Genomic DNA, 56,399 nt, shown 5'->3' on the forward strand with positions numbered 1-56,399 from the left:
GCGACGCCGTACGCGACGAGCTTGGCGGTGAGCACCTGCCGGCGCCGCGGGGCGTAGAGGAAGGTGTACGTGAACCGCCCAGTGCGTTGTCTGTGCGCCGCCAGGGACTCGAACCCCGGACCCGCTGATTAAGAGTCAGCTGCTCTAACCAACTGAGCTAGCGGCGCCTGCTGACTCGAAAATAATACCTGCTCCCGAGGGGTGCTGATGACACCCCCGTCGGACGGTGCCTAGAGCGCCATCGACAGGAGGACCGGTGCCGCCCGTCGGTTCAGTGTGTCGGCCGCCGAGCGCAGGCGGTGCGCGTCCTCGATCGGCAGTGACAGTGCCAGGCAGCCCGCCGACGCGCCGGCCGTCAGCGGTACCGCCGCGCACACCGTGCCGACCGCGTACTCCTGGATGTCGAGCACCGGGACCGTGGCCGGCTGGCTGTCCAGCTTGGAGAAGAGCACCTTCTCGTTGGTGATCGTCCGCGAGGTGAGCCGGGGCGTCTTGTGGCGCGAGATGTGGTCGCGGCGGCCGTTGTGGTCGAGCTGGGAGAGCAGGCACTTGCCGACCGCCGAGGCGTGGGCGGCCGAGCGGAAGTCCACCCACTCGTTGACCGCGGGGGTGAGCGGGCCGTCGGCGTACTGCGTGACCCGGATCTCGCCGTCGACGTACCGGCTGATGTAGACCGCCGCGCCGACCGAATCGCGCAGTTGCGCCAGCATCTGCTGGAGCTTGGTCTCCAGGGCCTGTCTGCGGGCCGGGCCGGAGCCGAGGAGCAGGAGCGAGGAGCCGATGACGTACGCGCCGTCGGTGACCTGCTCCACATAGCCCTCGCGGCGCAGTGTCAGCAGCAGGGAGGCGAGGTGGCCGATGGGCAGTCCCGTCTCGCGGGAGATCTGGGTGTCCGTCACGCCGTTGCCGTGCTTGGAGACCGTTTCGAGAACACGAAGGGCGTACTGCACCGAATGGAACGGTGCGGTCGGTTCGGGCTTCAACGCCACGGTTTCCCCCTACCAGGTTGTGACCGCAAGCTCTGTCTTCACGATAGCCGCCAAGACCCTTCTCCGGGGCGGCTGTTGGCGACTCGCCGAGGCGTGGCACCTCCGTGAGCTGGGGCGCATCCGTCTGGCATATGCCAAAGTCAATGCCCTTCGGTGAGTGGCGAGGTCACAGCGCCGCGCACGGGAAAGCGCGGGTGTGTCCGTGCCCCGCGTCCGGAAAGATTTTTTCCGGTGAACCGGATTCGCCCATCCGGCCAATGTCGAACGTCAGTGCCGCTTTCGGTCCCGGATCACTCGCCCGGCTCCGGAACGGGTACGTAACCGCGCTGCTTGTCCACCACGTTCGGCAGCGGCTCACCGGCCGCCCAGAGTTCGTACATCGCGACGAACTGCTCGCCCAGCCGGTCCCGCCAGCCCGCCGTGTCGCCGCTCATGTGCGGTGACACGACCAGATCCGGCACGTCCCAGAGCGGGCTCTGCGGCCCCAGCGGCTCCTGCTCGAACACATCGAGCGCCGCGCCCGCGATCCAGCGCCTGCGCAGCGCCTCGGCCAGATCGTCCTCGACGACCATCGGGCCGCGCCCCACATTGATGAACCGGGCCGACGGCTGCATCAGCCCGAAGAACCGGGCGTCGAACATGCCGCGGGTCGACTCGGTCAGCGGAGCCGCGCAGATCACCCAGTCGGCCAGCGCGGTCAGCCGGTCCAGATCCTCGGCGCCGTGGATGGTGCGCCGCGCCCTGCGCCCCACGAGCGCCACTTGGACCCCCAGTGCGATCAGCAGCCTGGTGATCTCCCGCCCGATCGGGCCCGCGCCGACGACCACCGCGCGGCTGCCCGCGAGCTGCGTGGTCTCGCGGTGGCGCCACTGCCGCCGGCGCTGGAGCTCCAGCGTGCCGGGGAGATCCTTGGCGAACGCCAGCACCAGGCCGGTCACGTACTCGGCGATCGGCCGCTCGAAGATGCCCCGGGCGTTGGTCACCACCGTGCCGGAGGCCGTCAGCTCCGGGCAGAGCAGCCGGTCCACGCCCGCGCTCGCCGTGTGCACCCAGGCCGGGCGCGGTCCGTCTCCGGGCCAGGCGGCCCGTACCGCGTCGGAGGTGAAGTCCCACACCAGCAGCACATCGGCCGACGGGAGCCGCGCGGCCAGTCCGGCCTCGTCCGTGTAACGGATCCGGGCCCGGCCGGTCAGCCGGCCCAGCCGCGGTGACGGGTCGGTGTCCAGGACGAGCAGGGTGGGCTCTGACATGAGAGGCGGTCGCTCCGCTGCGTCTGGGATGTGCGGATTGACCACGCTCGCACCCGGGTCCCCACCCGTCAACAGGGCACCGGGGGAGTCATGACATATGGAGGAATACTAGGAGGAAACGGGAACAGGGAGGGCGGACCTGTGGACATGACGATCGTCGGAATTCTCTACCCGGGTCACTTCGCGGCGGACGACTTCCCGCGGATGGAGATCCTGCTCGACGCCGTCAGGCTGGTCGTGAACCGCACCGAAGTCGAGGAGGACGCCTACGGGATCGACGCCCTGATGCGGACCGGCTCGCCCGAACACCTGGCCGCCGGGGTGGAGGAGCTGCAACGCGCCGGTGTCGAGTCCGTCGTGTGGGCGAGCGGCGGCGGCAGCTTCCTGTACGGCTGGGAGGGCGCCCATGAACAGACCGCCGCCGTGGCCCGGGCGGTCGGCGTGCCCGCCTCCAGCACCTCCCTCGGCTTCGCCCACGCGGTACGGGAGCTGGGCGCCGGACGGGTCGCCGTCGCCTCCACCTACTCCGAACGGGTCACCGGCCTGTTCGCCGACTTCCTGCATGCCGCGGGCATCGACGTGGCCGGTACCCGCGCCGCCTCGCTCGGCTCGGCCGCCGAGGCCGCCGCCTGGGACCTGGACCGGGTGAAGGAACTCGCCGTCGCCGCCGACCGGCCGGAGGCGGACGTGGTGCTGCTGCCCGACACGGCACTGCACACCGCCGGGCATGAGGCGGACCTGGAGGAACTCCTGGGCAAACCGGTCCTCACCGGGAACCAGGTCACCGTCCGCGAGGGCCTGCGCCTGGCCGGCCGCCGCTCGTGGTCCCCGCGACTGGGCCGGCTCTTCGCCGCCCGGGAAGCCCCGCCGGCCCCGGTGGCCACCTGGGGCGAGGGCCGGGCACGCGCCCACAGCGGCAGGCACGGCCGGCCGGGAACGTGACTCCGGCCCATCCCGGAGACCCTCCGGCCCTTCCCGGAGACCTGCGGAGGGAATAACCGGAGACAACCTCCTGTTATGGGCTTCCGGACGTACGAGCCGGACGTACGAGCCGGACCGAGGCGCATCACCGGAGAGGTCAGCACGTGGACGAGATTCGAGGCGACGAGATCCGTGGCAGGGCGGAGGGAACGGCACCCGTTCCGCTCTCCGTGCTGGACCTGGTGACCGTCGGGCAGGGCCGCACCGCCACCCAGGCGCTGCGCACCGGTGTGGACATCGCGCAGCTCGCCGAGCGCCGCGGCTTCCACCGCTACTGGGTCGCCGAGCACCACTCCATGCCCGGCGTCGCCTCCTCCTCGCCCGCCGTGATCCTGGCCCACCTCGCCGCCCGCACCGAGCGCATCAGGCTCGGTTCCGGCGGCGTGATGCTGCCCAACCACGCCCCGCTGGTCATCGCGGAACAGTTCGGAACCCTGGAGGCCATGGCCCCCGGCCGCATCGACCTCGGCCTCGGCCGCGCCCCCGGCACCGACGGCGCGACGGCGGCCGCGCTGCGCCGCAGCGACCGGCTGAACGAGGGCGCGGACGACTTCCCCCAGCAGCTCGCCGAGCTGACCCGGTTCCTGGACGACGACTTCCCCGACGGCCACCCCTACGCGCGCATCCACGCGGTCCCCGGCCCCGTCCAGGCCACGGCCGACGGCGGCGTCCAGTCGCCGGCCCGCCCGCCGCTCTGGCTGCTGGGCTCCTCCGGCTTCAGCGCCCGGCTGGCCGGTGTGCTCGGCCTGCCCTTCGCCTTCGCCCACCACTTCTCGGCCCAGAACACGATTCCGGCGCTCGACCTGTACCGGGAGTCGTTCCGGCCGTCCGCGGTGCTGGACGCCCCGTACGCCCTGATCGGCGTCTCGGCCCTGGCCGCCGACGACGAGCGCGAGGCCCGCCGCCAGGTGCTCTCCGGCGCACTGTCCATGGTCCGGCTGCGCACCGGCCGCCCCGGTCTGGTCCCGACGCCCGAGGAGGCGGAGGCGTACGCCTTCAGCCCGATGGAGCGCGAGTTCGTGGACAGCTGGCTCGCCAACATCGTCCACGGCACCGCGGACCAGGTCCGCACCGGCCTCGACGGGCTGGCCAAGCGCACCGGCGCCGACGAGCTCATGATCACCGCCAACGCCCACGGCGGCGAGGCGAGGCTGCGCAGCTACGAACTGATCGCGGACGCGTACGGACTGCCCACGGCCTGACCCGGCCCCGCGCGGCGGCTCAGCCCTGCATCGGGCGGGTGCCGATCAGCTCGGCGATCCGCTCCGGGGCCACCGCGCGGGAGTACAGCCAGCCCTGCCCGGTGTCGCAGCCGATCCTGCGCAGCCGTTCCGCCTGGCCGGCCGTCTCCACACACTCCGCGGTGACGGTCAGGCCCAGCCGGTGCGCCAGCTGCACCATCGCCTCGACGATCGTCTCGTCGGCCGGGCTCGGGTGGGCGCCGTCGTCGTAGCGGAAGCCGCGTACGAAGGAGCCGTCCAGCTTCAGTACCGAGACCGGCAGCCGGCTCAGATAGGCGAGGTTGGAGTAGCCGGTGCCGAAGTCGTCGATGGCGATCCGTACGCCCATATCGCTGAGCGACTGGAGCGCCTGGATCGGGCGCCCCGCGGAGCCCATCACCGCGGACTCGGTCAGCTCCAGCTGGAGCAGCGAGGGGTCCAGGCCGGTCTCGGCGAGGATCTCCGCGACATCGGTGACCAGGTCGGAGTCCCAGACCTGGCGCACGGCGACATTGACGCTGATGAACAGCGGCGGATCGCAGGGGTGCTCCAGCTGCCAGCGCCGGGCCTGGCGGCAGGCGGACTGCAGCACCCACCGGCCGAGCTGGACGATCGAGCCGTCCTCCTCGGCGATCGCGACGAACCGATTCGGCGAGAGCATGCCGAACTGGGGATGGTTCCAGCGGACCAGGGCCTCCACCCCGCGCACGACTCCGTCGGCCATGCCGACCAGCGGCTGGTACTCGATGGTGAACTCGCCGCGCTCCACGGCGGGCCGCAGATTGGACGAGAGCGTCTGCCGGGTCATCCGGTGGGCGTTGCGCTCCGGGTCGAAGACCGTCCAGCGGGCCTTTCCGTCCGCCTTCGCCCAGTACAGCGTGGTGTCGGCGGCCTGCATCAGACCGGTGGCGGAGGTCCCGGCCACGGCCCGTTCCACCACCCCGATCGAGGCCGACACGGAGAGCCGCTGCCCGGCCAGGTCGAAGGGCTGCTGGAGGGCGGCGAGGACGCTGCGGGCCAGGTCGGTGAGCTGCTGCGTACCGGCGGAGTCCTCGACCAGGATCGCGAACTCGTCGCCGCCGAGGCGCGCCACGAGATGGGCGCCGGCGCGGTGCGGGCCGTCCTGGGCCGCGCAGTCGGTGAGCCGTGCGGCGACGGCGGCGAGCAGCCGGTCGCCGATCCGGTGGCCCATCGTGTCGTTGACGGCCTTGAAGCCGTCCAGGTCCAGATAGCAGAGCCCCACCCGGCCGTGCCCGGAGGCGCCGCCGTACGACGGGGTCTCCAGGGCGGCCGAGAGCCGTTCGAAGAACAGCGTCCGGTTGGGCAGCCGGGTCACCGGGTCGTGCATCTGGAGGTGGCGCAGCCGCTTCTGCAGCTCGCGCCGGTCGCTGATGTCCGAGACGGAGAGCAGCACCCGGCCGGATCCGGAGCCGTCGCCCGCACCCGTCACCTGCCCGGGCATCGGTACGACGGTGACCTCGGCCCACAGGGCGCGTCCGTCGGGGTGCTTGAGCCGGTGGGTGCAGCGGAATCGTGAGCGCCGCCCGTGCAGCACCTCGCGGTACGCGTGCCAGGTGCGGCCGTCCGCCGCGAGGTCGAGCAGATCGGCCGCGGACTGGTTGGTCAGCGCGGAGGCAGGGCGGCCGAGGAGGCCGCCGAGGGCTTCGTTGGCGGTGACGACCAGGCCCTCGTGATCGACGACGGCCATCGGGAGGGTGGCGGCCAGGAACGCGGCCCGGTAGCCGTGCGGCTCGGAGCACCCGGCTCCGACCGAGGGCCACGGAGGGTGACATTCCGTAGTGGCCGATCCTGCGGAATGCCGGGGTGTGCCCGCCGTGGGCCCGGGCCCTTCGGGGGTTCCGCTCACCGTTCGCTCCCGCCGTGCAGTTCTGTCCTGAACAGGTGTGGCCGGACTGGCCCGCCGCGCGGAGCGCCTGGTTCGAAGGCGCTGACCACGCGGGAAAGCCTGGTGAAGCATAGAGGTTGGTACGGCGGCCGTTCCAGCGCCCGACCCTTCCACGCCCCGCGTTCGCCCCGCATGGGCCATTCATGCGTAGCTCCGATTTGCACGTAACAGATCACTTCTGAGTGATTGCGTTCTCCTGCAAGGCCTCCCTGATCGATTGTGACTTTCTGTGAGGGTCAGGGTCTTGATCGATCGCTGACTCGACTGGGGCAGCCCAACAGGACGAAAGCCTCGAATCATCACAGGGTGGGTGGGTGACCGCATCTCGCACCCGGAGGTAGACGTGCCGCCGCGTCAACACAGATCCGGGGGAGTGGAGAGGCCGAGCCTGCGTGCCGTGGGTGCCGCCGTGACCTCTCTTCTGGCGCTCGCTGCCACCTCCCTCGTCGCCGGGCCCGCCGTGGCCGGCGCCGAAGGGGCCGGCCCCTGCGCCCTGCCCCGGACCGAGGCGCACCACTCCCTCGGCGTGAGCGACTGGAACGGTTCCTACCCCCGCCCCGACCACCCCCTCGACGCGGTCATGGTCTTCCTCTCCTTCCCGGACCACACCCCCGCCATGACCCCCGCACAGCTCGCCGCCGACCACTTCCCCGCCACCACCCGCTTCTTCCAGCGCGCCTCGTACGGGAAGTTCACCCTGCGCCCGCACCCGCTGCGGCAGTGGATCCGCATGCCCAAGACGTCCGACCGGTACGGGATACGCCGCGACTGGGACAACGAACGGCGCAGCAGCTATCTGCGCGACGCCGTCGCCGCGGCCGATCCGAAGGTCGACTTCTCCCGGTACGACATCGTCTATCTGGTCGCCGACCCGGACGCCCCGGGCGTCGACTCCGACGCCACCAAGGTCGTCAACTTCGACCGGCCGCTGCACGCCGACGGCACGGACATCCGCCGCGTCGTCACCGTCTTCGAGCAGCACCCGCCGGACCACAACGTGCTGGCCCACGAGACCGGGCACGTCCTCGACCTGCCGGACCTCTACCACCGGCCGTCCGACGGCAAGGGCGACTGGGACACCTACGTCGGCGACTGGGACGTGATGGGCAGTCAGTTCGGACTCGCGCCGGACCTCTTCGGCTGGCACAAGTGGAAGCTGGGCTGGCTGGACAGCCGGCAGGTGATCTGCGTCCAGAAGAGCCGGGACGTCACCCTGGAGCCGATGGCCGCCGTGCCCGAGTCCGGTGCCTCCATCGGCACCCGGCTCGCGGTGATCAGGACCGGCGAGGACAGCGCCGTGGCCATCGAGGCCCGCAGTGCCACCGGCAACGACAGCATGACCTGCACCGAAGGTGTCCTGATCTACCGGGTGCGCAACGGAACCCCGTCCGGCGGCGGCCCGGTCGAGGTCCTCGACACCCATCCCCGCACCGACGCCTGCTGGGACCGCTCGGTCTACGCGCCGCTCGCCGACGCCCCGCTGCGGGTCGGCGAGACGTACAGCATCCCCGGCGCGCACGCGAAGGTCGAGGTCGCGGACCGGACCCCGTCGGGCGCCTGGACGGTCCGGATCACCACCGGGACGTAGAGCACCCGGCATCCGGCGGACACGAAGAAGCCCCCCGCTCGCGCGAGGGGCTTCTTCCGTCTGTGCGCCGCCAGGGACTCGAACCCCGGACCCGCTGATTAAGAGTCAGCTGCTCTAACCAACTGAGCTAGCGGCGCCTGCTGACGTCGTAGACATTAGCATCCGGATCGGCGGGAGGAAAAATCGAATTCCTGACCATCGGTGAGGGCGCCGATCTGGTCACCCGCACGCAGGCCCAGAGCAGCACGTCGGGGCCCGGCAGCCAGGGACTGCGGGTGTCGGGGGCGACCAGCCAGCGGGGGCCGGGAGTGGTGGAGGTGCAGGTCAGGGGCGGGACGGTCACCGCGTCCCCGGTGCCGTGGCAGAGCAGCGGCGGGACCTTGCCGTCGGCCTCCTCGCCGTCGCCCGGCCCGGGCGGGACCATGGTCCCCCGCGGCACGGGCCCGCCGCCCCACTCCTCCCAGTCGAGCAGCGAGGGGAGCCGCTGGGCGGTGCCGGGCGAGGCGAACAGCAGCATCCGCCCCCGGTGCGTGGCCACCGGACCGGAGCCGGGGCCGTCGGACCACAGGTGTTCCAGCATCCGGCGCCCGAAGAGGGTGGGCACGTTCACCACGTCGAAGGCGGAACCGCACGGCAGGACCCCCGGCGAGGAGGGGTGGGCCTCCCACTGGGCCAGTGTGCTGCGCGGATACGCCGCGGCGCCGGCGAGCCAGGCGGCGCCGGCCGCCGTGACCTGGGCCGTCTGGTTCGCGGCCTGGTTCCGGAGAACGGCGAAGAGGCCGGCGTCCTGGTGGGTGTCGCCGTGGTGCAGGGTCGAATTGTCTGGCAGCCATGCGGTCATGCCGACATATCTACCGGGAGTGATCGAGCGGATTCCGAGAGTTGCCGGAAACCGGGACAGGTCGGGGTGCGGAGGAGTATCTTGCGCTCGGGCATATGCCAGTGGTTCTGCCCGGAGTCAGGACCGGGCCCCTCAGGGCGTGGCGCCGCCCAGCAGGCTCCGGCCGAACTCGACCATCTTCTTGGCGTAGTCCTCGGTCCACTGCGCGCGCTGCGCGATGTCCGCCGTCGTGAGCCGGTCGAACCGGCGCGGATCGGCGAGCTGGGCGGCCGCGATCGCCTGGAACTCGACCGCGCGGTCGCTCGCGGCACGGAACGCCAGGGTCAGTTCGGTGGCGCGGTCCAGCAACTCCCTCGGATCGTCCATCGACTCCAGGTCGAAGAAGTGCTCGGGATCGGCGACCGCCGCCGACGGCTCGAAGAGCAGGGGCGCGGGGCGCAGCCGCTGCTGCTCGTTCCGCTCGGGTTGTGCCATGTGGTGTTGCCTCCTTGGGTCGGCCCGGTGGCCACCCTCCATTGTCCAACGCCCCGCAAGGGGGCCCGGAGCACGGCGGCCGTCACCCCGCCCACCGCACCCGGTGCTCCGCCAGATGCGCCAGCACCGAGTGGTTCGCCTCCCAGCCGTCCGGGAACTTCACCGTGACGCCCAGCTGCACCGGCTCCGTCGACGGGTGCTCGTCCAGCAGCTCGGCGACGCCCGCCCGGCACACCACGACGCAGGCGTGCCGGTGGCGCGAGGCCAGCACGCAGAGCCGGCCCGTCTCCAGGTGGAAGGCCGTGGCGTCGGGACGGCCGGAGAGCGGGTGCAGGACCACCGTCACATCGAACTCGCGGCCCTGGAGACGGTTCGCCGTGTCCACCGCGACGCCCGTCACACCCAGCTCCGCGAGGGCCGCCCGTACCGCCGCGGCCTGGTCGCGATGGGCGGTGCCGACCGCGACCCGGTCCGCCGTCACCGGCACCGGGTCCGGCGAGCGCTCGCTGGTCGCCGCGCCGCCCCGGTCCAGCAGCCGGCGGACGACCAGGGCCACCGCGCGCACCGCTTCCGGATCGGTGCGCGGGGTGTGCCGGGCCGGGAGCTCCAGCAGGCCCCAGCCGGACTCCGCCGCCTCGTCCAGCACCCGGTCCGGGGCCGAGCCGTCGGACGCCACTCCGAACGACAGCCGCCGGTCGCCGTGGTCCGTACCGCTGCGGAACGGGGTGTACGGGTAGAACGCGTCCGAGACCAGCGGCGCGGCGGAGGCGGGCAGCCGCCACGACACCGGCAGCCGGTGCTGCGGCAGCCGGGGGTTGTGCGCGAGCAGCGTGGAGACGGCGCTCGCCGACGGGTCGTACGAGAGCCCCGCCCACTGGTCCGCGCCGACGATGGAGAACGGGTCCAGCTGGCCCGGATCGCCGACGAACAGCGCCCGCTCGAAGAGCCCCGCGACGGCCAGCAGCGCGTCCGAACGCATCTGGTACGCCTCGTCCACGATCGCGTGGCCCCACGGCTCGACGTTCTTCACGTGCGCCCACTTGGCGGCCGTCGAGATGACGACGTCGAGCCCCGCGAGATCGGACGCCTTGGCCGACTTCCGTACGTTGGCCAGCCCGTCCAGCACCTTGTCGTACGGGTCGGTGTCATTGCTGTGCAGCCGGCCGACCGGCAGCCCCGGATCCTTCTCCGCCAGCCGCACCACCAGGTCGTCGACCTGGGCGTTGGTCTGCGCGACCACCATCAGCGGACGCCCGGCCGCCGCGAGTTCGAGCGCGGCGCGCACCACGAGCGTCGACTTGCCGGCGCCCGGCGGTGAGTCCACCACGATGCCGCGCTCCGTACCGCCCAGGGTGTCGGCGAGGATCGCGTCGGTCGCCCGCGCGGCCTGGGCGCCCGGGTCGAATACGGCCGTCACAGAAGGTCCTCCGCGGTCACGGGGTCGGGGCTCTCGGCATGCCCGGCCGCATCCGGCGGGCCGCCGTGCGTCCAGGGCGTCTGCTCCGGGTCCGGCAGCTTCGGGCCGCCGCGCTGATCGTGCTCGAAGAGCGTCCAGGCGATCCGGTCACCCGGCTCGGGCACCGAACCCGGGGCCGGCTCCTTGCTCCGGCCCATCCGGTCGAGGATCCGCAGCACCAGCGGGGGCGCGCCCCCGTCCTGCGGCTCGGCGTACCCCACGAACTCGGCGGTCTGCGGTCTGCCCTCCAGCGAGCGGTACACCTTGGTGCGCTCGCCGAGATGCGGGTGCTCGTCCGTGCGGACCGTGACCAGCGGGCGCGGCGAGGGGCGCTTGGACTCGCTGTACGCCATCACCACCTCCGTCACCTCGGCGACGAACGCCTCGCCGGCCAGCCGCCGCCCGGCCAGCACCAGCGGATCGTCCAGCGCCTCCTGGGCCTCCAGCTGGGCCTGAGCCGTCTCCCGCGAGGCCAGCTTCTGCGCCGCCGTCACCGCGTCGTCCCGGCGCGGCTGCGGCGGCTCGCCCGAGCGCACCCGGTCCCGGTGACCGGTGAACGACCAGCGGTCCCTGGTCCAGCGGTCCTCGGCCCTGGCCCCCTCGGGGAGCTCCCTCAGCAGGTCGAGCCCGCGCCACACCGCGTCCCACGTCGGCCGCGTCACCCCGGCCAGCAGGGCCCTGATCTCGCGCTCGGCCGCCGTCAGTTCGCCGAGCCGGGCATCGGCCGCCAGCCCGTCCTCGGCGGCGGCGAGCGAGGTCCGCGCCCGGTCGTACTTCTCGATGGCGGGCGCCAGCAGCCGGTTGTCGAACGCCGGGTCCGTGGCCGGACCGGCCGGTGGGCACAGCAACTGCCCCTCGCCGTCCCGCTCCAGCTCCGCGCGGAGCGCCGCCGAGGCACCCGACTCGCCCGCCGGGGCGTCGATCCAGGCCAGCAGCGCGCCCAGGTGCTGGTCCTCCAGACTGCTCTGCCCGGTCGCCCAGTGCCGGTTCAGCAGATCGGTCGCGGCGAGCAGCAGCGAGGAGCCGGGCACCCTGGCCCGCTCCCCGTAGTGCGTCAGCCAGCGGCCCAGCAGCGGGACCCGGGCGGGCGCGGGGTACGGGGCGTCGGGGTCCTCCTCGGCCGTGCGGCGGAACCGCATCGAGCGGCCCAGCAGCCGGACGAACTCGATGCCCGCCCGGCTCGGCACGATCAGCTGCGGCGCGTCCGCGCACAGCTCGACCTCGACCTTGACCTTCTTCCCGGTCTCCGGATCGGTCTCGTTGCGCTCGGCCGGCTCGACCACGTCCTCGTACGCCTCGATGTGCGGCAGCACCGCCTCGGCCAGCTCGGCGAGGAACGCGAACCGCAGATCCCGGTCGCGCGGCTGCGAGACCGTCAGCAGCCGGGGCGCCTCCCGGTCGGTCCCGACGAGCGCGCCCAGCGGGGCACCCGCCTCACCGGCCGTGGTCAGCGGAACCAGCACGAGGGGCCGGTCGGTGAGATGGCGGTGCAGGACGGTGGCCGTCGGCCGGGCCCGGCCGCTCTCCACGGCCTCCAGCCGGGCCAGGGTGCTGATCAGCGACATGCCGGACCGCCCGCCAGCGCATCGGCGCGCAGGGCCGCCGCGCGCCGCAGGGCCGCGACCGTCGGATCCGCCGGATCGCCCTCCTTGCCCGCGGCGGCCGCCAGCACCTCGCCCACCGTGGTCAGCCCGCCGAGCTCACCGCGCACACTCCGCCCCAGCGCCTCCACCGCACCGGCCTCGCGGGCCTTCGCCCGGCAGTGGAAGGCCAGCTCGCAGGCGGCCAGGCACTCCGGGGCGTAGGCCGCGCCGACCGATTCGACCGCGGCGTCCAGCTGCTGCCGGGGGCACTGGGGGTCGAAGGTGGTGCCCTCGGGCAGGGCCGCCGCGATCTCCTCGATCCGGGTCAGCCTGGTCAGCTGGCGGCGGGTGACCGCGCGCTGCTTGCGCACGTCGACGACCGAGGCGGTGGGCAGGTTGGAGAAGTCCTTCGGGCAGACCAGCAGCACCCGGTGGCCCACCTCGGCGCCCTCCGTCAGCTCCGCGATCCGCTCCAGCGCCAGCACGTAGACGGCGGACTGCCGGGCCGCCGCGCCGACCTTCGCCGCGTCGGCCGAGCCGTCGACCATGGGGAAGGACTTGATCTCGACGACCGTCCAGGTGCCGTCGGGGTGCACCGCCACCGCGTCCGGCTCCAGATAGGCGGGGGAACCCGCCACCTCCAGGGCCAGCATCGGGTGGTCCAGCAGCGCCCAGCCGCCCGCCTCGGTCGCCTCCCGCAGCGCCAGCGCCGTACGCGCGGCGCGGCCCTCGGGGCCCGCCGCCGTCAGATCGGGCACCGAGATCTCGTGCGGCGCCCCGGCACCGCCGCCGAGCCGCTCGTACAGCAGCCGCATCAGCTCCGTGCCCCCGTCGGCCTTGACCTTGGCCTCGAAGGCGTTGCCCCGGACGAGGGCGAACTGCGACTGGCCGAAGGGCGCCGGGGAACCGAGCGCCGAGGCCAGCGCGGCCTTGTCCACCCCGGCGCCGTCGAGCAGGGCGCGGCGCCGGCAGCCGGGGTTGGCGGCGAGGGCGGCCAGTGCGCGGGCGTCCAGCGGGCGGGGTGGGACGGCCGGTCCCCGCAGCTCAGCGAGCCGCTGCCGGAGTGTCGTCCCCCGTGGCTCCCGCTCCCGTGGGGGCGGTGTCGGCCCGGGTCGGTCGACCTGCCGAGGCGTCTGCGTCGGCCGGTGCCGCGGCATCGGTGGAGTCTGCGGAGGTGGTCCGCTGGCCAGGGATTCGCTCACCCGCGGAAGTCTTGCATCCGGCACTGACAATCGGGGACTCCACGACCGGGGCGACCCGCGGGAAGCGGGCTCCGACCAGGTCCCTGACCCGGTCCGCCAGCCGCATCACGGGCCGGGCCAGCAGGGCTCCGACGCCCATCACGGCGGCGCCCGCGACCGCGTCGAGGAGGTAGTGGTTGGCCGTGCCCATCACCACGAACGTGGTGATCAGGGGGTAGGCGACGCCCGCGGCCCGGATGTACGGGTTCTTGCTGTGGCGCCAGAGCAGGATGCCGCACCAGAGCGCCCAGCCGACGTGCAGGCTCGGCATCGCCGCGTACTGGTTGGTCATTCCGCCCATGCCGCGCGGGGCGCTGGCCTCCGTGCCCCACCAGCCGTACGAGCTGTACTGCGCCATCGTGTCGACGAAGCCGTGCCGCGCCTCCAGCAGCCGGGGCGGGCAGGTCGGCATCAGTGTGAAACCGATCAGGCCGAGCAGGGTGGAGGTCATCAGCCAGGTGCGGGCCCTGCGGTACACCTCCTGGCGGCGGCGGAAGAGCCAGATCAGGACAGCCGGGGTGACGAGGTAGTGCAGGGACGCGTACGCGAAGTCGGAGGGTATGCCTATCGAGGGGTGCGCGGTGAGCAGCCGGTTGAGCGGATGTTCGAGGTTGATGTGGAGCGTCTTCTCCAGGCGCAGGATGCTCAGGCCGTGGTCGACGGCGGTGGACACGTCGCCTCGCGCCACCAGCCGGCCCGCCGAGTAGGCCCCGTACACCAGAGCCAGCAGCGGCAGCTCGGTCCACCAACGGGGCCGCGGGGGCGGCACGGGCACGGTGCTGGCATGCTGCATCCGGAATTTCTCCATCATGTGTTCATGCGACCGAAGGCGGGCGTTCAACCGTACGGTGCGGCTCGGTCGCTCTTCCCCCGGGGTCCTTTCGGGGCTCCCGGCGCGCGCACATTTCTCCGCGCAGAGTGGGACGCGTGTTCGGCCCGGGAGGTTGCCTCGCGATCACGTGCGCGATGATGGGAAAACCGGATGATCCATGTCGCCTCGATCGCCGGCCTCAGATCTCAGTTCAGGGAGAGCCGTCATGGCACCGCGTATCCTGCTCGCCCGGCACGGCCAGACGGAATGGTCCGTCAAGGGCAATCACACCGGCAGGACGGACATCCCGCTGCTCGACACCGGCCGGGCGGGCGCGAAGCTCCTCGGCGAGCGGCTGCGGCACGGGCCGTGGGCGGAGCTGCCGGGCCTGGAAGTGCGCACCAGTCCGTTGCTGCGGGCCAGGGAGACCTGCGAGATCGCGGGATTCGCGGACCGGGCCGAGCCGTGGGACGCCCTCATGGAGTGGGACTACGGGGCCTACGAGGGGATGACGCCGGCCGAGATCAAGGCGATCCGGCCGGACTGGTTCATCTGGCGCGACGGGGTGCCGGAGGGCGAGACCCTGGCCGAGCTGTCCGCCCGCGCCGACGAGATCGTGGAGTGGGCCCGCTCGGCCGACCGCGACGTGCTGGTCTTCGCCCACGGGCACATCCTGCGGGCGCTGGGGGCGCGGTGGCTCGGCGAGGACGTGTCGTTCGCGGCGCGGATCCGGCTCGACCCGACCTCGCTCTCGGTGCTGGGCTGGGCGTACGGGGCCCCCGCGATCGAACGCTGGAACGACACCGGCCACCTGGACCGTTAGCGGCTCCTACGCGGAGGCGGCGGCCTCCGCCGTTTCCGCGTACCGCTCCAGGAACTCCCGTACCTCCGCCACGTACCGCTGCGGCTTCAGCACCCCCACCGCCTGCGCCAGCATCGCCCGGATACGGGTCGACTGGACGCGGTCCAGCAGGTCGAGCACCTGATGACCGGCCGCCGCCGCCTCCGCGGCCCGGTCCGCGTGGGCCAGGTCCCAGGTCAGCTCGGCCCGGTACAGCGCCTGGTTCCGGGTGAAGTGCGGGTCCTGGAGCCGGGTGGCCCGGAGCGCGTGCCGGGCCGCCCGCGGCCAGTCGCCCAGCGCCGACCAGCACTGCGCCTCCAGCATCTCCAGCTCCGCCTCCCGGAAGAAGGTCATCCACTCCGGATCGGCGTCGCACGGACCGCGCCCGAACGCCGTGTGCGCCCGGCCGAGCGCCCGCTCGCAGCCCGTACGGTCCCCGAGCCCCGCCCGGCCCCCCGCCTCCCGCAGCGCGAGCAGCGCCAGCAGCCGGGGCGAGCCCAGCGGCTGCGCCGCCCGCTGCGCGGCCTCGGCGGCCCGCACCGACTCGCGGGGCCGCCCGGTGTCCCGGGCGAGGAACGACGTATTGCAGAACGCATGCGCCTCCAGCGCCGGATCACCGGCCACCCGTGCCGTGGCGAGCGCCTCCGCGTAGTGCGAGCGGGCGTCCTCGAACCGGCCCGAGTCATGGGCCAGCCAGCCCACCGAGATGGCCAGTTCGCCCGCTCCGGCATGCAGCCGGTCGGCGGTGGAGCGCCTGGTGGCCGTTCCGGAGTCGAGCAGCGCGTACGCCGCCCGCAGCGGCTGGAACGCCTTGCGGTACAGGCCGTCGCCGCCGTGCCGGTCGTCGAGCAGCCGGATCTGCCGCACCGCCTTCTCGACGGTGCTCACCTCGCTCTCGCCGACCCGCCGCGGGTCGGGCCGGGCGGTGGCGGCAGCGGCGGATACGGAGCCCGGGCCCGGGCTCAGGGTCGCGGCCGCCATCGTGGTGGTGCCGCTCGTCATGAATACGCGACGCAGCACGTCGCTCTCCTCGTCGGGGTCGCTGTGGAGCGTAGGGGGCGGTGGGTTCTCGGCAGTGGCCCGCGCCCCCCGGCCGCGTACGGTTTCACGCGACGAGAAGCCCAGGTCCGCCAGGGTCGTCCCGGGGAACATGTGCAGGAAGACCCGTTCGTACGCGTAGTTGGGGCAGCGGATCTCCCCGGACTCCACGCGTCCGATGTACCGGGCGTCGCACGCGACCTGCTCGCCGATCTCACGGGCCGATCTGCGTACCGCGGCAGCGAACTCCCCGGCGGAGCGCTGTCCGCGCAGCCGCCGGAAGGCGAGGTTGGGCACTGCCCCTGTCGACACCATGGGCGGGGACCTCTCTTCTGCAGCTCTTCTGCAGCCGGGCTTCCTGCTTCCGGTGTCCCGGCGGAGCAAGAACGTACCTGCTGTGAGGAGCCACACACACGGCGTTTGCCAATAAAGGGGGCATCTCGCCCACGATCTGCCATGAACTGCCACCCTTTGCGGCGGCGTGGCACCGTAGCCCTTGACGCCGTCGGGGCGTTGGTCCATGAGGAGACGGAATCCGGCTCCGCCCGGCGATGAGAGGAGAGGTCCCTTGTTGCATCTCGGCACGGAGACCGACGCGCGGACGAATGCGACGCCCCCGGCCGCAACGGGTGCCCCGGCGCCCACCACTGCCACGGACGGCCACGGCGGCGAACCCTGCGACCTGGTGACCGTCCCGGCCCGCCAGGGCCTGGAGGCCGTGGACATCCTGCGCCGGGACGCCGAGCAGGACATCGGCCCGGTCCTGCACGACGGCGCCTGCGACACCCTCGGCTTCCTCGTGCCGCCGGGGACCGCCGAGGCCTGGGACGTACCGGGCAGCGCCTGTACGCAGACCGCCGGCCGCGGGCTGCGCATCCCCGCCGAGCCGCCCGTCACCGGCAGCGGCTGGCTGCTGCCGCCCGGGAACGACGCCCCGGTCACCGACCCGGCGGTGCTGCGGGCCGCGCTCGGCGAGGCGGCCCGGCTGATCGAGGCGGCCGACAACTGCCGCTGACCGCCTCCTCGCCCGCGCGCCCATAATGGGCAGGTGGGCGGGTTTCCCCGGCACGGCCGGTTCCCTACCGGTCCGGAGCGAAGAGCAGTGAGCGGGCACGAGCAGCGGTGGCACGTCGAGGAGCGTCGGGCGGAGGTGCGGGCGCCCGTAAGCGGTCCGACCGCAAGGCCGGGAGCAGGGCCGGGAGCACGGCCGAGGAGAAGAGCGGGGGCCGGGCCGAGCGCGGCGCCGGGCGCGGCGGGCGCAGGACGGAGCCCCTCGCCGAACCGGTGGACGGCTCCCTCGCCGAGCTGGTCCCCGACCGGGAGCGGCCGCGCGCCTGGACGCTGACGCTGGACGGCGCCCCGCAGTCCCATGTCGATCTGGACGACCCCACGTTCCTGTCCTTCGAGTACCAGCGCCGGATCGGCCACATCGCCGATCTCGTCGCACCCCCCGGACAGCCCCTGCACGTGGTGCACCTGGGCGGCGGAGCCTTCACACTCGCCCGCTACATCGCGGCGACCCGGCCCCGCTCCACCCAGCAGATCGTCGAGGTGGACGCCGCGCTCGTCCAGCTCGTGCGCCGGGAGCTGCCGCTGGACCCGCAGGCCAGGATCCGGGTCAGGGCCACCGACGCCCGCGCCGGGCTCGGGAAGATCCAGGACGGCTGGGCGGATCTCGTCATCGCCGATGTCTTCAGCGGGGCCCGTACCCCCGCACACCTCACCAGCACCGAGTTCCTCGCCGAGGTCCGCCGGGTCCTGAAGCCCGGCGGGAGCTACGTCGCCAACCTCGCGGACGGGCCGCCGCTGACCCATCTGCGCGGCCAGATCGCCACCGCGGCCGCGGTCTTCCCCGAGCTGGCGCTCGCCGCCGACCCGACCGTGTGGCGCGGCCGCCGCTTCGGCAACGCCGTGCTGCTCGCCTCGGACCTGCCGCCGAAGGTCGCGGAGCTGACCCGCCGGGTCGCGACCGATCCGCATCCCGGACGGGTCGAACACGGGCGCGCGCTCGCCGACTTCACCGGCGGCGCGGCGCCGGTGAGCGACGCGGACGCCAAGCCGTCCCCGGCGCCGCCGCCGTCGGCCTTCGGGTAGGGTCTTTCGTTCGGATCGGGCCGGATCAGGGTGCGTGCCAGGCCCCGCGAGCCCGGCATGATCCAGACGAGAGGCCCTGCGCGTCGGCGGCCGGTCGGGCGATCCCGACCCGCGGTGGACGGGCGTTCCACGCGCAGAGGACCGCCGACGCCCCACGTCCGCCGGACAGGCCCTACCCCGCCCGGTTCACCGCCGACAGCACCGCCAGGATCGAGGCCGTGAGGACCGAGGTGTCCTGCCCCGCCCCCCAGCGCACCTCTCCGTCCACCCGGCACTCCGCGTACGCCATCGCCGGGCTCCGCTGCCCCGGACCCGTCGCGTGCTCCGTGAAGTCGAGGACGTCCACCTCGATGCCCGCGGCGGCCAGCGCACGGGTGAACGCCGACAACGGACCGTTGCCCGTGCCCTCGTAGTCGCCCTCCCGCTCGTCCACCCGCAGGGTGCAGATGAACCGGTGCTCACCGGCCGGGTTCCGGTCCGTGGACCAGGAGGTCAGGGCCACGTTCCCGTCCCGTCCGGGCAACAGGTACGTCCTGTCGAACAGTTCCCACAGATCCTTCGGCGTGGCCTCCAGACCGCTGTCGTCGGTCGCGGCCTGCACCGTGCGCGAGAAGTCCGCGCGCATCCGGGCCGGCAGGTCCACCCCGTGGTTGCTCCGCAGCAGATGGGCGATGCCGCCCTTCCCGGACTGGCTGTTGACCCGGATGACCGCCTCGTACGTACGTCCCACGTCCGCCGGGTCGATCGGCAGATACGGCACCGACCACAGCTCGGAGCCGCTGCTCGCGTGATGGGCGAAGCCCTTGCTGATGGCGTCCTGGTGGGTCCCGGAGAACGCCGTGTACACGAGATCGCCGCCGTACGGGTGGCGGGGCGGCACCGGCAGCCGGTTGCAGTACTCGACCGTGCGGCGGATCTCGTCGATGTCGGAGAAGTCGATCATCGGGTCGACGCCCTGGGCATGCAGGTTCAGGGCCAGATTGACCAGGTCGACATTGCCGGTGCGCTCACCGTTGCCGAACAGGCAGCCCTCCACCCGCTGCGCACCCGCCAGGACGGCGAGTTCGGCGCACGCGGTGCCGGTGCCGCGGTCGTTGTGCGGATGGACGGAGAGGATCACCGAGTCCCGCCGCTCCAGATGGCGGTGCATGTACTCGATCTGGTCCGCGTACACGTTCGGCGTCGCGATCTCCACCGTGGCGGGCAGGTTGTGGATGACCGGCCGGTCCGGGGAGGCGTCCCACAGCTCGGTGAGGCTGTTGCAGATCTCCAGGACGAAGTCGGGCTCGGTGAGGATGAACACCTCGGGGGAGAACTCGAACCGGACGTCCGCCCCGGGCCGCGCCCGCGCCAGCCGTTCCATCCGCCGCGCGGATTCCAGCACCGTGGCGTGCACCTCGGCCCTGCTGCGGCCGAGCACCACGTCGCGCCAGACCGGTGCGGTGGGGATGTACAGATGGACGACCGCGCGCTCCATCCCCTCGATGGACTCGAAGGTCCGGTCGATCAGGTCCGGTTTCGCCGGGGTGAAGACGACCACGGTGACGTCGTCCGGCACGGCGTCGCCGCCGGCCAGATGCCGGACGAAGTCGAAGTCGGTGCGGCTCGCCGACGGATAGCCGATCTCGATCTCCTTGAAGCCCATCGCGACGAGCAGATCGAACATCCGGCGCTTGCGCGGCGTGTCCATGGGCTCGGCCAGTGCCTGGTTGCCGTCGCGCAGATCCACCGGCACCCAGAGCGGGGCACGTTCGACACGGGCCTGCGGCCAGGTGCGGCCGGTCAGCGGGACCTCGACGCGGTCGAAGGTCGAACGGTAGCGGTGGGAGGGCATGGAGCTCGCCCGCTGCGGATTCCAGCGGGGGGCGTCGGCGGGCACGGGCCCGCGCGGGGTGCAGATCGTGGGGAAGCCGTGCATCGGTGACTGACGGTCGGACATGAGGACGGTCTCTTCTCGCATCGCCGGACGCGACCGGCGCAGCACGGCATCCCGCGGCGGGGTGCCGGTCGCTTCAGGCCCCGCCGCGGCAGCCGAGAAGAAGGAGACCGCTGTGCGTCATGGCCGGTAGAGTAACCATCGATCAAGTCCTCAGACAACCTGACAGGTGAATGCGGTGTCCTCGCTCGGTCCACTCCGTCCCAGCCCCCTGGTCGAACAGGCCGCCGACCATCTGCGTGAGCAGATCACCGAGGGGCACTGGCCGGTCGGCACACGGATTCCCGGCGAGACGACCCTGGCCAGGACGCTCGGCGTGGGCCGCTCCACGGTCCGCGAGGCGGTGCGCACCCTGGCCACGCTCGGCCTGCTCCAGTCCCGTCAGGGCGCGGGTGTCTTCGTCATCGCCGACCGGGTGACGGAGGACTGGCCGGCCCGGCTGAGCCGGGCCGCGGTCACCGACGTGTACGAGGTGCGCATGCTGATCGAGGTCCAGGCCGCCCGGCTGGCCGCACGGCGCCGTACGGACGAGGACCTGGCCGCCCTGGACGCGGCACTCTCCGCGCGGCGGGCGGCGGGAGCCGGGGGAGACGCGGAGTTCGTGGACGCGGACATCGCGCTGCACCGGACCGTGGTGGCCGCGGCCCACAACCCCGTACTCACCGATCTCTTCGGCGAGTTCGCGCCCGTGCTGCGGCAGGGGCTCGTCGACCTCGTGGAACTGCTCGGCCTGCGCCGCGAGGACCCGGGTCACGGTGATGCCGCCCATGACGCGCTGGTACGGGCCGTGGTCGCCGGGGACGCGGAGTCGGCGGGCCGGGCCGCGCAGGCCGAACTCGAAGCCACGCTGGCCCGGTTGCGGGCGGCGTAGGGCGGGCCGGGCGCAAAGTCGCGCCCGCGCGGGGCCGGCCGATTCCAGGGGCGCGGGAGAACGGCTTCGGAGAGAGAAGGCGGGCGCGCCCCCGACCGCCCCGCCGCGGGGCACCCCGTTCACCTTCCGGTGCGCGGGCCGGTGTGGACCGCGGATGACGAGAACCGCTCCCGATGGCGGGCGCGGACGCGCGGTCCGGGGCGACCTGCGAGGCGGGCCCCGTCCGTCACGGCGCCGACCTGCGCTTTCTGTGGGAGACATGAAATCCCGGGCAGCGTATACAGGTTGTGGCAAGACCTCGGCGGGACACGGTCACGTGACTTGCCGGACACGCTCGGGCAACGGAAGCGTCTTCAACTCTTGACACCCACCCCTTCGAGGCAGGAACCTTCCGACATCGACGCATGGGAGCGCTCCCACATCGGACGGTCCTCCCGCCCGAACTGCACTGCCCGCGCCCTTCCCCCCTCTGAGTCACGCGGCACCCGCACCCACCGACCGCCCCGCCGCGCAGTCAGAACGCCCAGCCCCACCCCGGAACGTCCCACCCGGAACAAGGAGTAGTGGAATGCGCATCACCCGCACCGTCGCCGGACGGAGCCGCAGAGCCGCGGTTCTGGCCACCACGGGCCTGACGGCCTCGGCCCTGTTGCTGACCGGCTGCAGCAGCGACTCGGACTCGTCGGGCAGCACGGGCCCCGACGCGAACGGGAACATCACGCTGACCGTCGCCGACTTCGGGCAGTTCGGCTACAAGGAGGCCGGGCTCTTCGCCAAGTACCACGAACTGCACCCGAACATCACGGTCAAGGAGGACGTCACCGCCGACGAGAAGATCTACTACCCCAAGCTGCTCCAGCAGCTGAACTCGGGCAGCGGTCTCGCCGACGTCCAGGGGATCGAGGTCGGCCGGATCAAGGAGATCGCCGACACCAAGGCGGACTCCTTCGTCGACCTCGGCAAGGTGATCGACGTCAACGACTGGGTCTCCTGGAAGGCGAAGCAGGCCACCGCGCCCAGCGGCGCGGTGATCGGCGCGGGCACCGACATCGGCCCGATGTCCCTCTGCTACAACACCGAGCTGTTCAAGAAGGCGGGTCTGCCGACCGACCGTGCGGAGGTCGCCAAGAAGGTCGCGGGCGGCTGGGAGGACTACATCAAGCTCGGTGAGGAGTACAAGAAGAAGGCCCCCGCGGGGACGTACTTCATGGACTCCGCGAGCGCCATGTTCAACGCCGTCGTCAGCTCGAACGCCGAGCAGTACTACGACGCGAGCGGCAAGCCCGTCTACAAGGAGAGCCCCAGCGTCCAGCAGGGCTGGAACCTGGCCGCCGAGGTCGCCTCCAAGAAGCTCTCCCAGGGCCTCGCCCAGTTCGACACCAACACCTGGGTCCCCGCGCTGCGCAAGGGCACCATCGCCACCGTGGCCTGCCCCGCGTGGATGGCCGGCCAGATCTCGGCCAACGCCGGTGAGGCCAACAAGGGCAAGTGGGACATCACCACCTCGCCCGGTGCGACCGCCGCCAACTGGGGCGGGTCCTTCCTCGCCGTGCCCAAGTCGGGCAAGAACGTCGAGGAGGCCGGCAAGCTCGTGAAGTGGCTGACCGCGCCCGAGCAGCAGGCCGCGGTGTTCAAGGCGATCGGCGTCTTCCCGTCCAACAAGGGCGCGTACGAACTGCCGGACGTGAAGAACGCGAAGCTCCCGTACTTCAACGACGCCCCGATCGGGAAGATCTACGCCGACGAGGCCAAGTCCATCCCCGAGGCGGTGCTCGGCCCGAAGGACGGCGTCATCAAGGACACCATCTCCACCCAGATCACCAACATGGAGCAGCGCGGCACCAGCCCCGACAAGGCGTGGAAGGCCGCGACCGACGCGATCGACAAGGCGATCGGCTGAGAGGCTGACCGCCGCCGGTGCGGGCGGCCCCCGAGGCCGCCCGCACCGGCACGCACACCCCCGGCCCGACCGCCCCAGCCCCGCGCCCATGCCCCGCCGGCGCGCCCCGCACTCAGGGAAGGACTCCCGCCCGTGGCCACCTCGACCCCCGCCCGGGACGCATACGCCCCGCCGCCCGGCGGTTCCCCGCACCCGCCGGCCCCGTCCCGCCGGCAGAACTGGCGGAGCCGGCTGTGGCGGTTCGACGACAAGGCGTCGCCGTACGCCTACATAGCCCCGTTCTTCCTCGTCTTCGGCGCGTTCGGCCTCTACCCGCTGCTCTACACCGGCTGGATCGCCCTGCACCGGGTGGAGATGACCGGCCTCGACCGGATGGAGTGGGTCGGCTGGGAGAACTTCGACAAGATCCTGCGCGACGCGGAGTTCTGGACGGCCGTCACCAACACCTTCCTGATCGGCGTCATGTCGACGGTCCCGCAGCTGCTCGTCGCCCTGGGCCTGGCCCATCTGCTGAACTACCGGCTCCGCGCCAGCACCTTCTGGCGGACGGTCGTCCTCACCCCGTACGCCACCTCGGTGGCCTCCGCGGCCCTCGTCTTCGCCCTGGTCTTCCGGGCCGACGGCGGCCTGCTGAACTGGCTGCTGCACTTCGTCGGGCTCGGCGACACCAACTGGGCCAACGGCCACTGGACTTCGAAGATCGCGATCTCCGTCATCGTCATCTGGCGCTGGACCGGCTACAACGCCCTGATCTACCTGGCCGCCATGCAGGCCGTACCCGCCGACCTGTACGAGGCGGCGTCGCTGGACGGCGCCTCGCGCTGGCAGCAGTTCCGCAAGGTGACCATCCCCTCGCTGCGGCCCACGATCCTGTTCACGATCGTCATCTCGACCATCGGTTCCATGCAGCTGTTCGGTGAGCCGCTGCTGCTGGAGGGCGGCAGGCTCGGAGCCACCGGCGGCAACGAGAATCAGTACGAGACGCTCAGCGTCTACCTCTACAACTACGGCTGGAATCTCGGGCATCTCGGTCCGGCCGCCGCAGTGGCCTGGGCGATGCTCGCCCTCCTGCTGATCATCGCCGCGGTCAACTGGCTCATCGGCCGCTTCGTACGCACATCCGCGGTCTGACCGGGAGCGAATTCCATGACCATGACCAGTACCGCCGAAGCCCCGGAAGCCGCCGTCCCGCCCGCCCGCCGGCGGGACACGGGCCGCCCGAGCCGGTTCAGGCCGGGCGCGGGCAAGCAGCTGCAGGGCGGCCCGTTCGCCTACATCGCCCTGGCCGTCGTCGGCATCGGCTCGCTGCTGCCGCTCTACTGGACGCTGGTGGCCGCGTCCCACACCCAGGACGAAGTCCTCGCCACCACACCGCCGTTCCTGCCCGGCGGGCAGCTGATGCACAACCTCGACGCGGCCTGGAACCAGGCACACCTCGGCAAGGCGATCGTCAACAGCTTCCTCGTCGCCGGCTGCATCACGGCGGCGACGCTCTTCTTCTGCACCCTGGCCGGCTACGCCTTCGCCAAGATGCGCTTCAGGGGCCGCGGCGCGCTGATGACCGGCGTCATCGCCACCCTCACGATCCCGCCGCAGCTCAGCGTCGTCCCGCTCTTCATGATGATGTCCGACATCGGCTGGGGCGGGCAGCTGGAGTCGGTGATCTTCCCGACCCTGGTGAGCGCCTTCGGGGTGTTCTTCATGCGGCAGTACCTGAGCGAGGCGCTGCCCTACGAACTCGTCGAGGCCGCCAGGATCGACGGTGCGAACAACTTCCGCATCGTGCGCAGCGTGGTCCTGCCGGTGGCCCGCCCCGCCATGATGGTGCTGGGGATGCTCACCTTCGTGCAGGCGTGGAACGACTTCTTCTGGCCCTACCTCGCCCTCAACCAGCAGAACCCCACGCTCCAGGTGGCCCTCGGCCAGCTGAGCGCCTCGTACACCCCCGACCAGAGCATCGTGATGGCCGGAGCACTGATCAGCACGCTGCCGCTGCTCGTGGTGTTCGTGATCTTCGGCAAGCGGATCGTCGGCGGGATCATGTCCGGCGCCGTCAAGGGCTGACACCGCGTCACCCGCTTCTCTCCTGCCCGTCCCTGCCCGACCACTCCTGGGAGCGCTCCCGCATGACTGCCGTACGACCCGACACCGCCCCGAAGGCCGCACCCGAGGCAGCGGAATTCCCGCCCGGCTTCGTCTGGGGCGCGGCCACGGCCGCCTACCAGATCGAGGGCGCCGCGGCCGAGGACGGCCGCACCCCGTCCATCTGGGACACCTTCAGCCGCACTCCGGGCAAGGTCCGCAACGGTGACACCGGAGACATCGCCGCCGACCACTACCACCGCTACCGCGACGACGTGGCGCTGATGAAGCGGCTCGGCCTGACGGCCTACCGCTTCTCCGTCTCCTGGCCCCGGGTGCAGCCCACCGGCCGCGGCCCCGCCGTCGAACGCGGCCTGGACTTCTACCGCAGGCTCGTCGACGAGCTCCTCGAAGCGGGCATCGCACCCGTCGCCACCCTCTACCACTGGGACCTGCCCCAGGACCTGGAGGACGCGGGCGGCTGGCCCCAGCGGGAGACCGCCGAACGCTTCGCCGACTACGCCGAGATCATGGCCGGAGCCCTCGGCGACCGCGTCGGCACCTGGACCACCCTCAACGAGCCGTGGTGCTCGGCCTTCCTCGGCTACGGCTCCGGCGTGCACGCCCCCGGCCGCACCGAGCCCGCCGCCGCGCTCCGCGCCGCCCACCATCTCAACCTCGCCCACGGCCGGGCGACCGGGATCCTGCGCGACCGTCTCCCCGCCACCGCGCAGATCTCGGTCACCCTCAACCTCCACCACGTCCGCCCGCTGACCGGCAGCGAGGCCGACGTGGACGCCGCCCGCCGGATCGACGCGGTGGGCAACCGGGTCTTCACCGGTCCGATGCTGCGCGGCGCGTACCCGGAGGACCTGATCGCCGACACCGGGCACCTGGTGGACTGGGGACAGCTGGTCCGGGACGGCGACCTGGCCACCATCTCCGGCCCGGTCGACCTCCTGGGCGTGAACTACTACACACCCACCCTGGTCTCCACCCCCGCCGACGGCGCCGGCGACTCCCGCGACGACGGACACGGCAACAGCGACCACTCCCCGTGGCCCGGTTCCGAGCACGTCGCCTTCCACCTCGCCGAGGGCAGGAAGCGCACCGCGATGAACTGGGCGATCGACCCCGACGGGCTGTACGAGCTGCTCACCGACGTCTCCCGCGCCCACCCGGGCCTGCCGCTCATGGTCACCGAGAACGGCGCCGCCTTCGACGACTACGTCTCGCCCGAGGGGCTGGTGGCGGACCCCGAGCGCATCGAGTACCTGCACGGCCACCTCGACGCCATCCGGCGGGCCGCGGCCGACGGGGTGGACGTCCGCGGCTACTTCCTCTGGTCCCTGATGGACAACTTCGAGTGGGCGTACGGATACTCCAAGCGCTTCGGCGCCGTCTACGTCGACTACGCCACCCAGCGCCGCGTCCCCAAGGCGAGCGCCCACTGGTACGCCGATGTCATCCGCCGTCACGCCCTGCCCCCGGTCACGTCCCCGGCCGCCGGCCTCGGCTGACCGAGCACCTCACCGCCCGGACCCGGCCGCCCGCGGCCGGGTCCCCGGCGTTCCCCCACGCTTGGGTTTGCCCATCCGGCTGTGAGAAATTGACCGCGAACGGGAGGCAGCCATGACGGCAGCGCGAGTACGGAGCGGTGGCCGGCCCACGCTCGAAGAGGTCGCGGCACGGGCAGGGGTGGGGCGCGGCACGGCCTCACGGGTCATCAACGGCTCACCACGGGTCAGCGCGCACACCCGCGAGGCGGTGGAGGCGGCCGTCGCCGAGCTGGGCTACGTACCCAATCGCGCGGCCCGCGCGCTCGCCGCGAACCGCACGGACGCGATCGCCCTGGTGGTGCCCGAGCCGGAGACCCGCTTCTTCGCCGAGCCGTACTTCTCCGACATCGTCCGCGGTGTCGGCGCGGCGCTCGCCGACACCGACATGCAGCTGCTGCTCACCCTCGTCGGCAACGACCGCGAGCGCCGCCGGCTGGCCCAGTACCTGACCGCGCACCGCGTCGACGGGGTGCTGCTGGTCTCGGTCCACGCCGACGACCCGCTGCCGGACCTGCTGGAGCAGCTCGGCATGCCGGCCGTGATGAGCGGCCGCAGACGGTCCTGCGAGACGCTCGCCTCGGTCGACTCCGACAACTTCGCCGGCGCCGGCGCCGCGGTCGGCCATCTCGTCTCCCGGGGGCGCCGCGCCATCGCCACGATCACCGGTCCCCGGGACGTCTACGGCGCGCAGCGCCGCCTCGACGGCTACCGCGAGGCGATGGGCCGGGCCGGTCTCGAAGCGGACGAGCGGCTGATCGCCCCGGCCGACTTCACCGAGGAGGGCGGTGCGCGGGCCATGCGCGAGCTGCTCGCCCGCCGCCCCGACGTCGACGCGGTCTTCGCCGCGTCCGACGTGATGGCCGCGGGCGCCCGCCAGGTGCTGCGCGAGGCCGGCCGGCGCATCCCGGACGACGTGGCCCTCATCGGCTTCGACGACTCGGCGGTGGCCCGCCACATGGACCCGGCCCTCACCAGCGTGCGCCAGCCGATCGAGGAGATGGGCCGCACCATGGCCCGCGTACTGCTCAAGGAGATCGCGAGCGAGAACCAGGAGCGTCCGCAGATCGTGCTCCCCACCGAACTGGTCGTCCGCGACTCGTCGTGACGGCCGTCACACGGCCGCCCGCTGAGGAGGGCTCAGACAGGGAAAGGGCCCCGGTCCGAAGACCGGGGCCCTTCCCATCAGGGTGAGTAACGGGACTCGAACCCGCGACATCCTGGACCACAACCAGGTGCTCTACCATCTGAGCTATACCCACCATGTCCGGTCTTTTTCTGACCGGCCGAGAAAAAGTGTACAGGGTCCGAGAGGGTGCTCGCTCCCCAGTTGTTCGGCCGCTGGTCCCACCCCCCGAAAGGGCTATGACCAGCGGCTTCACAAGGTCCTACGGCGCGGGCGGCGCGACGTGCGCCGCGATGGCCTTCGCGCGCTCCGAGTCCGGGCCGGGCTGCGGCACGAAGACCGCCTCGCGGTAGTAGCGCAGCTCGGTGATCGAGTCACGGATGTCCGCGAGCGCCCGGTGGTTGCCGTTCTTGGCCGGACTGTTGAAGTACGCCCGCGGGTACCAGCGGCGCGCCAGCTCCTTGATCGAGGAGACATCGACGATCCGGTAGTGGAGGTAGCCCTCCAGGGCCGCCATGTCCCGCGCCAGGAAGCCGCGGTCGGTGGAGACGGAGTTCCCGCAGAGCGGGGCCTTTCCGGGCTCCTTCACATGCTCGCGGACGTAGTTCAGCACCTGGGCCTCGGCGTCGGCCAGGGTGGTGCCCCCGGCCAGCTCGTCGAGGAGGCCCGAGGCGGTGTGCATCTGCCGCACCACCTCGGGCATGGTCTCCAGGGCCGCGTCCGGCGGGCGGATCACGATGTCCACCCCTTCGCCGAGCACGTTCAGCTCCGAGTCGGTGACCAGCGCGGCCACCTCGATGAGTGCGTCTTCCGTCAACGAGAGCCCGGTCATCTCGCAGTCGATCCACACCATGCGATCGTTCATGGCCCCACCCTACGGGGCACTCCGTTGCCCCGGCAGGGTCGGGCGTCCGGTCGTGTACGCGTCGGGGCCGGGTTTCCCCTGCTCCGACTGGACCGGGCCGGCCGTCGGTGACGTGATGACATGCGGGCCCGGCGGGGTCGCCGCGGCAGCGGCACGCCGGATCATCGCGTTGCCCTGGGCGGGCACGACGGGCTCGGTCACCGCGGCCACGGGCTCCGCGCCACCGCCCTGCGGACGGCGGGCCCGGTAGGCGGCCCGGTACGCGGCGGGGGAGGAGCCCAGCTGACGCCGGAAGTGTCCGCGCAGCGCGACCGGCGAGCGGAAGCCGCAGCGGCCCGCCACCTCGTCGACCGAGTACTCGGACGTCTCCAGCAGCCGCTGCGCCTGCAGCACCCGCTGGGTGATCAGCCACTGGAGCGGTGCGCTGCCGGTGAGCGAACGGAACCTGCGGTCGAAGGTCCGCCTGCTCATGTAGGCGCGCGCGGCCAGCGTCTCCACGTCGAACTGCTCGTGGAGGTGCTCCAGTGCCCAGGCCACGACCTCGGCGAGCGGGTCGGAGCCGATCTCCTCAGGTAAAGACCTGTCGAGGTAGCGCTCCTGACCGCCACTGCGCCGCGGCGGCACGACGAGCCGGCGGGCCAGTGCCCCGGCGGCCTCCGTGCCGTGGTCCGTGCGGACTATGTGCAGACAGAGATCGATGCCCGCCGCTGTGCCGGCGGAGGTGAGCACGTCGCCGTCGTCGACGAAGAGCTCACGCGGATCGACGTGGACCGACGGGTAGCGCTTGGCCAGCGTCGGTGCGTACATCCAGTGTGTGGTCGCCGGGCGGCCGTCCAGCAGGCCGGCGGCGGCGAGCACGAACGCGCCGGTGCACAGACCGACGATGCGTGCGCCCTCCTCGTGGGCGCGGCGCAGCGCCTCCAGCGCCTCGGCGGGCGGCGGCGAGGTGATCGAACGCCAGGCGGGCACCACGACGGTGCCGGCCCTGCTGATCGCCTCCAGCCCGTAGGGCGCGGTGAGTTCGAGTCCCCCGGTGGTCCGCAGCGGTCCTTCCTCCCCGCCGCAGACGAGGAGTCGGTAGCGCGGAACTCCCGCGTCCTGGCGGTCGATTCCGAACACGGAGAGCGGGATCGAACTCTCGAAGATGGGGCCGCCGCTGAACAGCAGCACGGCGACGACTTCTCGTCGTCGACGGCCACTGAGCTTCCGTACGGCCTCCGTAACGGCGGCGGAGTCCTGGCTCATGACGCTAAGCCCCCCTCGGTGTTCGCGTCTCCCTGGTCCTTACGGGCCTGTCGCACCTGCACTGTTCCCCTCGGTCCTGCACGAGTTCCCCAGACTTCGATACCCAAGATCGAATCTACTGCGTCCCGTGGTGCCGGCGTGACAAGTTCATCAACCGGCGTTATGTCGACAAGGCAACTTGGCGGGAAGCATTCGATCACGAAGCGTTTCATCCGGAGAGCGTGCAGGGAAGTGCGCCGTGCGTTCATGGCCCGTCCCCGTTGGGTGGAAGCGTACCGCGCGGTCTCTTCCTGCCTGGTGACAAGGGGGTTGATCGGCCAATTCGGCAAGGAATGGGCATGGGTATGAAGTTGGCTGAAAATAGATGGTTGTGCATACGTGATTCAGTCATTGAACCGGCGCACAACCCGGGTGATCAACCGCTTCTTTGCGCCCCCCGGGGCAGGTCGGACGGCTGATCGTACGGAACGGCGTGATGGCAACCGGCAGCGACCGGATTCCGCCCGGCGGGCCGGTGTCGGACCCCGGCCGGGGGGTGCCGAGAACGGGGCGGGCGGTCCGGAGCGGGCGCGGTGTGACTCCAGGGGGCCGAGAGGTCCGGATGCCGACCCGGCGGTCGGTGGCGGGCCGGTGATCCACTCCGCGGCCGCCCCGGGGGCGCGGGGGCCGCGTCCGCGGTCCGGAGGGGCGGCGGAGCGGGCCCGTCCGGTCACCGAGGGCAGCCGTCCGGGCCCGCTGCGTCGGTGTACGGCACAAGCGGCATTGCCATACGGGTCCGCCTCGGGCATGCTCCGTGAAACGTCGCACGCGCTTTGCGCGGGTCTGGGCGGTGGAGGAGTGGCGCCGTACCCTTGGGGGTAAGGGGTTGGGAAGATGATTCCCGGACACCGCAACACCGCCCGCCGACGCACCTTCCCCAAGTCGCTCTCCTCACGAGGACTCTCTTCGCCGAGACACCGATGGCCGGTCACGAAATCCCCGAACCCGCCGACCGCAAGCAGGTAGCCGACCCCATGTCGGACCCCCAGGCGGTCGAAGAAACACGTCACTCCTGCGATCCCGCGTTCCGCCACGGGGTCGTCGTCGGCTTCGACGGCTCGACCTCCAGCGAACGCGCTCTCGCCTATGCCATCGGGATGGCCCGAAGATCGGGTTCCGGCCTGATCATCGTCCATGTGGCCAACCGGCTGCCGACCACGGTCTGGGCAGGCTGCGAGCCGCCCGTCTTCGTGGATGTGCCCGACCACCGCACCGAGGTGCTCGGCCTGGAGCTCGCCTGCGCGGACTACCTCTCCGAGGTGCCGTGGGTGCTCGTCGAGCGGGGCGGGGACATCTGTCACGAGCTGGAGGAGGTCGGCCGGGAGTACTCGGCCGACGCCATCGTCGTCGGCTCCACGCACGGCATCGTCGGCCGCATCTTCGGCTCGGTGGCGGGGCGCCTCGCGCGGCGTGCGCAGCGCCCCGTCGTCGTCATCCCCTGATCCGCCGGGCAGGCCCTCGGGGGCGCTCGTTCGACATGGCGTCAACTCGCCTGCGGAAACCGGCAATTCATGCACCCGTCGGCTGTTTCGGGGCCGCCCCGCGCGCGCCGGTACGGCGTTTCGCGCGCCGGGGCCGCCCCGTGGACGGGCCTATTCGACGGTGACGGACTTCGCCAGGTTGCGCGGCTTGTCGATGTCGCGGCCCATGGCCAGCGCCGTGTGGTACGCGAAGAGCTGGAGCGGGATGCCCATCAGGATCGGGTCAAGCTCGTTCTCGTTCTTCGGCACGACGATGGTGTGGTCGGCCTTCTCCTGCACCTGGTGGGCGACGGCGAGGATGCGGCCGCTGCGGGCCTTGATCTCCTCCATCGCGGCGCGGTTCTTCTCCAGCAGGTCGTCGTCCGGCACGATCGCGACCGTCGGCATCGCGGGCTCGATCAGCGCCAGCGGCCCATGCTTCAGCTCGGAGGCCGGGTACGCCTCCGCGTGGATGTACGAGACCTCCTTGAGCTTGAGCGAGGCCTCCCGGGCGACGGGGTAGCCGCGCACCCGGCCGATGAACATCATCGACTTGGCGTCCGCGTACTCGGCCGCCATCTTCTTGATCTCGTCCTCGTTCGCCAGGATCTCGCTGATCTGGGCGGGCAGCCTGCGCAGCCCCTCGATGATCCGCTTGCCGTCGGCGACCGACAGGTCCCGGATCCGGCCCAGGTGCAGGGCGAGCAGCGCGAACGCGACGACCGTGTTGGTGAAGCACTTGGTGGAGACGACGCAGACCTCGGGGCCGGCGTGGACGTACGTACCGCCGTCCGCCTCCCGGGCGATCGCCGAACCCACCACGTTGACGACGCCGAGCACCCGGGCGCCCTTGCGCTTGAGCTCCTGGACGGCGGCCAGCACGTCGTACGTCTCGCCGGACTGGGAGACCGCGACGTACAGCGTGTCCGGGTCGACGACCGGGTTGCGGTAGCGGAACTCGGAGGCGGGCTCGGCGTCCGCGGGGATGCGGGCGAGCTCCTCGATCAGCTGGGCGCCGATCTGGCCCGCGTGGTACGAGGTGCCGCAGCCCAGGATCTTGATCCGGCGGACGCCGCGCGCCTCGCGGGCGTCCAGGTTGAGGCCGCCCAGGTGCACGGTGGCGAAGCGGTCGTCGATCCGGCCGCGCAGCACCCGGTCGACGGCGTCGGCCTGCTCGGAGATCTCCTTGTGCATGTACGTGTCGTGGCCGCCCATGTCGTACGACTCGGCCTCCCACTCCACGGTGGTCGGCGTGGCCGTCGTGGACGAGCCCTCCGTGGTGTACGTACGGAAGTCGTCGGCCTTGAGGGTGGCCATCTCGCCGTCGTCCAGGGTGACGACCTGGCGGGTGTGGGCGACCAGCGCGGCGACGTCCGAGGCGACGAACATCTCCTTCTCGCCGATGCCGAGCACCACCGGGGAGCCGTTGCGGGCGACCACGATGCGGTCGTTGAAGTCGGCGTGCATCACGGCGATGCCGTACGTGCCCTCGACCGAGCGCAGCGCCTCGCGGACCTTCTCCTCCAGGGTGTCCGCCTGGGCGCGGGCGATCAGGTGGACCAGCACCTCGGTGTCGGTCTCGGAGAGGAAGACGACACCGTCGGCGACGAGCTTCGCGCGGAGCTCGGAGGCGTTGTCGATGATGCCGTTGTGGACGACGGCGACCTTGTTCCCGGCGTCCAGGTGCGGGTGCGCGTTCTCGTCGCTCGGGGCGCCGTGGGTGGCCCAGCGGGTGTGGGCGATACCGGTGGTGCCGGTGAAACGCTTGGGGACGCGGGCCTCCAGCTCGCGGACCCGGCCCTTGGCCTTCACCATCCGCAGGGTGGCGGGCTTGCCGGCCGACGCCTTGCCGGTGATGACGATGCCCGCGGAGTCGTAACCCCGGTACTCCAGCCGCTGCAGCCCTTCCAGCAGCAGCGGAGCCACATCACGCTTCCCGATATATCCGACGATTCCGCACATAGAGTCTCTGCCCCTCCATCGACGTACCTGTGGTGCCCGTTGCTCAGCCGTAGACGATGCGGCGCAGCTGGCGGAGCGAGAGCTCCGGCGGCGCGACCGCCCGGTGCGGCAGCTCGGCCGCGATCCGTTCGAAGATCTCCGCGTTGACCAGGCCGCCCGACTGCAGTTCGCGGTGGCGGCGGCGGACGAAGTCGTCGGTCGTCTCGTCGAAGTACGCCAGCACATCGAGGATCACCCGGGCGGCTTCACCGCGCTGGAGCGCGGTGCTGCGCACCAGGTGGTCGATGAGGTCGTCATGTGACGGGCGGCGTTCGAGCACTCGTTGATATTGCGGCGATCGGGGCGCTTACGCAACAATTCTGCCCGATATCGGGCAGGCTCGGGTGTGATTGCGGTCTCGACCGCCTACAGACGCTTGAGGACGGCCTGCTTGGCGGCGGTGAACTCGTCGTCGGTGAGGACCCCGGACCGGTGCAGCTCCCCCAGCTCGCGCAGCCGGCGCAGCAGCACGTCGTGGTCGTCGTCCGCCGCTGCGGGCGGAGCGGCCGCCGCCGGGGCCGCGATTTCGGCGGGCGCGGCGCTCGCGGGGGCCGGGCCCGGTGTGCCGGGCAGCCGGACCAGGACCGCCGCCGCGACCAGCACCGCCGTGTACTCCTTCTTGGACAGCCCCCACAGATCCAGCGAGTACGGGTCGTGCTCGGGCGCCGGGGCCGGGCCCCCGCCGCGTACGAAGGTCAGGTGCCCGTTCTCCAGGCCGATGGAGGGCAGCCACCGCACGTCGGTCACCTCCGACACCGGGAACGCGACCGGGCCGCCCGAGATCTTGGCCTCATTCGCCTTCCAGTTCCAGGTGAGGCGGACGGTCTCCCCGTCGAACGAGGCCGTGCCGTCCCCGCCGCCGCCCGCGACCGGCACCGCGGGCCCCGCCAGCAGGAAGCCGTCCACCGCGCCGGTCGGCACCCGCTCGACCAGCAGGGCGCCGCGCACCTCGTCGACGAAGTACTCCGCCACCCCGTTGCGGTCCTTCTCCACGGCCAGCTGGTACGGGTCCGATCCGTCCTTGAGCCGGCCGCCGGCCGCGCGCAGGACCGGGCACGCCCCGTCGCGCAGCCGCAGTCGCAGCCGGCCGCCCTTGCGGTCCGGTTCGAAGGAGATGCCCGCCAACGCCCGCAGCGGGACCACGCATTCGCCCAGCTCCTGCCGGAGTGGATGGATGCCCTTGCCCCGGCCCGGCACGATCCGCACCGCTTCGCCGTCGAAGGTCCAGGTCCCGTCGCGCTGGATTATTTCCGCCATGCGGCAGATTCTCTCAGCCGCGGAACGGGGGAGTGGTCTACACCTTGACCATCCGTGAGGCGCACGATACGCATGGTGATGGTTCGGTTGCTCAGGAGACCCACAGGTGTGAACCCGTCGAAAGGGATCCGGCTCGTGAGACTGCACAGGACACAGCGCACCGCACTGCCCCGCCTCCTCGGCTCGCTGCTGCTCGTCACGGCGGCCGGGATCTCCGGTGTCGGCGCGGCACCGGGAGGAGCGGCGGCGCGCGGCGGCCCGGCCGCCGCCCCGCCGCGCCCGCTCGGCCAGATCGTGCCCGCCCCCGCCGAGGCGAAGCCCGGCGGCTCCCCGTACACCATCACCGCGGACACCAGGATCCGCGTCGCCGGCTCCGGCGAGGCCCGCAAGGTCGGCGACTACCTCGCGGGCGTGCTGCGCCCGTCCACCGGATACCCGCTGCCCGTCACCGGCGACGCCGGCAACGGCATCCGACTGCGCCTCGACCCCCGCGACGGCGCACTGGGCACCGAGGGCTACAGCCTGAAGTCCGGCAGGGGCTCCGTCACCATCACCGCACGCGGCCCCGCGGGGCTCTTCCACGGCGTCCAGACGCTCCGTCAACTGCTCCCGGCCGACGTGGAGAAGAGGACCGTCCAGAAGGGTCCGTGGACGGTCGCGGGCGGCACGGTCACGGACACGCCGCGCTACGCGTACCGCAGCGCGATGCTCGACGTCTCCCGGCACTTCTTCTCCGTCGCCGAGGTCAAGCGCTACATCGACCAGCTCGCCCTCTACAAGATGAACAAGCTCCATCTGCACCTCTCCGACGACCAGGGCTGGCGGATCGCCATCGACTCCTGGCCCCGGCTCGCCACGTACGGCGGGCAGACGGAGGTCGGCGGCGGCCCCGGCGGCTACTACACGAAGAGCGACTACCAGGAGATCGTCCGGTACGCGGCCTCTCGCTATCTGGAGGTCGTGCCGGAGATCGACCTGCCCGGCCACACCAACGCGGCACTCGCCTCGTACGCGGAGCTGAACTGCGACGGGGTCGCGCCGCCGCTGTACACCGGCACCAGTGTGGGTTTCAGCTCGCTCTGCGTGCCGAAGGCCGTCACGTACGACTTCGTGGACGACGTGGTCCGTGAGCTCGCCGCGCTCACCCCCGGCGAGTACCTCCACATCGGCGGCGACGAGGCGCACTCCACCAGCCACGAGGACTACGTGGCCTTCATGGACAAGGCGCAGGCCGTCGTCGGCAAGTACGGCAAGACCGTGATCGGCTGGCACCAGCTGACCGGGGGCACACCGGTGAAGGGCGCGGTCGCCCAGTACTGGGGCTACGACAGGACGGGCGCCGCCGAGCGCGAGCAGGTCGCGGCCGCCGCCGTGAACGGCACGAAGCTGGTGCTGTCCCCGGCCGACCGCAGCTACCTCGACATGAAGTACGACAAGGACACCGTGCTGGGCCTGGCCTGGGCCGGTTACGTCCCGGTGCAGCGCTCCTACGACTGGGACCCGGCGACGTACCTGGCCGGTGCCCCGGCGGAGTCGGTCCTCGGTGTCGAGGCTCCGCTCTGGTCGGAGACCCTGAGCAACAGCGACGAGATCGAGCAGATGGCGTTCCCGCGGCTGCCCGGGGTCGCGGAGCTCGGCTGGTCGCCCGCGGCCACGCACGACTGGGACGCGTACAAGGTGCGGCTGGGCGCGCAGGGGCCGAGGTTCTCGGCGCTGGGCATCAACTACTACCGGGCGCCGCAGGTCCCCTGGGCCGCCGAGTGAGCTGACCGGGCCCGTCCGGCGACCGCGCGCCTCCGGTCGCCGGACGGCCCCGGCGCTCGTGCTCGTCCCCGGCCGCCGCCGCTCACCAGACCAGGACCCCGCCGCCCACCGACCGGGCCCGCAGTGCGGCCCGGGTGATGTTGGCGAGCCGGGCCGCCACGTAGTCCTCCCGGTAGCCGCTGTGCGCGCCGAGCTCCGCCGTGTGCCCGCGCAGCAGCTCGCACTCGGCGAGGAACTCCTCGATGTCCTCCGGCTGCACGTGGAGGTCGTCGGCGGCCAGCTCGGGGAAGAACCGGGCCCCCAGCGCACGGGCGCACTCCGAACCCCAGAGCCTGGTCCGGCTGTTCTCGACCCCGGCCATGTCGCTGCCGTCCTCGGGGTCGTCGAGCAGCCGGCAGTCCCCTTGCTCGTCGTACACGAAGGTGTGCACCAGCAGTGTCATGCCCCGAGCTCCGTCCGGCGGCCGTCGAGTCCCCCGACGGTGACCCCGGCGCTCCGGCACTCCGGGCCGGGGAGGCGTGGTTCCGGGCGGGGCGTGCGGGGGCGGAGCCCGTACAGGGGCCGGTGCTGCGGCTTCATGGGCGGACTCTGCCGCGCGGTGCGGCGCGCTGTCGAACGGAAATTCCGGTCGGCCGCACCGCGGACCCCGGGGCGGCGCGGTCCGCGATGCGGCCGACCGGGCACGGTCCGTGTGCCGCGAACGGTCAGGGGCGCGGCCAGGGGCGGCCGCCCAGGCGCTCGATGTCGGTGTTGAAGCGCCTCAGGTAGGCGGCGAAGCCGGAGATGTCCTCGTCCGACCAGTTGGCCATGACCCGCTCCAGCGAGCGGACCAGCCCCTCGCGTTCCGCGTCGAGCATGCGGGCGCCCTCGTCGGTGATCCGGAACTTGCGGGCCATGCCGCCCTCGGGGTCCGGGATGCGTTCCACGAGTCCGGCGCGCATGGCCGCCGCGGTCTGCCGGTTGAGGGTGGAGGCGTCGAGCCCGAAGGCGTCACTGAGCTCACCGATCGACATCGGCCCCTGGATGCGGACGCGGCTGAGCAGGATGTAGGCGCTGTGGTCCATCAGGCCGTCCTTGCGACGGCCGCCCTTGTTCTGGAGGAGGCCGTGGCGGCTGAGGAGCATCTGCTCGTACTCGACCTCGTGGGTGGGCCTGGTCATGCGCCTGCCGCCTCCTGCTGTCTGTCGTCCGGGCGTCCCGGAGGGATTCCGCATGTGGGCTTCCATTCTCCCATAGGCCCATGCAAGGTACATATAACGTGCCTGATGCATAGAGTGTGTACGATGCATAATCTTCTTCCGATACACACCCGAGGAGTCCTGGATGGGTGCCCCCCAGCCATCAACCCGCACCGGCGGCGTCGTCGCCACGCTGGCCATCGCCGGCGTCACGGCGGCGATCATGCAGACCCTGGTCACCCCGCTCATCGCGGAGCTGCCGCAGATCCTGAGTACCACCCCCTCGAACGCGGCATGGGTGATCACCGTCACCCTGCTGGTGTCCGCCGTCTGCGTGCCCGTCTCCGGACGTCTGGGCGACATGGTCGGCAAGCGCCGGATGCTCCTCGTGTGCTCCGTGCCGCTGATAGTCGGCTCGGTGGTGTGCGCGCTCTCCTCGTCCGTCGTCCCCATGATCGTCGGCCGTGGTCTGCAGGGCATGGGCATGGGTGTGCTGCCGCTCGGCATCGCCCTGCTGCGTGACGTGGTCCCGGCGGAGAAGCTCAGCTCCTCCATCGCGCTGGTCAGTGCCTCCATGGGCATTGGCGGCGCGCTCGGCCTGCCGATCGCCGCGGCGGTCGCCCAGTACACGAACTGGCGGGTGCTGTTCTGGGGCTCGGCCGGCCTGGCCACCGTGGTCGCGGTGCTGATCTGGTTCCTGATCCCCGACGTGCCGGCCGGCGCCAAGGGCCAGCGGTTCGACGTGCTCGGTGCGCTCGGTCTCGGGGCGGGCCTGGTCTGCCTGCTGCTCGCGGTCTCCAAGGGCGCCGACTGGGGCTGGGGCTCGGCCACCACGCTCGGCCTGTTCGCCGCCGCCGTCGTGGTGCTGCTCGCCTGGGGCCTGTGGGAGATGCGTACCCGGGATCCGCTGGTCGACCTGCGCACCACCGCGCGTCCCCGGGTGCTGATGACCAACCTCGCCTCCGTCTTCGTCGGCTTCGGCATGTACGCCAGCATGCTGATCGCGCCGCAGCTTCTCCAGCTCCCCTCCGCCACCGGCTACGGCCTGGGCCAGTCGATGCTCGCGGCGGGCCTGTGGCTGGCGCCCGGCGGGATCATGATGATGATCGTCTCCCCGCTCGGCGGAAAGCTCATCGATGCCCGGGGCCCGAAGTTCACCCTGGTCTGCGGCATCCTGGTCATCGCGGTCGGCTACGGCCTGGCGCTGGTGCTCATGGGCTCCGCGTGGGGCCTGATGGTGGTGGGCATGGTGACCAGCAGCGGTGTCGGCCTGGCGTACGGTGCGATGCCCGCACTGATCATGGGCTCGGTCCCGCTGTCCGAGACCGCCGCCGCCAACGGCTTCAACACGCTCATGCGCTCCCTCGGCACATCGATCGGCGCCGCGGTGATCGGCGTGGTCCTCTCCCAGATGACCGTCACCATGGGCGGCTACACCCTCACCTCCGAGAACGGCTTCCGTACCGGACTCCTGGTCGGCTGCGGCGTCGCCCTGGTCGCGGCGGTGATCGCCGCCGCCATCCCGGCCGCGCGCCGCGCCGGGGCCGGCGCCGCAGCCGCTCAGGAACAGGCCGCGGTCAAGGCCTGACCGGCGGCTCGCACGACGCCGCCCCGCACCCGTGCCCGCGGGGAACGGGCGGAGCCCCGGCCCGGACGCCATGCGGGTCGACGGCGTCGCGGGCAGCACGGCCCCGTCAACCGGCACGGCCCTGCCGCCGGTTGACGGGGCCGTGCCGGTTCGTCATGCCGGTCCGGCCGGCCCTGCCGCCGGCCCCTCCCGGTAAGGTGGCGACCTTCGGACGGCGTCAGCCTCCGGAGCCCCGAAGGCGAACGCCCATGACAGATCCTGTCCCGCACTCCGCCCGCCGCCGCCTCGACGCCGCACTGGACGGCCTCGCGTTCACCTTCCGCGGCATGACCGCCCGCTCCGACGAGCACAACTGCGAGTGCCACTGGGGCGGCCCCGAGGAGCTCGCCCAACTCAAGGTCCCGGACATCGAGCTGGACCACGATCTCCTGCAACGCACCTGGCGGGCTCCCGACTGGAGCGACCACGCGTCGGTGCTGCGCCGGATCCTCCCCCAGTTCGCCCGGTCCCTCGTCGCGGGCCGCGTCGAACCCTTCCTCGGCCCGGAGGAGATCGGCCGCTCGTTCGACCGGGGCCACTGGCAGCAGTGGCCCGGCGAACAGGCCGCCGCGGTACGGGAGTTCCTCCACGCCTGGTGGTCCCACACGCTCAGCGACCCGGCCCCGGCCGTCCCGGCCCACGACCTCCTCGCCCTGAACGCCCGGGCGTCCGGCACGCTCCGCCCGTGGCTCGCCCACTGGGAGTCGCGGTCCGGAACCACGGCCGACCGGCACCTCGCCGAGGCCGCCGCCCACTGGGAGTACCCCCTCCTCGGTGACGAACTCCCCTGGGCCGCATGGGAGGACGAGGACGACGGGGACGGGGCGCGCGCCGAACTGACGGCCTGGCTGCTGGACCACGCCCGGCCCCGCCTCATCGCCCACGGCGCACCCGACGAACTGCTTCACCGGATACGGCTCCTCGGCCTCACCGGCCCCGCCCGCTGGGAGGACCCGCACTGGCCGGGCCACCGCTACTGACCGCACCGGCCCCGCCCCGGAGGCCTCAGACGGTGACCCGGGGCTGTGCCGGACCGAGGTGGTGCACCGCGGTCCGTTCGGCGTGCGGGGCGAGCAGGTCCCGCAGCTCCCCGGCCGCGGCGGTGAGGAGATGGCCGTCACGGCCGGCGTGGAGGGTTTCGAGGACGAAGGCGACGCGGGTGGAGTCCTCGGTGACGCGGGTGCGGTGGGCGTCGCGGTGGTTCCAGTGGCGGGTCAGGACGTCGGTGGTGTCCGCGTAGATGATCTCGCCGGGCTTCGGGTTCTCGATGGTGCCGGGTTCGCCGAGCGGGGTGAAGGACTCGGTGCCGTCCGCCCGGCGGATGACGACCTCGCCGGTGACCCGGTCCAGGTCGAAGGCCCCGGCGGGCAGGCCGTGCCGGACGGAGACGACGTTGTAGGAGTCGACGGCCGGGTTGATACGGGGCAGGGCGCCCTTCTTGGCGAGGCGGCGGCCGAGTGCGTCGACGCTGGGGCGGATGCGGCGCGGGTTGGTGCCGAAGGAGCGGTAGGCGCTGTGCCAGGCCTCGATCCGGGGGTCGGTCTCGTCGGCGGGCAGCCAGCTTCCGTCGGCGATCCGTCGCTCCAGGTCGGCCAGTTCGGCGGCGGTGTCGGGCCAGGGCTCGTGGCCGCGCAGGCCGGTGGCGGTGACCAGGGCGATGAGGGTGTCGGGGAAGGCGTCGGCGACGGCGGGGGAGAGGTGGAAGGAGGGCATGGCGGATTCCTTGGTGCGGTGCGGTGCGGGTGGTGAGCGGTGGGCCCGCGTCAGGTCAGGGCGAGAAGGCCGACGGCGACGGCGGCGGTGCCCAGGCCGACGAGCTGGCCGCGGTGGATGCGTTCGGCGAGGACGCTCCGGGCGAGCAGGACCGTGCCCGCGGGGTAGAGGGCGGTGATCACGGCGACGACGGTGAGGTCCCCGCTGCGGGCGGCGAGCAGGAACATCAGGTTCGCCAGGGAGTCCAGCATGCCGGCGGTCGCCGACATCGCGTACGCGGGCCGCTCGGAGCCCAGCCTGCGGCGCAGCAGCCCCGCCGCGGCCAGGGTGATGGCCGAGGAGACGGTCCGGCCCACGATCAGCGGGGCCACCCCGCTGTCGGACGGTGCCTGGTGCAGGAAGACCAGCTGGAGCGCGATGGCGGCGCCCGCGCCGAAGGCCAGCAGCAACGCGGTACGGGAAGGGCGTGCCATCTCCGCGCCGCGTCCGGCGCTGACCAGTACCACCGCCGCCAGCGCGAGCGGCAGGCCCACCAGCCCGGCGGCGCCCAGGTGCTCGCCCTGTGTCAGCCCCACCCCGACCGGGAGTGCGGCGGAGACCAGCGCGGTGACGGGGGAGAGCACGTTCATCGGGCCGATCGCCAGGGTCCGGTAGAGCATGGCGAACGCGGCGGCCGAGGCGACCCCCGACGCGGCACCCCAGCCGAGGGCACCGGCACCGAACGAGGCACCGAGGAGCGGCCACAGCAGCAGCTCGACCGCGAGGCTGGCCGGCGCCGCGATCATCACGGTGCGCAGCACGTGTGCCTTGCGGGCGCCGAGGCCGCCGAGGAAGTCGGCGCACCCGTAGGCGAGTGAGCTGCCCAGGGCGAGCAGCAGAGCAAGCACAGGACATCCCTTACCATTCAATGGAACGACCGCACCGTACAACGGACCGACCGGGTGGTGTCAACCAACCGACCGTACGGTGCATTGAAGTGTTCCACTTGCAAGGATGGTGATCAGGTGGCCGAGACGGCCGCAGCCCTGCGGACGGTTGCGCACAATGTCCGGGCGGCCCGCACCCGCGCCGGCCTGTCGCTGGAGGAGCTCAGCCGGCGCGCCCAGGTCAGCAAGGGCGCCCTGGTGGGGCTGGAGAAGGCCCAGGGCAATCCCAACCTGGCCACCCTGGTCCGGCTGGCCGACACCCTCGGCATCCCGGTCTCCGCCCTGATGCAGGGACCGCCCGAGGGCCGGGTCCGTGTCGTGAGCGCCGATGCCGTGGCCCCGCTGTGGACCGGGGCGAAGGGCAGTGAGGCCCGGCTCGTACTGACGACCTCAGGCCCGGCCCCCGTCGAGCTCTGGCGCTGGCGGCTGCAACCGGGCGAGGAGTACCCCAGCCACCCCCACCAGGCAGGGGTCGTGGAGACCGTCAGCGTGACCTCCGGCCGGATGACCCTGGTGGTCGACGGTACCGAGCACCCCCTGGAAGCGGGCCAGACCGCCACGTTCGACGGCGACACCCCGCACGCCTACCGGGGCGCGGGGGACGGAACCTGCACCCTGATCATGACCGTCCACCTGCCGGCCGGCCCCGCTCCCACGGGCTGAGCGGCCGGGCGGGCCGCCGGGCGGTTCCGCCCCGCCCCGCCCGCCCGGCCCGTGCCGTCGTCCGGTCAGGCCGGGAGGCCCAGTTCGCGGGCGATCAGCATGCGCTGGACCTCGCTCGTGCCCTCGCCGATCTCCAGGATCTTGGAGTCGCGCCACATCCTGGCGACCGGGTACTCGTTCATGAAGCCGTAGCCGCCGTGGATCTGGGTCGCCTCGCGGGCGTTGTCCACCGCCACCGTCGAGGAGTACAGCTTCGCGATCGCCGCCTCCTTCTTGAACGGCTCGCCCGCCACCATGCGCGAGGCCGCGTCGCGCCAGCCGACACGGGCCATGTGGGCGCGCATCTCCATGTCCGCGATCTTGAACTGGATGGCCTGGTTGGTGCCGATCGGCTTGCCGAACGCGTGCCGCTCGGCGGCGTACTTCACCGACTCGTCGACGCAGCCCTGCGCGAGGCCCGTGGACAGGGCGGAGATGGCGATCCGGCCCTCGTCCAGGATGCGCAGGAACTGGGCGTAGCCGCGGCCCTCCTCGCCCAGCAGGTTCTCCAGCGGGACGCGGACGTCGGCGAAGGACAGCTCCCGGGTGTCCGAGGCGTTCCAGCCGACCTTGGAGTACGGGGCGGCGACGGTGAAACCGGGGGTGCCGGACGGCACGATGATCGAGGAGATCCGCGGGGCGCCGTTCTCCTTGCGGCCGGTGACCGCCGTCACCGTGACCAGCTCCGTGATGTCCGTACCGGAGTTGGTGATGAAGCACTTGGAGCCGTTGATCACCCACTCGCCGGCGGCCTCGTCGCGCACCGCCGTCGTCCGGGTGCCGCCCGCGTCCGATCCGCAGTCCGGCTCGGTCAGGCCGAACGCGCCGAGCGCCTCGCCCGAGCAGAGCCTCGGCAGCCACCGCTGCTTCTGCTCCTCGGTGCCGAAGCGGTAGACGGGCATCGCGCCGAGCGAGACCCCGGCCTCCAGCGTGATCGCCACGGAGGAGTCGACCCGGGCCAGCTCCTCCAGGGCGATCCCGAGGGCGAGGTAGTCGCCGCCCATGCCGCCGTACTCCTCCGGGAACGGCAGCCCGAACAGGCCCATCCGCCCCATCTCCCGCACGATCTCGTACGGGAACTCGTGCCGTTCGTAGAAGTCGCCGATCTTCGGCGCGACGACGTCGTGCGCGAACTCCTCGACGGTGCGCCGCAGTTCCTCGTGCTCGGCGGTCAGCCGGTGGTCCAGGGACATGGCAGGGGTCACTCCTTGTGGGGACGGGTGTCTATCGCACCGAGAGCGCGCGGACGGTACGGGACGGGCTGGGTCGGCCCAGTTGGTCGGCGAGCCACACGCTGGTGGCGGTGAGCGCGTCGAGATCGACCCCGGTTTCGATGCCGAGGCCCTGGAGCATCCACACGAGGTCTTCGGTGGCGAGGTTTCCGGTGGCGCTCTTCGCGTACGGGCAGCCGCCGAGGCCGCCCGCGGAGGCGTCCACCGTGGTCACCCCGTGCTGGAGCGCGGCGAGGGTGTTGGAGAGGGCCTGGCCGTACGTGTCGTGGAAGTGCACGCCGATGGTGTCGGTGGGCACGCCCTCCTCGTTCAGTTCGGCGAGCAGGGTCCGCACATGGCCGGGCGTGGCGACGCCGATGGTGTCGCCGAGGGAGAGCTCGTCGCAGCCGAGGTCCATCAGCGCCTTGGCCACCCGCACGACCTGGTGGACGGGGACGGGCCCCTCCCACGGGTCGCCGAAGCACATCGACAGATAGCCGCGGACATGCACCTTCCCGGCCTTGGCGCGCGCCACGACCGGCTCGAACATGGCGAGCGACTCGTCGACCGTGCGGTTGAGGTTGCGGGCGGCGAACGTCTCGGTCGCGGAACCGAACACGGCGATCCGGCGGGCACCGAGCGCCAGCGCCCGGTCCAGGCCGCGTTCGTTCGGCACGAGGACCGGCAGGGCGACGCCGCCGATGTCGGCGAGACGGGGGAACAGGTCCTCCGCGTCGGCCAGTTGGGGCACCCACTTGGGGTGCACGAAGCTGGTCGCCTCGACGGTGGTCAGGCCCGAGGCGGCGAGCCGGTGGATGAACTCCGCCTTCACCCCGGTCGGTACGACGGTCTTCTCGTTCTGCAGCCCGTCGCGGGCACCGACCTCGTGGATCCGGACCCGGGCGGGCAGATCCTGGGCCGGCACGGTCATGGGCAGGGTGCGGGACGTCGTCATGCTTCCTCCCCGGGAGCCTCGACGGGGGCGACCACGGCCAGGATCTGGTCCATGGCGACCGTGCTGCCGGCGCTGACGTCCAGTTCGGTCACGGTCCCGGCGTGCGGGGCGGAGATGACGTGCTCCATCTTCATCGCCTCGACGACGAGCAGGCTCTGACCGGCCACGACCTCGTCCCCGACCGCCACCTTCACCACGGTGACCGTCCCGGGCATGGGCGCGGCGAGGGTGTCCGCACCGGAACGGCCCGCGCCGGCCAGCGACGCCGCCACCGGGTCGTGATCCTGTACGTGCCAGCTGTCGCCGTCCCGGCCCAGCCACACGCCGTCCGGGGAGGGGGCGTGGGTGAACGCGTGGGTGACACCGGCGAGTTCGAGCGAGAGGCGGGGCCCGGAGACCTCGACCAGCCTGGCCGTCTCCCTGCCGCCCGGCAGCGGGGCCAGCGGACCGCACGCCCCCGTCACGGGCGCCGGCGGCTGCGCGCCCTCCCCGACGTGGCCGAACGTCAGCTCCGTACCGGCCGGGCAGGAGCGCAGCGAGACCTGCACCGGGTCGTGGCCCGGCAGCCGGAAGTCCAGCACCGTGCGGGCCGGGGTGCCGCCGAGCCGCCAGCCGTTCGCCACCGAGAACGGGTCGACCCAGCCGGAGGCGCCGGCGGGGGAGGCGGCGGGGGCCGTGGACCGCCGCAGCAGTGCCGCTGCCGCGTACACCTCCTCGGGCACGCCCTCCGGCACCAGGCCGTCCACCTCGCGCTCCACCAGACCGGTGTCCAGATCGCCCGCCACCACCGCCGGGTGGGCGAGCAGCCGGCGCAGGAAACCCGCGTTGGTGGGGACGCCGAGGATCACCGTGTCCGCGAGCGCCGCCCGCAGCCGGCGCAGGGCCGTGGCGCGGTCGGGGCCGTACGCGATGACCTTCGACAGCATCGGGTCGTACAGGCTGCCTACCTCGCCGCCCTCGCCGAGCCCGGAGTCCGTCCGCACCCCGTTGCCCTGCGGCTCGTGCAGTGCGAGGACCGTGCCGCCCGAGGGCAGGAAGCCGCGCGCCGGGTCCTCCGCGCAGACCCGGGCCTCGACCGCATGGCCGGTGAGCTTGATGTCCTCCTGGCCGTACGGGAGTTGCTCGCCCGCCGCGACCCTCAGCTGCCACTCCACCAGGTCCAGGCCGGTGATCAGCTCGGTGACCGGGTGCTCGACCTGGAGGCGGGTGTTCATCTCCATGAAGAAGTACGAGGCGGGGTCGTTGCCCGGGACGATGAACTCCACCGTGCCCGCGCCCACGTAGCCGCAGGAGCGGGCCGCCTGGACGGCCGCCTCGCCCATCGCCGCCCGGGTCTCCTCGTCGAGCAGGACCGAGGGCGCCTCCTCGATGATCTTCTGGTGGCGGCGCTGGAGCGAGCACTCGCGCTCGCCGAGGTGGACCACGTTGCCGTGGGCGTCGGCCAGCACCTGGATCTCGATGTGGCGTGGGCGGTCGATCCACCGCTCCACCAGCAGGGTGTCGTCGCCGAACGAGGCCCGCGCCTCGCGCCGCGCGGCCGCGATCTCGTCCCCGAGCAGAGTCTCGTCGCGCACCAGCCGCATGCCCTTGCCGCCGCCGCCCGCCGAGGGCTTCAGCAGCACCGGCATCCCGATCTCGCGGGCCGCGTCGACCAGCCGGTCGTCGGTGAGCCCGCTCCCGGACGAGCCGGGCACCACCGGAACCCCGGCCGCCGCGACCGTCTCCTTGGCCCGGATCTTGTCGCCCATCAGGGTGATGGCGGAGGCGGGCGGGCCGATGAAGACCAGCCCCGCCTCGGCGCAGGCCCGCGCGAAGCCCGCGTTCTCGGCGAGGAATCCGTATCCCGGGTGGACCGCCTGCGCACCGGTGCGGCGGGCCGCGTCCAGCAGCGCGGGCACGCTCAGATAGCTCATGGCGGCCGGGGCGGGCCCGATCCGTACCGCCGTGTCGGCCTCCCGGACGTGCCGGGCGTCCGCGTCCGCGTCGCTGAAGACGGCGACCGAGCGGACGCCCAGCTCCCGCAGCGTGCGGATGACACGTACCGCGATCTCGCCGCGGTTGGCGACCAGAACCGTGTCGAACATCGTCATCTGTTCCTCACATCCGGAAGACGCCGAAGCCGGCATCGCCCAAGGGGGCGTTGGCACAGGCGGTCAGGGCGAGTCCCAGCACCTGCCGGGTCTCCAGCGGGTCGATCACACCGTCGTCCCAGAGCCGGGCCGTGGCGTAGTACGCGTTGCCCTGCGTCTCGTACTGCTCGCGGATCGGGGCCTTGAAGGCCTCCTCGTCCGCCGTGCTCCAGTCGTCGCCCAGCTGGTCGCGCTTGACCGTGGCGAGGACGGACGCGGCCTGCTCGCCGCCCATGACGGAGATCTTCGCGTTGGGCCACATCCACAGGAAGCGGGGGGAGTAGGCCCGGCCGCACATGGAGTAGTTGCCCGCGCCGTACGAACCGCCGACCACCACGGTCAGCTTCGGGACACGGGTGCAGGCGACCGCCGTCACCATCTTGGCGCCGTGCTTGGCGATGCCGCCGGCCTCGTAGTCCCGGCCCACCATGAAGCCGGAGATGTTCTGCAGGAAGACCAGCGGGATGCCGCGCTGGTCGCACAGCTCGATGAAGTGGGCGCCCTTCTGGGCCGACTCGGAGAACAGGATGCCGTTGTTGGCGACGATGCCGACGGGGTGGCCGTGGATGTGGGCGAAGCCGGTGATCAGCGTCGTCCCGTACTCGGCCTTGAACTCGGCGAACCGGGAGCCGTCGACGACCCGGGCGATCACCTCCCGCACGTCGTACGGGGTGCGGGAGTCGACCGGGACGGCACCGTACAGACCCGCGGGGTCGACCTCCGGCTCGTCGACGGGCCGCACGGACCACGGCAGCGCGCCCCGGTCCGGCAGGGTGGCCACGATGTTCCGCACGATCCGCAGTGCGTGCGCGTCGTCCTCGGCGAGATGGTCGGTCACCCCCGACGTACGGGAGTGCACCTCGCCGCCGCCGAGCTCCTCGGCCGTCACGACCTCGCCGGTCGCGGCCTTCACCAGCGGGGGGCCGCCCAGGAAGATCGTGCCCTGGTTGCGGACGATCACGGCCTCGTCGCTCATCGCGGGGACGTACGCCCCGCCGGCCGTGCACGAACCCAGCACCGCCGCGATCTGCGGAATGCCGGCCCCCGACATCCGGGCCTGGTTGTAGAAGATCCGTCCGAAGTGCTCCCGGTCGGGGAAGACCTCGTCCTGCATCGGCAGGAACGCACCGCCCGAGTCGACGAGATAGAGGCAGGGGAGACGATTCTCCAGCGCCACTTCCTGGGCGCGCAGATGCTTCTTCACCGTCATGGGGTAGTACGTGCCGCCCTTGACGGTCGCGTCATTGGCGACGATCACGCACTCCCGGCCGCTGACCCGGCCGATCCCGGCGATCACCCCGGCCGCCGGGGCGGCGCCCACGTACAGCCCCTCGGCCGCCAGCGGGGCCAGCTCCAGGAACGGGGAACCCGGATCGAGCAGGGTGTCCACCCGGTCCCTGGGCAGCAGCTTGCCGCGCGCCACATGCCGGGCGCGGGCCCTCTCACCCCCGCCGAGCCTGGCCGTGGCGAGCCGCTCACGCAGCTCGTCGGCGAGCGCGTGATGCGCCGCCTCGTTGGCCTTCCAGGCCTCGGAGGCGGGATCGGCCGCGCTCGCCAGCACCGGTGCCTGCTGCATCGTGTCGAGCCCCCTTGCCCGTACCGCAGTAGTTAGTGACCGTTAACGTCCGTCTCCAGGTTAACGAGCGCTAACAGGCTTGTCCAGGGCGGAATGCCGGGGCGGAATAATGGCCCGCGCCGCTCCCTGACCCGGGGCGGCGCCGGTCGTGGACCGGCGATGGCCTTCGGGGTGGGGGAAAGACGGATGACGCAGCAGTCGAAGACGGTGCGGGGCGTGGGCGCGGGAGCGGCCGGGGAGGTGGCCGCGGGGCCGCGCGTCCTCGAAGTGGACGCCCTGCGCGGGTTCGCGCTCGCCGGGATCCTGGTCGTGAATCTCATGACGACCGCCGGACCTCCCGGTGCCAGGGAGGGGCTCGCGGAGGTGCACGCGGGGGACGGCGCCGTGCAATGGCTGGTCGTCCTGCTCGCGCAGTCGAAGTTCTACCTGCTCTTCTCCTTCCTCTTCGGATACAGCTTCACCCTCCAGATGGACTCGGCCGCCCGTGCCGGAGCACGTTTCGTGCCCCGGATGTCGCGGCGGCTCGCCGCACTCCTCGTGCTCGGGTTCGCGCACGCGGTGCTGCTGTACACCGGCGACATCCTGATGATCTATGCCCTGCTCGGGCTCGTCCTGCTGGCCGTCCGCAACGCCGGACCCGCCACCGTCCGGCGGGCGGCGCTGTGGGTGTTCGGCGTCGCCGCCGGCCTCCTGCTGCTGCTCGGGCTCGGGGCGTCGCTGCTCGACCCCGGCGAGCTGGGTGGATCCGTCACGGTGAAGGCCGAGCTGACCGCCGCCTACCGGGGCGGATTCGCCGAGGTCGTCGGTGCCAACATCCGGGCGCTGCCCGACATGCTCGCGGCGGTTCCGCTGATGGGCGGGTTCGTCGTCGCCGCCTTCCTCATGGGGTTCGTGGCCGGCCGGGGGGAGTGGCTCGGCCCGGCCGCGCTCGCCGACCGGGGACGGCTGCGCCGCGTCTGCCTGACGGGTCTCGCGATCGGGGTTCCCGGGGCGGTCCTCTCCGCCGCGGGGCTCGTGGGGCCGCTGTCGGAGCGCTGGGTGCTGCTGGGCCTGGCGGTCGGCATGGTCGCGGCCCCGGCGCTCTCGGCCGCGTACGCCACCGGGCTGCTGATGTGGTTCACCACGCCGCGCGGTGGCGCGGCGGCCCGGGTCCTCGCGCCCGCCGGGCGGATGGCACTGACCAACTACCTGACCCAGTCCCTCGTCATGGCCCTCGTCTTCTCCGGGTACGGCCTCGGGCTGTACGGCCGCACGGGTGCCGCGGCAGCGGTCTGCGGGGCGCTCGTGCTGTACGCCGGCCAGCTCGCGCTCAGCGGGTGGCTGATGCGCCGGTACCGGCTCGGGCCGGTGGAGTGGCTGCTGCGCACAGTGACGCTGTGGGCGCGACCCGCACCAGTTAACGTTCGCTAACCGGACTGTCTAGAATCGAATCCATGACCACGAGGACGGACGCCCCCACCCGCCGCGAGCAGATCCTCAAGGAGGCCGCCCGCCTCTTCGCCGAGCGCGGCTTCCACGGCGTCGGTGTCGACGAGATAGGTGCCGCCGTCGGCATCAGCGGCCCCGGGCTCTACCGGCACTTCCCCGGCAAGGACGCGATGCTCGCCGAGCTGCTGGTCGGGATCAGCGAGCGGCTGCTGGCGGGCGGGCAGCTGCGCGTGTCGGAGGACGCCGCCTGCGCGGACGGCTCCCCGCAGGCCCTGCTCGACGCACTCATCGAGGGGCACATCGACTTCGCCCTCGACGACCGCCCCCTGATCACCCTCCACGACCGCGAGCTGGACCGGCTGCGGGACGCCGACCGCAAGCGGGTCCGCCAGCTCCAGCGGCAGTACGTCGAGGTGTGGGTGGAGGTGGTCCGCGAGATGTACCCGGACCTGCCCGAGCACGAGGCCCGCGCCGCCGTCCACGCCGTCTTCGGCCTGCTGAACTCGACCCCGCACCTGGGCCGCCCCGGCGCCCTGCCGGACCGTGCGGACACGGCGGCGCTGCTGCACCGGCTGGCACGCGGGGCGTTCGAGGCGGCGGCCCGCGCGTAGGGCGGGTGGACGGGTGTCCGGCGGGTGTGTCCGCGGTTTTCGCCCGGCCTTGAATATATGAATTGATGGGAAAAGGGTGAGGTGTCTCCTCATATTCCCTTTCCTTTTCCTCGAAGCGCTCCGTCGGACGCGGTTTCGCGAGGCCCTCAGGCTTATGGTTTGAGCTGTCCCGCCCACGCCTGATGGGGAATTTAAATGAAAACATGTCAGGTTTCGATCGTTGTCCCCTGTTTCAACGAGGACGAGGTCATCGAGGTATTCCACCGTGCGTTGATCTCCGCCCTCGAACCGACTCGGCGGACCTTCGAGATCTGTTATGTCGACGACGGCAGCAGCGACCGGACCAGGCACCGGATCGGTTTGCTCGCCACTGCGGACCGACGGGTCCGCTACACCTCCTTCAGCCGTAATTTCGGCAAGGAGGCCGCCATGCTCGCGGGACTGCGCATGTCCCGCGGTGACGCCGTCGTCCTCATGGATGCCGACCTCCAGCACCCGCCCGAACTGCTGCCCCGCATGCTGGAGCTGCGGCAGCGCGGCTACGACCAGGTCGTCGCGCGGCGCGACCGCGCGGGCGAAGGCGTCCTGCGCACCTTTCTCAGCGCCCTCTACTACCGGGCCATGGGCCGGTGCATGGACATCGAGGTCGTCGACGGCGAGGGCGACTTCAGGCTGCTGTCACGCACCGCGGTGGACGCCGTGCTCGCCCTGCCCGAGACCAACAGGTTCTCCAAGGGGATCTTCTCCTGGATCGGCTTCGACACCGTCGGCTTCACCTACCGGAACATCCAGCGCGCGGCGGGGCGTTCGAAGTGGGGCGGCAGACGCCTGCTCAACTACGGGATCGACGGACTGATCTCCTTCAACAGCCATCCGCTGCGCCTGGCCATCCACATCGGCCTCGCGCTCGCGCTGGCGGCACTGGGATACGCCGTGTGGACCATCGTCGGCGTCGTGCTCCACGGTGTCGTCGTACCCGGCTACGCCACCCTGCTGACCGCCGTCGTGGCGCTCGGCGGAATCCAGCTCGCCACGCTCGGCGTCATCGGCGAATACGTGGGACGGATCTACTCCGAGTCGAAACGCCGCCCGCACTACCTGGTGCGGGAGACGAGCGAATCCCCGTACGTCCCCCCGGTCGACATCCCGGCCGGGGTGCGTTCGGGCCCGTCCGCCCCCGGGGGCGGGAGGCCGTCGGTGCGACGCACCGGGGCGACCGCGCTCGGGGCGTCGAGGAGGCGCACCCTGCGCCAGTTCATCGAATTCGGGCTGATCGGAATCATCAATACGGCGGTATATCTGGCGGTATACGCCTCGCTGAATTCCTGGATTCCCTATCTGGCCGCACACGTCATCGGATACACGGTCAGCGTCGTGGGGTCATTCCTGCTCAACTCCTGCATCACCTGCCGCACGAAGCCGACCTGGCATGCCTTCGTCCGGTATCCGCTGTCGAGCGTCGTCAATCTCGTACTCACCGGAATTCTGCTCTACCTCGGCGTGAGCAGGCTGGGCATGGACAAGAACATCGCCGCCGTGGCCGCGGGGATCCTCGCCACCCCCTTCTCGTTCCTGCTCGCCCGCTGGGCCATCGACTCCGGTGCCGCCCTCGCCCGGCAGAGCGGCGGCCCGGCCGGGAGCAGTACCGGACACACCACACCCTGAACCCACCGCCTGAGCCTCCAGACCCTGCCGTCAAGGACGCGAGCAACGTACGAAGGGCACCAGTGCACATGACCACGGACACGTCGAAATCCGCCGGCACACAGGCCGAGGGCGAACAATCCACCCGGCCGCCGGAACCCGGTCGGCCCCCCGCGCGGCGGTGGGCGGCGATCGGGACGTCGGGCCTCGCCCTGCTGCCGCTCGCCCTGCTCGGCGCGGCCTTCTGGATCGGCCGGCTGGTCCGCCCGGGAGGGGACGACTGGTGCTTCCTCCCGGTCGTACGGGACGGGGGCGCCTCCGGGATGATCGGGAAGTTCTTCCTCCACGACAACGGACGCATCGCCAACGCGCTGCTCGTCATCGGGTACGGAGCCTTCGGCGTCCCGGGCCAGCAATGGTTCGCCCTGGTCAGCGGGGTGCTCATGCTGGGCATCCTCTGGGCGCTGATCGCCTCCGCGCTCAAGAGGGCCGGACTGACCGCGCCACGCGGGCTGGCACTGCTGGTGGGCGCGACGACGGCGGCGCTCTTCTTCTTCGCGACGCCCAACCCGTACAAGGCGTTCTACTGGCCCGCCAACTCCGTCTCGCACACCGTCGCACCGGTGCTGGCCTGCGCCGCCGTGATCCCGCTGCTGCGCGCACGGACGCGGCGGGGGCGCGACTTCGCGCTCGTCGTCGCGTACCTGGCGGGGATCTTCATCGGCACCCTGTCGGAGGAGACGGCGATCGTCGCGTTCGTCGTACTCGCCACCGTCCTGCTGATGAGCCGGTGGGCCCTTCCCGGGACCGGCCGGACCCGCACGCGCATCTGGTGCATCGTCGCCTTCGCCGGGGTCGCCGCGGGGACGGCCATCCTGTACCTGTCGCCCGGCGCGCGCAGCCGGCGTGCACGGTTCGGTGCCGACAGCACCTCCATGTTCGGCCCGGAGGCACTGACCGGGGCGCTGCGGGCGTTCGCGCACGTCCTGGGGACGGTCTTCACGACCTGGCCGTACCTGGGAGCGGTCGCCGTCGGCGTGCTGCTGGGCCTGCTGGTGCGCGGTGGCGAGCGGGGAACGGACGTGCCGGACGGGCCGGACGGGCCGCTGCGCCGCAGGCCCCTCCTCGTGGTCCTCGCCGGATTCCTCGCCTTCCTGGTCTCCGGCTACCTCTGCGTCGTCATCGTCTACCCCGCCTTCGGGGCGAGCGCGGGCGGTGCGTCGCGCATCTGGGGCGACTTCCTCCTGCTGTTCCTGCTGCTCCTGGTCGGCGCCGGGGCCCTGCTGGGGCGGCGGCTGCGGGCCCGCCGGTGGGGGATCCGTACGGTGACGGCGGGTGTCGCCGCCGCCATGTGCGCCGCCGCCTGCGTCGGCCTCGCCGTCCCGCTGCTCCGGCTGGAACGGCAGATGGAGGTGCGTGCCCAGCGCTGGGACCGGCAGGACCGGGCGCTGCGGGAGGGAGCGGCGCGCGGCGCCCGGGTGCTCCCGTACACGCCGGTGTCGGTCAGCGGGATGCTGGAGCCCTTCGGCAATAACGGCCGGCGGGCGTGGCCGGCGAAGTGCGTCGCCCAGTACTACCACCTGCAGAAGATCACGCACTCGACCCGGCTGCCCTGAGCGGCGGCCGGATCCGGCCCGCCCGTCGTGCAGGACACCCGGCACACTGCGCACACCTGACGGCACAATGGGTTCATGCCGATACCCAGCCGTGCCGCCCTCGTCGAACACCTCGTCCGCACGCGTATAGCCGGAGACGTCGCCACCCCGCGCGACAACAACCTCTCCCACTACCGCAAGCTCGCCAACGGCGACCGCCACTACTGGCTGGGGCTGGAGCTCGGGGACCGGTGGCGCGACGAGCAGGACGTGCTGGCGGTGATGGCCGAGCGCTGCGGGGTCAGCGACGACCCGGAGCACCGGTTCGGGCAGGACACCATCGACCCGGAGCTCACGGTCGACGCGCTGGAGCGGATGGCGGCGCGGCTGCGGAAGGCCGTGGCGGGGGCGGAACGGGTGCTGTTCGCGACCGGGCACCCGGGCGGGCTCCTCGACGTGCACCGGCAGACCGCGGCCGCGCTGCGGGCCGCCGGATGCGAGATCGTGACGATCCCCTCGGGGCTGATCGCCGACGAGGGCATGGTGTTCCAGTTCGCGGACGTCGCGGTGCAGGAGCGCGGCGCGACGCTCTGGCACACGCACTCGCCCGCCCCGATGGCCGCGATCCTGGACGGCCTGGAGCGCGAGGGCCGCCCGCTGCCCGACCTGGTGGTCGCCGACCACGGCTGGGCGGGGTGCGCGGCGCAGCGCGGGCTGGACGCGGTGGGGTACGCGGACTGCAACGACCCGGCGCTCTTCCTCGGCGAGGCGGAGGGGACGCTCCAGGTCGCCGTCCCGCTGGACGACCATGTGCTGGACCCGCGGTTCTACGACCCGATGACGGAGTATCTGCTGGACGCGGCGGGGCTGACGCAGAGCTGACCGGGGCCGGACCGGGGCCGGACCGGGAGCGGTGCGGGTCCGCGGCTCCCGGCCGCGGGGCCGGGTCAGACCGGCCCGGTACCGCCGCCGGTGCCGGTCCCGCCCGGCCCGCGCAGCCGCTGCCTCAGGCCCGGGGTCGGGTCCAGGTACACCCGGCGGACCGACGGATAGCGCTCGCGCAACTGCTCCTCGGCCTCCTCGCACGCCCACTCGATCTGGCCGGCGGTCGAGGCGTCCCGGAAGTCGATCTTCGCGGCGATCAGGATCTCTGCCGGGCCCTGGACGAGCGTGGTGAGTTCCAGTACCTCGATGATGTGCGGGACGGAGAGCAGTTCCTCGTGGATGCCGGCGCGCATCGCCTTCGGCACCGGGCGGCCGATCAGCAGCTGGGCGTTGGAGCGGCCCAGCACCCAGGCGACGTACACCAGCAGCAGGCCGATCAGGATCGACGCGATGCCGTCCCAGACCCCGGAACCGGTCAACTGGCCGCCGAGCAGTCCGCCCGCGGCGAGCAGCAGACCCGCCAGCGCCGCCGAGTCCTCCATCACCACGGCCTTGACCGCGGTGTCGGGGGTGTGGCGGAAGTAGTGCCCGACCGGTGCCCGCAGCCGCGCGGCCTCGCCGCGGACCTGGCGGAGCCCGGTGCGCAGCGAGTAGCCCTCCAGCAGGAAGGCCACCGCGAGCACGATGTACGAGACGAGCGGATCGCCGAGTTCCTCGCCCGCCGCGAGGGTGTGGATGCCGTCGTACACGGAGAAGACCGCGCCGCCGACGAACGTGGCGACGGAGGCGAGCAACGCCCAGATGTAGCGCTCGGGGCCGTAGCCCAGCGGGTGTTCCTCGTCCGCGGGCTTCTCGCTGCGCTTCAGCGCGGTGAGCAGCAGCAGTTCGGTGACCGTGTCGGCGACCGAGTGCGCCGCCTCGGAGAGCATCGCGCTCGACCCGCTGATCAGCCCGGCGACCACCTTCGCGACGGCGATGCCGAGATTGGCGGCCGCCGCGACGACGACGGTGAACGCGGACTCCCCGCCGCCGGACTTCGCGCCGCCCACGGTCCCGTCCACGGTCTTGTCGCTCATGGTGGGGAGTATCTCCGAACCGGCGGCCGGCGGCCCGTCGGCGCGGGGCGCGTCAGTCCCGGGGGACGCGGACCACGCCCTCCTGGATGACGGTGATGGCCAGCCGGCCGTCCTGGGTGTGGATCCGGGCCTGGCCGAGCCCGCGCCCGCCGGAGGCGGACGGCGACTCCTGGTCGTACAGCAGCCATTCGTCGGCCCGGAACGGCCGGTGGAACCACATCGCGTGGTCCAGGCTCGCGCCGACCACGTCGCCGACCGCCCAGCCACCGCGCCCATGGGCCAGGAGCACCGAGTCGAGCAGTGTCATGTCGGAGACGTACGTCGCCATGCAGACGTGGAGCAGCGGATCGTCCGCGAGCTTGCCGTTGGTGCGGAACCACACCTGGGAGCGGGGCTCACGCGGTTCGCCGACGCTGCCGAAGGGCGGGGCGTCCACATACCGCAGGTCGACCGCGGCCCGCGCCTCGATCAGCCGGTCCACGACGTCCGGCCCGCTGAAGCGGTCCGCGTACCGGGGCAGCATCTGCGCCGCGGTGGGCAGCGTCTCCGGGTCCGGGGCGGACGGCATGGCCGCCTGGTGCTCCAGGCCCTCCTCGTACGTCTGGAACGAGGCCGAGAGATGGAAGATCGGCTGGCCGTGCTGGACGGCGACGACCCGCCGGGTGGTGAAGGAGCGGCCGTCGCGGATGCGGTCGACGCTGTAGACGATCGGTGCGCCCGGGTCGCCC

48 protein-coding genes and 3 tRNA genes (1 of these 51 running past the window's edge) are annotated in these 56,399 nt (G+C 72.2%); 22 read left to right on the plus strand and 29 right to left on the minus strand.

Going from position 1 to position 56,399, the window contains the following annotated elements; genetic code table 11:
- Positions 1-93: 93 nt before the first annotated feature.
- The 3 genes from ACWCPY_RS32665 to ACWCPY_RS32675 form a co-directional block, all read right to left on the minus strand.
- A tRNA-Lys gene (locus ACWCPY_RS32665) sits at positions 94-167 on the minus strand.
- Between the two features lie 63 nt (positions 168-230).
- On the minus strand, positions 231-989 hold the full coding sequence (locus ACWCPY_RS32670; RefSeq protein ID WP_451271088.1) for an IclR family transcriptional regulator: 759 nt from the start codon (positions 987-989) through the stop codon (positions 231-233).
- A gap of 290 nt (positions 990-1,279) precedes the next feature.
- Positions 1,280-2,239 (minus strand): D-2-hydroxyacid dehydrogenase, encoded by a 960-nt coding sequence (locus ACWCPY_RS32675; RefSeq protein ID WP_451271090.1) that lies wholly within the window; start codon positions 2,237-2,239, stop codon positions 1,280-1,282.
- Between the two features lie 147 nt (positions 2,240-2,386).
- Here ACWCPY_RS32675 and ACWCPY_RS32680 point away from each other — a divergent pair, with 147 nt between their 5' ends.
- Together ACWCPY_RS32680 and ACWCPY_RS32685 are read left to right on the plus strand one after the other, a co-directional pair.
- Positions 2,387-3,181, plus strand: coding sequence for a maleate cis-trans isomerase family protein (locus ACWCPY_RS32680; RefSeq protein WP_451271092.1), 795 nt, complete (start codon positions 2,387-2,389; stop codon positions 3,179-3,181).
- 143 nt (positions 3,182-3,324) lie between these two features.
- Positions 3,325-4,422, plus strand: coding sequence for an LLM class flavin-dependent oxidoreductase (locus tag ACWCPY_RS32685; protein ID WP_451271094.1), 1,098 nt, complete (start codon positions 3,325-3,327; stop codon positions 4,420-4,422).
- Positions 4,423-4,441: 19 nt separating this feature from the next.
- Here ACWCPY_RS32685 and ACWCPY_RS32690 read toward each other — a convergent pair whose 3' ends face one another.
- Positions 4,442-6,307 (minus strand): putative bifunctional diguanylate cyclase/phosphodiesterase, encoded by a 1,866-nt coding sequence (locus ACWCPY_RS32690; protein WP_451271096.1) that lies wholly within the window; start codon positions 6,305-6,307, stop codon positions 4,442-4,444.
- A 412-nt stretch (positions 6,308-6,719) separates the two neighbouring features.
- Here ACWCPY_RS32690 and ACWCPY_RS32695 point away from each other — a divergent pair, with 412 nt between their 5' ends.
- Positions 6,720-7,934, plus strand: coding sequence for a M6 family metalloprotease domain-containing protein (locus ACWCPY_RS32695; protein WP_451271098.1), 1,215 nt, complete (start codon positions 6,720-6,722; stop codon positions 7,932-7,934).
- Between the two features lie 63 nt (positions 7,935-7,997).
- On the opposite strand, the gene ACWCPY_RS32700 is transcribed toward ACWCPY_RS32695, so the two are convergent.
- The 7 genes from ACWCPY_RS32700 to ACWCPY_RS32730 all read right to left on the minus strand — a co-directional run bounded on the left by ACWCPY_RS32700 (position 7,998) and on the right by ACWCPY_RS32730 (position 14,322).
- Positions 7,998-8,071, minus strand: a tRNA-Lys gene (locus tag ACWCPY_RS32700).
- Positions 8,062-8,775 (minus strand): hypothetical protein, encoded by a 714-nt coding sequence (locus ACWCPY_RS32705; RefSeq protein WP_451271100.1) that lies wholly within the window; start codon positions 8,773-8,775, stop codon positions 8,062-8,064. Before ACWCPY_RS32705 ends, ACWCPY_RS32700 begins: the two co-directional genes overlap by 10 nt.
- Positions 8,776-8,907: 132 nt before the next feature.
- The gene (locus ACWCPY_RS32710) at positions 8,908-9,249 is read right to left on the minus strand and encodes a hypothetical protein (RefSeq protein WP_451271102.1); all 342 of its coding nucleotides are present in this window, start codon (positions 9,247-9,249) and stop codon (positions 8,908-8,910) included.
- A gap of 82 nt (positions 9,250-9,331) precedes the next feature.
- On the minus strand, positions 9,332-10,666 hold the full coding sequence (locus ACWCPY_RS32715; protein ID WP_451271104.1) for an AAA domain-containing protein: 1,335 nt from the start codon (positions 10,664-10,666) through the stop codon (positions 9,332-9,334).
- Positions 10,663-12,270, minus strand: a complete 1,608-nt coding sequence (locus tag ACWCPY_RS32720) for a hypothetical protein (RefSeq protein WP_451271106.1) — start codon at positions 12,268-12,270, stop codon at positions 10,663-10,665. Before ACWCPY_RS32720 ends, ACWCPY_RS32715 begins: the two co-directional genes overlap by 4 nt.
- Positions 12,261-13,445, minus strand: coding sequence for a hypothetical protein (locus ACWCPY_RS32725; protein ID WP_451271108.1), 1,185 nt, complete (start codon positions 13,443-13,445; stop codon positions 12,261-12,263). The genes ACWCPY_RS32720 and ACWCPY_RS32725 overlap by 10 nt, the downstream gene beginning before the upstream one ends.
- Positions 13,333-14,322, minus strand: a complete 990-nt coding sequence (locus ACWCPY_RS32730; RefSeq protein ID WP_451271110.1) for a phosphatase PAP2 family protein — start codon at positions 14,320-14,322, stop codon at positions 13,333-13,335. The genes ACWCPY_RS32725 and ACWCPY_RS32730 overlap by 113 nt, the downstream gene beginning before the upstream one ends.
- Before the next feature lie 244 nt (positions 14,323-14,566).
- On the opposite strand from ACWCPY_RS32730, the gene ACWCPY_RS32735 reads away from it, so the two are divergent.
- Positions 14,567-15,163 (plus strand): histidine phosphatase family protein, encoded by a 597-nt coding sequence (locus ACWCPY_RS32735; RefSeq protein ID WP_451271112.1) that lies wholly within the window; start codon positions 14,567-14,569, stop codon positions 15,161-15,163.
- Positions 15,164-15,169: 6 nt separating this feature from the next.
- Here ACWCPY_RS32735 and ACWCPY_RS32740 read toward each other — a convergent pair whose 3' ends face one another.
- On the minus strand, positions 15,170-16,534 hold the full coding sequence (locus ACWCPY_RS32740; RefSeq protein WP_451271114.1) for a tetratricopeptide repeat protein: 1,365 nt from the start codon (positions 16,532-16,534) through the stop codon (positions 15,170-15,172).
- Positions 16,535-16,787: 253 nt separating this feature from the next.
- Here ACWCPY_RS32740 and ACWCPY_RS32745 point away from each other — a divergent pair, with 253 nt between their 5' ends.
- Both ACWCPY_RS32745 and ACWCPY_RS32750 read left to right on the plus strand, forming a co-directional pair.
- Positions 16,788-17,234, plus strand: a complete 447-nt coding sequence (locus tag ACWCPY_RS32745) for a hypothetical protein (protein ID WP_451271116.1) — start codon at positions 16,788-16,790, stop codon at positions 17,232-17,234.
- Positions 17,235-17,341: 107 nt separating this feature from the next.
- Positions 17,342-18,313 carry a spermidine synthase gene (locus ACWCPY_RS32750; RefSeq protein ID WP_451271118.1) on the plus strand — a complete coding sequence of 324 codons (972 nt, stop codon included), beginning with the start codon at positions 17,342-17,344 and terminating at the stop codon, positions 18,311-18,313.
- A 172-nt stretch (positions 18,314-18,485) separates the two neighbouring features.
- Here the strand turns inward: ACWCPY_RS32750 and leuA are convergent, their stop codons facing one another.
- Positions 18,486-20,252 carry a 2-isopropylmalate synthase gene (gene leuA, locus ACWCPY_RS32755; protein WP_451271120.1) on the minus strand — a complete coding sequence of 589 codons (1,767 nt, stop codon included), beginning with the start codon at positions 20,250-20,252 and terminating at the stop codon, positions 18,486-18,488.
- A 166-nt stretch (positions 20,253-20,418) separates the two neighbouring features.
- On the opposite strand from leuA, the gene ACWCPY_RS32760 reads away from it, so the two are divergent.
- The 6 genes from ACWCPY_RS32760 to ACWCPY_RS32785 all read left to right on the plus strand — a co-directional run bounded on the left by ACWCPY_RS32760 (position 20,419) and on the right by ACWCPY_RS32785 (position 27,766).
- Positions 20,419-21,120, plus strand: coding sequence for a FadR/GntR family transcriptional regulator (locus ACWCPY_RS32760; protein ID WP_451271122.1), 702 nt, complete (start codon positions 20,419-20,421; stop codon positions 21,118-21,120).
- 568 nt (positions 21,121-21,688) lie between these two features.
- Complete coding sequence (locus ACWCPY_RS32765) at positions 21,689-23,020, plus strand: ABC transporter substrate-binding protein (protein WP_451271124.1); 1,332 nt, start codon at positions 21,689-21,691, stop codon at positions 23,018-23,020.
- A gap of 132 nt (positions 23,021-23,152) precedes the next feature.
- Positions 23,153-24,151: a carbohydrate ABC transporter permease gene (locus ACWCPY_RS32770; RefSeq protein WP_451271126.1), complete on the plus strand. Its 999-nt coding sequence runs from the start codon at positions 23,153-23,155 to the stop codon at positions 24,149-24,151.
- Between the two features lie 15 nt (positions 24,152-24,166).
- The gene (locus ACWCPY_RS32775; RefSeq protein WP_451271128.1) at positions 24,167-25,084 is read left to right on the plus strand and encodes a carbohydrate ABC transporter permease; all 918 of its coding nucleotides are present in this window, start codon (positions 24,167-24,169) and stop codon (positions 25,082-25,084) included.
- A gap of 62 nt (positions 25,085-25,146) precedes the next feature.
- Complete coding sequence (locus ACWCPY_RS32780; protein ID WP_451271130.1) at positions 25,147-26,622, plus strand: GH1 family beta-glucosidase; 1,476 nt, start codon at positions 25,147-25,149, stop codon at positions 26,620-26,622.
- Between the two features lie 112 nt (positions 26,623-26,734).
- Complete coding sequence (locus ACWCPY_RS32785) at positions 26,735-27,766, plus strand: LacI family DNA-binding transcriptional regulator (RefSeq protein WP_451271132.1); 1,032 nt, start codon at positions 26,735-26,737, stop codon at positions 27,764-27,766.
- An 81-nt stretch (positions 27,767-27,847) separates the two neighbouring features.
- Here ACWCPY_RS32785 and ACWCPY_RS32790 read toward each other — a convergent pair.
- From ACWCPY_RS32790 to ACWCPY_RS32800, 3 genes are all read right to left on the minus strand, one after another.
- Positions 27,848-27,920, minus strand: a tRNA-His gene (locus ACWCPY_RS32790).
- A gap of 126 nt (positions 27,921-28,046) precedes the next feature.
- Positions 28,047-28,649, minus strand: coding sequence for an oligoribonuclease (gene orn / locus ACWCPY_RS32795; protein WP_329820869.1), 603 nt, complete (start codon positions 28,647-28,649; stop codon positions 28,047-28,049).
- 9 nt (positions 28,650-28,658) lie between these two features.
- Entirely contained in the window at positions 28,659-29,894 is a 1,236-nt protein-coding gene (locus ACWCPY_RS32800; RefSeq protein WP_451271135.1) for a helix-turn-helix domain-containing protein, read from the minus strand.
- Positions 29,895-30,853: 959 nt separating this feature from the next.
- Here ACWCPY_RS32800 and ACWCPY_RS32805 point away from each other — a divergent pair.
- The gene (locus tag ACWCPY_RS32805; protein ID WP_072489220.1) at positions 30,854-31,375 is read left to right on the plus strand and encodes a universal stress protein; all 522 of its coding nucleotides are present in this window, start codon (positions 30,854-30,856) and stop codon (positions 31,373-31,375) included.
- A 150-nt stretch (positions 31,376-31,525) separates the two neighbouring features.
- Here ACWCPY_RS32805 and glmS read toward each other — a convergent pair whose 3' ends face one another.
- The 3 genes from glmS to ACWCPY_RS32820 form a co-directional block, all read right to left on the minus strand.
- Entirely contained in the window at positions 31,526-33,355 is a 1,830-nt protein-coding gene (gene glmS / locus ACWCPY_RS32810) for a glutamine--fructose-6-phosphate transaminase (isomerizing) (protein WP_403771511.1), read from the minus strand.
- 43 nt (positions 33,356-33,398) lie between these two features.
- On the minus strand, positions 33,399-33,674 hold the full coding sequence (locus ACWCPY_RS32815) for a hypothetical protein (protein WP_072489218.1): 276 nt from the start codon (positions 33,672-33,674) through the stop codon (positions 33,399-33,401).
- A gap of 86 nt (positions 33,675-33,760) precedes the next feature.
- On the minus strand, positions 33,761-34,651 hold the full coding sequence (locus ACWCPY_RS32820; protein WP_451271138.1) for a DUF4429 domain-containing protein: 891 nt from the start codon (positions 34,649-34,651) through the stop codon (positions 33,761-33,763).
- Positions 34,652-34,786: 135 nt separating this feature from the next.
- Here ACWCPY_RS32820 and ACWCPY_RS32825 point away from each other — a divergent pair, with 135 nt between their 5' ends.
- Complete coding sequence (locus ACWCPY_RS32825; RefSeq protein WP_451271140.1) at positions 34,787-36,415, plus strand: beta-N-acetylhexosaminidase; 1,629 nt, start codon at positions 34,787-34,789, stop codon at positions 36,413-36,415.
- An 82-nt stretch (positions 36,416-36,497) separates the two neighbouring features.
- Here the strand turns inward: ACWCPY_RS32825 and ACWCPY_RS32830 are convergent, their stop codons facing one another.
- Together ACWCPY_RS32830 and ACWCPY_RS32835 are read right to left on the minus strand one after the other, a co-directional pair.
- Positions 36,498-36,857, minus strand: coding sequence for a hypothetical protein (locus ACWCPY_RS32830; RefSeq protein WP_451271142.1), 360 nt, complete (start codon positions 36,855-36,857; stop codon positions 36,498-36,500).
- A gap of 262 nt (positions 36,858-37,119) precedes the next feature.
- Positions 37,120-37,575 carry a MarR family winged helix-turn-helix transcriptional regulator gene (locus ACWCPY_RS32835; RefSeq protein WP_072489137.1) on the minus strand — a complete coding sequence of 152 codons (456 nt, stop codon included), beginning with the start codon at positions 37,573-37,575 and terminating at the stop codon, positions 37,120-37,122.
- 163 nt (positions 37,576-37,738) lie between these two features.
- On the opposite strand from ACWCPY_RS32835, the gene ACWCPY_RS32840 reads away from it, so the two are divergent.
- Both ACWCPY_RS32840 and ACWCPY_RS32845 read left to right on the plus strand, forming a co-directional pair.
- Entirely contained in the window at positions 37,739-39,181 is a 1,443-nt protein-coding gene (locus ACWCPY_RS32840) for an MFS transporter (RefSeq protein WP_451271144.1), read from the plus strand.
- Between the two features lie 248 nt (positions 39,182-39,429).
- The gene (locus ACWCPY_RS32845) at positions 39,430-40,200 is read left to right on the plus strand and encodes a hypothetical protein (protein ID WP_451271146.1); all 771 of its coding nucleotides are present in this window, start codon (positions 39,430-39,432) and stop codon (positions 40,198-40,200) included.
- A 25-nt stretch (positions 40,201-40,225) separates the two neighbouring features.
- Here ACWCPY_RS32845 and ACWCPY_RS32850 read toward each other — a convergent pair whose 3' ends face one another.
- Together ACWCPY_RS32850 and ACWCPY_RS32855 are read right to left on the minus strand one after the other, a co-directional pair.
- Positions 40,226-40,933 (minus strand): B3/B4 domain-containing protein, encoded by a 708-nt coding sequence (locus ACWCPY_RS32850; RefSeq protein ID WP_451271148.1) that lies wholly within the window; start codon positions 40,931-40,933, stop codon positions 40,226-40,228.
- Between the two features lie 50 nt (positions 40,934-40,983).
- Positions 40,984-41,820, minus strand: a complete 837-nt coding sequence (locus ACWCPY_RS32855; protein WP_451271150.1) for an EamA family transporter — start codon at positions 41,818-41,820, stop codon at positions 40,984-40,986.
- A 117-nt stretch (positions 41,821-41,937) separates the two neighbouring features.
- On the opposite strand from ACWCPY_RS32855, the gene ACWCPY_RS32860 reads away from it, so the two are divergent.
- Positions 41,938-42,522 carry a helix-turn-helix domain-containing protein gene (locus ACWCPY_RS32860; protein WP_451271152.1) on the plus strand — a complete coding sequence of 195 codons (585 nt, stop codon included), beginning with the start codon at positions 41,938-41,940 and terminating at the stop codon, positions 42,520-42,522.
- Between the two features lie 65 nt (positions 42,523-42,587).
- Here ACWCPY_RS32860 and ACWCPY_RS32865 read toward each other — a convergent pair whose 3' ends face one another.
- From ACWCPY_RS32865 to ACWCPY_RS32880, 4 genes are read right to left on the minus strand one after another with little or no spacing between them, the layout of a single operon-like run.
- Positions 42,588-43,754 (minus strand): acyl-CoA dehydrogenase family protein, encoded by a 1,167-nt coding sequence (locus tag ACWCPY_RS32865; protein WP_451271154.1) that lies wholly within the window; start codon positions 43,752-43,754, stop codon positions 42,588-42,590.
- A gap of 31 nt (positions 43,755-43,785) precedes the next feature.
- Positions 43,786-44,727 (minus strand): hydroxymethylglutaryl-CoA lyase, encoded by a 942-nt coding sequence (locus tag ACWCPY_RS32870; protein ID WP_451271156.1) that lies wholly within the window; start codon positions 44,725-44,727, stop codon positions 43,786-43,788.
- Complete coding sequence (locus ACWCPY_RS32875; RefSeq protein ID WP_451271190.1) at positions 44,724-46,811, minus strand: acetyl-CoA carboxylase biotin carboxylase subunit; 2,088 nt, start codon at positions 46,809-46,811, stop codon at positions 44,724-44,726. The genes ACWCPY_RS32870 and ACWCPY_RS32875 overlap by 4 nt, the downstream gene beginning before the upstream one ends.
- Before the next feature lie 13 nt (positions 46,812-46,824).
- Positions 46,825-48,432, minus strand: a complete 1,608-nt coding sequence (locus ACWCPY_RS32880; RefSeq protein WP_451271158.1) for a carboxyl transferase domain-containing protein — start codon at positions 48,430-48,432, stop codon at positions 46,825-46,827.
- A 186-nt stretch (positions 48,433-48,618) separates the two neighbouring features.
- Here ACWCPY_RS32880 and ACWCPY_RS32885 point away from each other — a divergent pair, with 186 nt between their 5' ends.
- The 5 genes from ACWCPY_RS32885 to ACWCPY_RS32905 all read left to right on the plus strand — a co-directional run bounded on the left by ACWCPY_RS32885 (position 48,619) and on the right by ACWCPY_RS32905 (position 54,592).
- Complete coding sequence (locus tag ACWCPY_RS32885) at positions 48,619-49,842, plus strand: DUF418 domain-containing protein (RefSeq protein WP_451271160.1); 1,224 nt, start codon at positions 48,619-48,621, stop codon at positions 49,840-49,842.
- Between the two features lie 23 nt (positions 49,843-49,865).
- Complete coding sequence (locus ACWCPY_RS32890; RefSeq protein ID WP_451271162.1) at positions 49,866-50,471, plus strand: SACE_7040 family transcriptional regulator; 606 nt, start codon at positions 49,866-49,868, stop codon at positions 50,469-50,471.
- A 195-nt stretch (positions 50,472-50,666) separates the two neighbouring features.
- Positions 50,667-52,136 (plus strand): glycosyltransferase, encoded by a 1,470-nt coding sequence (locus ACWCPY_RS32895; protein WP_451271164.1) that lies wholly within the window; start codon positions 50,667-50,669, stop codon positions 52,134-52,136.
- 68 nt (positions 52,137-52,204) lie between these two features.
- Positions 52,205-53,731, plus strand: a complete 1,527-nt coding sequence (locus ACWCPY_RS32900; protein ID WP_451271166.1) for a DUF6056 family protein — start codon at positions 52,205-52,207, stop codon at positions 53,729-53,731.
- A gap of 75 nt (positions 53,732-53,806) precedes the next feature.
- Positions 53,807-54,592, plus strand: a complete 786-nt coding sequence (locus tag ACWCPY_RS32905; RefSeq protein WP_329820849.1) for a phosphatase — start codon at positions 53,807-53,809, stop codon at positions 54,590-54,592.
- A gap of 65 nt (positions 54,593-54,657) precedes the next feature.
- On the opposite strand, the gene ACWCPY_RS32910 is transcribed toward ACWCPY_RS32905, so the two are convergent.
- Positions 54,658-55,671, minus strand: coding sequence for a cation diffusion facilitator family transporter (locus ACWCPY_RS32910; RefSeq protein ID WP_451271168.1), 1,014 nt, complete (start codon positions 55,669-55,671; stop codon positions 54,658-54,660).
- A 52-nt stretch (positions 55,672-55,723) separates the two neighbouring features.
- Positions 55,724-56,399, minus strand: partial view of an acyl-CoA thioesterase gene (locus tag ACWCPY_RS32915; RefSeq protein WP_451271170.1) — the 3' portion only. The gene runs 200 nt beyond the window's last position; only the last 676 of its 876 coding nucleotides appear in the window; its start codon lies off the right edge, out of view; the stop codon is at positions 55,724-55,726.

Source organism: Streptomyces sp. NPDC002403, from assembly GCF_053593015.1.

Coding starts and splice junctions, on each gene's coding strand:
- ACWCPY_RS32675 (WP_451271090.1), bottom strand. CDS start 2,239: ATGTCAGAGCCCACCCTGCTCGTCCTGGACACCGACCCGTCACCGCGG.
- ACWCPY_RS32680 (WP_451271092.1), top strand. CDS start 2,387: ATGACGATCGTCGGAATTCTCTACCCGGGTCACTTCGCGGCGGACGAC.
- ACWCPY_RS32705 (WP_451271100.1), bottom strand. CDS start 8,775: ATGACCGCATGGCTGCCAGACAATTCGACCCTGCACCACGGCGACACC.
- ACWCPY_RS32710 (WP_451271102.1), bottom strand. CDS start 9,249: ATGGCACAACCCGAGCGGAACGAGCAGCAGCGGCTGCGCCCCGCGCCC.
- ACWCPY_RS32720 (WP_451271106.1), bottom strand. CDS start 12,270: ATGTCGCTGATCAGCACCCTGGCCCGGCTGGAGGCCGTGGAGAGCGGC.
- ACWCPY_RS32725 (WP_451271108.1), bottom strand. CDS start 13,445: ATGCCGCGGCACCGGCCGACGCAGACGCCTCGGCAGGTCGACCGACCC.
- ACWCPY_RS32730 (WP_451271110.1), bottom strand. CDS start 14,322: ATGCAGCATGCCAGCACCGTGCCCGTGCCGCCCCCGCGGCCCCGTTGG.
- ACWCPY_RS32735 (WP_451271112.1), top strand. CDS start 14,567: ATGGCACCGCGTATCCTGCTCGCCCGGCACGGCCAGACGGAATGGTCC.
- ACWCPY_RS32740 (WP_451271114.1), bottom strand. CDS start 16,534: ATGGTGTCGACAGGGGCAGTGCCCAACCTCGCCTTCCGGCGGCTGCGC.
- leuA (WP_451271120.1), bottom strand. CDS start 20,252: ATGTCCGACCGTCAGTCACCGATGCACGGCTTCCCCACGATCTGCACC.
- ACWCPY_RS32765 (WP_451271124.1), top strand. CDS start 21,689: ATGCGCATCACCCGCACCGTCGCCGGACGGAGCCGCAGAGCCGCGGTT.
- ACWCPY_RS32775 (WP_451271128.1), top strand. CDS start 24,167: ATGACCATGACCAGTACCGCCGAAGCCCCGGAAGCCGCCGTCCCGCCC.
- ACWCPY_RS32780 (WP_451271130.1), top strand. CDS start 25,147: ATGACTGCCGTACGACCCGACACCGCCCCGAAGGCCGCACCCGAGGCA.
- ACWCPY_RS32785 (WP_451271132.1), top strand. CDS start 26,735: ATGACGGCAGCGCGAGTACGGAGCGGTGGCCGGCCCACGCTCGAAGAG.
- orn (WP_329820869.1), bottom strand. CDS start 28,649: ATGAACGATCGCATGGTGTGGATCGACTGCGAGATGACCGGGCTCTCG.
- ACWCPY_RS32800 (WP_451271135.1), bottom strand. CDS start 29,894: ATGAGCCAGGACTCCGCCGCCGTTACGGAGGCCGTACGGAAGCTCAGT.
- ACWCPY_RS32805 (WP_072489220.1), top strand. CDS start 30,854: ATGGCCGGTCACGAAATCCCCGAACCCGCCGACCGCAAGCAGGTAGCC.
- glmS (WP_403771511.1), bottom strand. CDS start 33,355: ATGTGCGGAATCGTCGGATATATCGGGAAGCGTGATGTGGCTCCGCTG.
- ACWCPY_RS32820 (WP_451271138.1), bottom strand. CDS start 34,651: ATGGCGGAAATAATCCAGCGCGACGGGACCTGGACCTTCGACGGCGAA.
- ACWCPY_RS32830 (WP_451271142.1), bottom strand. CDS start 36,857: ATGACACTGCTGGTGCACACCTTCGTGTACGACGAGCAAGGGGACTGC.
- ACWCPY_RS32835 (WP_072489137.1), bottom strand. CDS start 37,575: ATGACCAGGCCCACCCACGAGGTCGAGTACGAGCAGATGCTCCTCAGC.
- ACWCPY_RS32840 (WP_451271144.1), top strand. CDS start 37,739: ATGGGTGCCCCCCAGCCATCAACCCGCACCGGCGGCGTCGTCGCCACG.
- ACWCPY_RS32845 (WP_451271146.1), top strand. CDS start 39,430: ATGACAGATCCTGTCCCGCACTCCGCCCGCCGCCGCCTCGACGCCGCA.
- ACWCPY_RS32850 (WP_451271148.1), bottom strand. CDS start 40,933: ATGCCCTCCTTCCACCTCTCCCCCGCCGTCGCCGACGCCTTCCCCGAC.
- ACWCPY_RS32865 (WP_451271154.1), bottom strand. CDS start 43,754: ATGTCCCTGGACCACCGGCTGACCGCCGAGCACGAGGAACTGCGGCGC.
- ACWCPY_RS32870 (WP_451271156.1), bottom strand. CDS start 44,727: ATGACGACGTCCCGCACCCTGCCCATGACCGTGCCGGCCCAGGATCTG.
- ACWCPY_RS32875 (WP_451271190.1), bottom strand. CDS start 46,811: ATGTTCGACACGGTTCTGGTCGCCAACCGCGGCGAGATCGCGGTACGT.
- ACWCPY_RS32880 (WP_451271158.1), bottom strand. CDS start 48,432: ATGCAGCAGGCACCGGTGCTGGCGAGCGCGGCCGATCCCGCCTCCGAG.
- ACWCPY_RS32885 (WP_451271160.1), top strand. CDS start 48,619: ATGACGCAGCAGTCGAAGACGGTGCGGGGCGTGGGCGCGGGAGCGGCC.
- ACWCPY_RS32890 (WP_451271162.1), top strand. CDS start 49,866: ATGACCACGAGGACGGACGCCCCCACCCGCCGCGAGCAGATCCTCAAG.
- ACWCPY_RS32895 (WP_451271164.1), top strand. CDS start 50,667: ATGAAAACATGTCAGGTTTCGATCGTTGTCCCCTGTTTCAACGAGGAC.
- ACWCPY_RS32900 (WP_451271166.1), top strand. CDS start 52,205: ATGACCACGGACACGTCGAAATCCGCCGGCACACAGGCCGAGGGCGAA.
- ACWCPY_RS32905 (WP_329820849.1), top strand. CDS start 53,807: ATGCCGATACCCAGCCGTGCCGCCCTCGTCGAACACCTCGTCCGCACG.
- ACWCPY_RS32910 (WP_451271168.1), bottom strand. CDS start 55,671: ATGAGCGACAAGACCGTGGACGGGACCGTGGGCGGCGCGAAGTCCGGC.